This is a genomic window from Limnohabitans sp. (assembly GCF_017848645.1).
Taxonomy (GTDB): domain Bacteria; phylum Pseudomonadota; class Gammaproteobacteria; order Burkholderiales; family Burkholderiaceae_C; genus Limnohabitans_A.
Genome location: NZ_JAFEIF010000064.1, coordinates 1 through 49,335, shown reverse-complemented (window position 1 = coordinate 49,335; position 49,335 = coordinate 1). Strand labels below are relative to the sequence as shown.

The window sequence follows — 49,335 nt, the reverse complement described above, 5'->3', positions numbered from 1 at the left end:
GGCAAAGGGTTGGCCAGTGAGATGAAACCGGAGCCAAGGCGAAAAAAGCTTCGATCATCCAAGGTGTGTGAGGGGATGCGGCGGGTGACGATTCACGGTACCCCGTCATGAGGAACCCGCCGCATCCCCTCACACACCCTCAACTGAGACCACCAAAGCCCAAACGACCAGCGCAAAAACCTCTCAAGAACGCACCGCGAAGGCAAGGCCAGAACTCAGCGCCCCGCCCCCGCACGCCAGCGGTTCAACTTGCTGCGCGGTCCGCGATGACCCAAGTACGTCGGAGCCACACCCGCGGCAGAGGCTGCAGTGATGCCCAAAGCCTGCAAACCCGGCAGCTGGCCCGTGGCCACGTTGTCCACCTTCATCGAGGCCAGGTTGTCCCGGCTCATGAGCGGCTCGCCCGGTGCCAACTCCATGGCCGCAGCTTGCAGCCACCCCACCCACATCGGCAAACCGATGACCGGACGGCCCCGGCCGTTGTTCACACCCGCCCACTGTCCCGCCAGCTTGACCAGCTCGCCCAGCGTCAACACATCCGGGCCGCACAGCTCATAAGTCTGGCCGATGGTGTCCGGCTTTTGCAGGCAGAGCGCCACAGCGAGCGCCACATCGGCCACCCACACGGGCGCAAAACGTGTGCCGCTGCCCGCCAGTGGCATAAAAGGCGCCACGGCCTGCAGGTCGGCAAACAGGTTGAGGAATTTGTCTTCGGCACCAAAAATCACGCTGGGGCGCAAGATCGTCAGCTGAAGCCCTGCGTTGTGCAAGACCGTCTCGCCCCGCGCCTTGCTGCGCTGGTACATCGAAGGGCCCTGCGGGTCGGCGCCCAGGGCGCTGACGTGCACCAAGCGCTGCACGCCCGCTTTCTTCATGACGCTGGCGATCTTGCCGGGCAAATCCACGTGCACGCTTTCAAAGCGCTCCTCATTGCCATGCAGCACGGCCACCAGGTTCACCACCGCGTCGTGACCGAGCATCAGCCGGGCCAAGTCGGCTTCCTTGTGAACAGAGGCCTCGATCACGGTCAATCCAGGCAGGCTTTGCACGCTGGCCGCATTCACGGCGCGGCGGGTGGGCACGGTGATGTGCCAGCCCAGGCGGGTCAGCTGCTCGCAAACGTGGCGACCGACAAAGCCGCTGCCACCCAAGACCAGAACGCGTGGTGTGCTCATGCCGCGCTCAAGCCGCTGACGGCCTGGTGCATGGCGTCCATGGCTTGGTCAACGATCTGGGTGCGCCATTCGTCGGTGTCGACGTAGAACGCATCCATCAGATCTTGCTTGATCTGTTTTTTCAGGGCCTCAGGCGCTTCGGGGTGCAGGTGCAGCCAATGGTCGCCGCGCAAGGCACCGATGACTTTGTCGGGCGCTTGGGTGCCGTATTCCAGAGCAATGCCGGTGTATTGCGCCTGGCGGCACTCCTGGTAAGCCGCCATCCACATGAGCCCCGTGAGCATGGGGGAGCTGGAAGAGCCGTCATAAATCGAGGTGATGCCCTGACCCCACCAGGCTTTGGCGCGTGCAAAGGCCGCTGCGTCGTCGGCACAGGCAAAAATGCGCTCGCCCACGCCGCTGGGGCCCAGGCCCGTGTGGAGATCGATCCAGGCCATTTTTTGGCAGCGCTGGCCGTATTTTTGCAGCACCTTGCGCAAGGTGAGGTTGCTCCAAGTGGGCGCTTGGCCACCAAAAAACAAGCCATTCGGGAATTCGTGCTGACCCTTGGAGACGGCAGCCTGGTAAGTTTTCATGCCGCGTTCGGCGATGTATTGCGCAGTGGCCGCTGCGTTGGCGGCATCCGGTGGCCAGACATCGGGCAGCAGCAGGGGATGGATTTCGCGGTAATCCGGGTTATCGGGCAGGGGCTTGGAGAAATCCTGGAAATTGCGGTTGATGTCCACGTTTTCGTGGGTCACCCGGCGCACATGCGAGAACCCGTGTGGGTTGAGCGCATGGATGTACAGCACCGCGACACCCCGCGCACGGGCCGCTTCACGCCAGGCGGTGTTTTGCAGGGCATGGACTTGCACGCCGGAGCCGCAATAACCCTCCACACCATGGCAAGCGCTGCTGATGACGAGCAGCTGTTGGGCATCGGCCGCGCCGTCCAGCACCACGTCCATGGCCAATTTTTCACCGTCCCGACCGGGCAGGGGGTGGACGTTCGAGTCGACTTGCAGGCCTGCGGTCTGGGCAGCGTTCAGGAATTTGTCGCGGGCTTGAGCGTAGCTTTTGGAAAAGCCCTGTTGGATGTCGTTCATGCGGAGCCCGGTCAAGCGGTTTGGGTCGGTTGGGCCAGCCACTGCGTGGCCAACTCCACCCAATAGGTGCCACCCAGCGGGATCAGGTCGTCGTTGAAGTCGTAGCTCGGGTTGTGCAAGGTGCAAGGGCCGCCGCCGTGGCCCATCTCGCGGTGCGCGCCGTCGCCGTTGCTGATGAACACGTAAGCGCCCGGCTTGGCTTGCAGCATGTACGAGAAGTCTTCCGCGCCCATGGTGGGCTCTTGGTGCAGCACCTGCTCGGCTCCCACGATGCTGTTCATCACCTGGCGGGCAAAGTCGGCTTCGGCCGGGCTGTTGATGGTGGGCGGGTAGTTGCGGTGGAACTCGAATTCGCATTGCGCACCAAAAGCGGTGCAGATCGACTCGGCCACCAGTTTCATGCGCGTCTCGATCAGATCGAGCACTTCGATGCTGAAAGTGCGCACGGTGCCCTGCAGTTCGCAAAAATCGGGTACCACATTGGTGGCTTCGCCCGCGTGGATCATGGTGACCGAGATCACGCCCGCATCCACCGGTTTTTTGTTGCGGGTGATGATGGTCTGGAAACCTTGCACCATTTGGCAGGCCACAGGCACAGGGTCGATGCCGTTGTGAGGCAGCGCGGCGTGGCTGCCTTTGCCGCGGATGGTGATCTTGAACTCGTTGCTGGACGCCATCACGGGGCCTGCGCTCACGGCAAAGGTGCCCACAGGGGCGCCCGGCCAGTTGTGCATACCGAACACGGCCTGCATCGGGAACTTGTCAAACAGGCCGTCCTTGATCATCTCGCGGGCACCGCCGCCGCCTTCTTCGGCCGGTTGGAAGATCAGGTACACCGTGCCATCAAAGTCGCGGTGTTTGGAAAAATGTTTGGCGGCAGCCAGCAGCATGGCCGTGTGGCCATCGTGGCCGCAGGCGTGCATCTTGCCCTGGTGTTTGCTGGCATGGGCGAAGGTGTTGAATTCCTGCATGGGCAGTGCGTCGATGTCGGCGCGCAGGCCGATGCCGCGGCCGCAAGCGCCGCCGTCACGCCCGTGCACGATGCCGACCACCCCGGTGGTGCCCATGCCGCGGTGGATGGGGATGCCCCAGTCGGTCAGCTGTTGGGCAACCACGTCGGCTGTGCGCACTTCTTGGAAGCACAGCTCGGGGTGGGCGTGGATGTCTTTGCGAATGGCCGCGATGCTGGCCGCGTCGGTGAGGATGGAGTCGATGATTTTCATGGGTACAGTCTAGCCACACTTGAGGGGGATTGCCAACACCCCTGTGCACATGGGGGACAAACGGACCGCCCGCCCAGGGCAGGGTTTGGGCCACAATCAGAATGAATCATTGCTCCCAGCCTGACTTTCCCCTCTCCATCGCCCCATGACCGACTCCCTTTTGGCCCCCCAAACCGTGCGCGGCGCTTGTCCGCACGACTGCCCCGACACCTGCGCACTGTTGACCACCGTGGAGAACGGCCGTGCCACCAAGGTGCAGGGCAACCCGGCGCACGCGCCTACCGACGGCGTGCTGTGCACCAAGGTCTCGCGTTACACCGAGCGCACCTACCACCCCGATCGCCTGCTGCAACCCCTGCGCCGGGTCGGACCCAAGGGTTCGGGCCAGTTTGAACCGGTCAGCTGGGACCAGGCGTTGGACGCCATTGCCGCCCGGCTGAAAACCATCGCCGCGCGCGACCCTCAGGCCATCTTGCCCTACAGCTACGCGGGCACCATGGGCCTGGTGCAAAGCGAGTCGATCGCGGCGCGGTTTTTCCACCAATTAGGCGCATCGCTTCTGGACCGCACGATTTGCGCCTCGGCCGGTGCCGAAGCGCTGACCCAGACCCTGGGCAACAAGGTGGGCATGAAGAATGAGTTTTTTGCCGAATCCAAGCTGATTGTCATCTGGGGCAGCAACTCTATTGGCAGCAACCTGCATTTTTGGCGCATTGCCCAGGCGGCCAAGCGTCAGGGCGCCAAGCTGGTGTGCATCGACCCCCGACGCAGCGAGACGGCCGAAAAATGTCATGAACACATTGCCCTGCGCCCCGGCACCGACGCCGCGCTGGCGCTGGCCCTCATGCACGAGCTGATCGTGCACGGCTGGCTCGACCAAGACTACATTGACCGCTACACCTTGGGCTGGGACGCTTTGAAGGCCCGCGCTTTGCAATGGCCGCCAGAGCGTGCGGCCGAGGTGTGTGGCGTGCCGGTTGAACAAATTCGCCAACTGGCGCGCGACTGGGGCACGACCCAGCCCGCCGCCATTCGGTTGAACTACGGCATGCAGCGCGTGCGCGGGGGCGGCAATGCGGTCCGGGCGATTGCTTGCCTGCCTGCGCTCACGGGCGCCTGGCGGCACCGGGCTGGCGGGGTCTTGCTCAGCAGTTCGGGGAACTTCCCCGTGCGGCGGGCGGCTTTGCAGCGTCCCGACCTGCTGGGTGAGCGGCGTCCACGCACCATCAACATGTCCACCATTGGTGACGATTTGCTGCGCCCGTCATCGCCCGCATTTGGCCCGCAAATTGAAGCCTTGATCGTCTACAACAGCAACCCGGTGGCGGTGGCCCCCGAGTCGGGCAAGGTGGTGAAGGGCTTTGGCCGCGAAGACCTGTTCACCGTGGTGCTGGAGCATTTTCAGACCGACACGGCCGACTATGCCGATTTCATCTTGCCGGCCACCACCCAGCTAGAGCACTGGGACATCCACACCAGCTACGGCCACACCGACGTGCTGCTGAATCGCCCGGCGATTGCCCCTGTGGGCGGTGCGCGCACCAACACCGACATCTTCCGGGCGCTGGCCGCCCGCATGGGTTTTGACGATGCATGTTTTGCCGAGAGCGACGAAAGCCTGTGCCGCAGTGCCATTGGCGACGCGCAAGATTTTGAGCAACTGCTGGCGCACGGCTTTGCCTCTTTGCCCTTGCCCGATGCGCCGTTTGCCCAAGGCGGCTTTCCCACACCCTCGGGCCGCTGCGAGTTTTTCAGTCAGCGCCTGGCCGACCAGGGGCTGGACGGCCTGCCCGACCACTTGCCCAACTACGAACTGGCCGCGCCCGGTGGCCGCTACCCGCTGGCCATGATTTCGCCGCCTGCGCGCAACTTCCTCAATTCGACCTTCGTCAACGTGCAAAGCCTGCGCGACATCGAGGCCGAGCCGGTGCTGGAAATGCACCCGCAAGACGCTGCAGCCCGCGGCATTCTTGACGGCGCGGTGGTGCGTGTGTTCAACGACCGGGGCACTTACCACTGCAAGGCGCGTGTGAACCAGCGGGCGCGCCTCGGTGTGGTCAATGGCCTGGGCATCTGGTGGCGCAAGTTGGGCCTGAACGGCACCAACGTGAACGAACTCACCAGCCAGCACCTGACCGACTTGGGCCGTGCGCCTGTGTTTTACGACTGTCTGGTGGAAGTGTCTTTGGATGCCCAATTCGCTGCCCATCCAACCCAGAAAGCGCCCCATGCCTGAACTCAAGATCGAACGCGAACACACCCTGGGATTGGCGGGTGCACGCGCCGTGGCCGAACGCTGGCGCGAGCAGGCCGAGCAAGACTGGGGCATGAGCTGCGAGTCCGAGCCTGGTGAGGCCGAAGACCGCATGCGTTTTGCCCGCAGCGGCGTGAGCGGCGAGCTGACGGTGACCGAGACCCGGTTTGATCTGCAACTGAAACTGGGCTTTTTGCTCGGTGCCTACAGCGGCAAGATTGCACAAAAAATCAATGCCAACCTGGACGAGTTGTTGGGGCCTGCCTCAGCTGCTGGGTGAAAGGTGCACACCCGGCCATGGCTTGGCTGGGGGCTCCGCTGGCTTCAAGGCAAATCCGTGTTGACTTCGGCGATGGGTGAGGTTCGAGGCCCGACCTTGCCCAAACGGGCTTTGAGTGACTGTGGCTGCCGTGTCAGGATGGCGGCGTAGTTGGTGGTGTTGGAGAGCACCTTTTTCACGTAATCGCGCGTTTCCTGAAACGGGATGTTCTCCGCCCAGATGGCCGCGTCCAGCACCGGGCCGTTGCGCCACTGGCGCGGGCGACTGGGGCCCGCGTTGTAGGCGGCGGTGGCCATGGGCATGGAGCCTTCAAAATCGTCCAGCACCAGTTTCAGGTAGCCCGTGCCAATGGCCACGTTCACCTCGCGGTCGGTGATCTGGTCCGGGGTGAAGTTGGTGAGGCCTATCTTTTTGGCGGTCCATTTGGCGGTGGCGGGCATGACCTGCATCAGGCCGGATGCGCCCACATGCGAGCGGGCGTCCATGACGAACCGGCTTTCTTGTCGAATCAAACCGTACACATAAGCCGGGTCGAGGCGGATCTCGCCAGCGCGACGCACCACCGTCTCGCGCAGCGGCATGGGAAAGCGCTGGTCAAAGTCGATGACCTCTTTGGTGCGCTCGCTGGTGTTGATGCAGCGGTCCCAGACCTGGCGCTGGCAGGCCAGGTCGGCGGCGGCCAGCAGTTCGCGGTCGTTCATGCCGCCGGGCGTGTGCAAGTTGGTGCTGTAGTTCCATTCCCGGTTGCCTTCGGCGCGCAGGCCGATGGCCACGGCGTAAAAGGCGCGTTGCAGGCCGGGGTGGATCAGAGCCGCCGCTTTTTCTTGGGGTGTCAGGGCCACGGGGCGCTCGGGCACGGTGATGGTCTGGCCCAGGTCTTCCAGTGCCAGTTGCTCATAAAAGCCCCGCACGCTGGCGATCTGGCGCAGCAGGCTTTGGGCTTCCTGGCGCTGGGCCTCGTTGTGGGTCGTGCTCAGCAGGGCGCGCGCACGCCAATAGACCCAGGTCGGATCTTTGCGGGCTTCGGCGCTCATGGTCTGGGTGGCGCTCAGCACCTGGTGCCATTGGCCTTGGCGCAAGGCAGCTCGCACTTTCCAGGCCAGCAGGTCGTCGTTCAGATCACTGTCTTTTTGCACTTTGGCAAAGTAACTGGCGGCGTTGTCCTGCAACTTTTGAGCAGCTTGTTTGCCGATCACGGCCCAAGTCCAATTGCGCTCCTCCTGGCTGAGCTGAATGGACCAGCGCCGAGCGAGCAAATCCGCGGCTTCGTCTGGGTCTTTGTTGGCCAGTCGGATCAGGGCCAGCACGGCCAGCTCTTTGCGGCTGCGGGTGATGGCCAGGATGCGCTTGTCCAGGTACTTGGCCGGGTCGGCGTGGATCAGGGCCACTTGTTCGGACAGGCGGGGTGCCTCGATGTCGACGGCTGCTTGCGCGGCGCGTGGACGGTTGGTGTCCATGGCGATGCGGGCCTTGCGCCACAGGTCCAGCGCCTGGATCTGGCGGCCCGAGTGCAGGTGTTCGGCCACATAGGTGCAGCCGTCGTCGGCCTCGCGCTGCGCATACCAAAGGCGCAGGGCTTCCTCGGCCACGTCGGCTTTGCTGTTCATGACTTCCGTGGCCAGGGCGTAGCAGCGCACTTCGCGGTCGTCGCGCATGCGAAAGCGGGGGTATTCGGCGGTGAAGGTGGCCCAATCGCGGCGCTTGCCCAGCTGTTGCAGCCAATCGTTGCGCAGGCGGTCTTCGTAGTAGCTGCCTGCGTAGGTGTTCAAAAAGCTGCGGATTTCAGAGGCAGGCGCGGTGTCCAGCCGGGTGCGCATCTCCCAATAGGCGGCCAAGGGCTCCAGCACATGGCCACGGGCTTGGGGCAGCAGGGCCGACAGCCGTTTGGCATCATTTTTGCGAAAGGCTTGCTGCATCTCCAGCAGCACCTCATCGCCCCGGTTTTGGGCCTGGGCAGGCCAGCCCCACAGGCCTGTCACGGCCATGGCGCTCAGCAGTGTCAAAATGCGTCTGAATTTCATGGGTCGATTATGGACAAAGCCGAAGCAAAACGCGCCTTGAGAAAAGCCTTGGTGGAAGAAAGGTTGAACCTGCCGGACCGCCTGGCGCGGGCCGAAGCCTTGCAGCGCGTCATGCGCATCTGGTTGTTTGACCGCCCGGACACGGTGATCGGTGCTTATTGGCCCATCAAGGGCGAGTTTGATCCGTTGCCCGCGCTGCACCGCTGGAAAGAAGATGGCGAACTGCATGGTGAGCCCCAGCGCCGCCGCATTGGTTTGCCCGTGGTCAACAAGCAGCACAAAACCCTGACCTTCCACACCTGGTACCCCGGCTGCCCGATGGAAGAAGACGCCTACGGCATCCCCAAGCCCAAGGACACCGAAGTCATCGTGCCCACCTTGCTGTTTGTGCCCTGCGTGGGTTACGGCATTGGCGGCTACCGCCTGGGCTACGGCGGCGGCTTTTACGACCGCACCTTGGCCACCTTGCAGCCCAAGCCTTACACCGTGGGCCTGGGCTACACCCACGGCTTTCTGGACGATCTGGAGTCTGAAGACCACGATGAGCCCCTGGACGCGATCCTGAACGACAACGGGGTGGTGTGGCCTGTTTGAGGCCTGAACGTCATGGCCAGACCCAAATCCGCAACCCACGACATCAAGCGCGATGCGATCCTCGACATCGCGGCGCAATGCTTTGCCCAGCGCAGTTACCCTGCCGCCAGCATGAACGAGATCGCCACGGCATGTGGCACCTCCAAGGCGCGGCTGTACCACTATTACGACAGCAAAGAAGCCATTTTGTTTGACCTGCTGGACCGCCACACCCAGCGCCTGCTGGCGGTGATCGCACAGACCGAGGCTGCCGCCCAGCGCAAGGACCTGAACGACCGGGCCACCTTGCACGAGCTGGTGCGGGCGTTTTTGCAGGAATACGAAACATCGGCCACACGGCACGCGGCGCTGCTCAACGACACGCAATTTTTGAGTGATACACCCGACCCGGCCCTGGGCGGGCCATCCCTGTCACCGCGCGAGCTGATCTTGAACCGCCAGCGCGACATCGTGGCGGCCATGACCCGCTTCATGAAGCGCGCCTACCCCGAGCGACTGACCCCCACCAACCAGACGGCCCTGACCATGATGCTGCTGGGCATGATCAACTGGACCTTCACCTGGCTGCGCCCGGGCGGGCCGATCAGTTATGCGGCTTTTGCCGATGAGGTGATCGGGATGCTGGAAAAGGGGTTGGGTCATAGCGCTGGGCCAAAGCGCTGAGTAAAGCCTCTCAGGTTAAATCGGCAGCCATGCGTCTTGCGCTGCTGCTCAAAGCGCGTCCAGCTCCCGGTGGCGCTTGAGGGTGAGCCAACGTGCGCTGAAGTTTTGGGCCAGCTGCTCGACCATGAACACTGAGCGGTGCTGGCCCCCGGTGCAGCCAATGGCCACCGTCACGTAACTGCGGTGGTCGCGCTCGATGGCGGGAATCCAGTGCTTCAAAAAGCCCTCGATCTGCAGCTGCATCTGAACGAATTCTTCAGATTGGCGCAGGTAGGCCTGCACCGGCTCATCGCGCCCGGTCAGCGGCCGCAGCGTGCTTTCGTAATGCGGGTTGGGCAGCATGCGCACGTCAAACACGTAGTCGGCATCGGTCGGGATGCCGCGTTTGAAGCCAAAGGATTCAAAGACCAGTGTCAATTGGGCCGATGGGGCGCTGACCAGGGTCTTGATGTAGGTTTGCAGTTGGGCCGAACGCAGCAAACTGGTGTCGATGACATGGGCCCGTTCACGCAGATCGGACAGCAATTCGCGCTCGAACTGGATGGTCTCGAACAGCGCTTTGTCGCTTTGGGGCTTGTCGCCACCCGACAAGGGGTGTTTGCGCCGGGTTTCGGAGTAGCGCCGCTGCAAGGTGTCGGAGTTGGCGTCCAGAAACACCGATTTCACCGACATGCCCATGTCGCGCAGCAAGTTCATTTGCTCCGGCATCAGGTGCAAGGAGTTGGCGCTGCGCACATCGATCGCAATCGCCAGGCGTTGCTCTTTGTGCTGTTCTTCGAGTTTGACGAAGGGGATCAGCAACTCAGGCGGCAGGTTGTCCACGCAGTAATAGCCCGCGTCTTCAAGCGCGTGCAGCGCCACCGATTTGCCAGAGCCGGACATGCCGGTGATGAGGATGATGTCCATGCTCATCTTTGGGCGGCTTTGCGGCCAGTGGGTTGGGGTGTTGGCTTGGGGGGTGGGGTGTCCAGCATTTCGCGGGCATGGGCCAAGGTGGTGGCAGACAACTTTTCGCCGCCCAGCATGCGGGCAATTTCGCTCACGCGCTCTTCGCCGTTCACGCCGCGCACCTGGCTGCTGACCTGGCCTTTGGAGGCGGCTTTGCTCACCAGCAGGTGGTGGTCGGCGCAAGCCGCCACCTGGGGCAGGTGGGTCACGGCCAGCACCTGGCGGTGTTGGCCCAGTTGTTTCATGAGTCGGCCCACGGTTTCGGCCACAGCGCCGCCCACACCCGAATCCACCTCGTCAAAGATCAAGGTCCCGGCTTCGCCCAGTTCGCTGGTGGTGACGGCAATGGCCAAGGCGATGCGCGAGAGCTCGCCGCCCGAGGCCACTTTGCCCACGGGCCGGGGCGTGCTGCCCTCGTGCCCGGCCACCAAAAAGCTCACTTCTTCGAGGCCGTGTTGCGCGGGTGCGTCCAGGGTTTGCAACTGCACCTCAAAGCGGCCGCCTTGCATGCCCAACTGCTGCATGGCGCTGCTGACGGCTTGTGCCAGGGGCTTTGCTGCTTGCTGGCGCTGGCGCGAGACGGCTTTGGCCGCTTGGGTGCAGGCGGTTTGAGCGGCGTGTGCGGCTTTTTGCAGTGCGTCCAGGTCGGCGGCGGCATCGAGCTGGGCCAGCTCTTGACGCCAGGTTTGCAAGGCCAGCGGCAGCTCGTCGGGGGTTTTCTTGTAACGCCGGGCCAGCGACAACCACAGGCCCATGCGCTCGTCCAGTTGGGCCAGCTGGGCTGGGTCCAGGTCGGTTTTGCGCAAATAGGCGTGCAGGCTGTGGGCCACGTCTTCGGCTTGGGCCTGGGCAGAGGCCAGCACCTCGGCCAGGGCGTTGAATTCGGGCTCAAACTGCCCGAGCGACTGCAGGGTCTGGATGGCGCGGGACAGCTGGCGCAGCGCGCCGCCATCCTCATCGCCTTCGATCAGCAGCGTGCCTTGGTTGGCCCCGTCGATCAGGGCCTGGGCGTTGGCCAGGCGGCTGTGCTGGGTGCTCAGCTCTTGCCATTCGTCTACTTGCGGGTTGAGCTTTTCCAGCTCGCCGATTTGCCAGGCCAGGCGTTCGCGTTCGTTGGCCAAGGTGCTTTGCGCTTGCTGGGCATCGGCCAGGCTTTGTTGGGCTTGTCGCCAGCCGTGCCAAGCGGCTTTGAGGGGGCGTGTGTCGATGCCCGCATAGGCGTCGAGCAGGCCGCGCACCGCGTCCGGGCGGGTCAGGCTTTGCCAGGCGTGCTGGCCATGGATGTCCAGCAGTTGTTCACCCAGTTCGCGCAATTGGGTGGCGGTGGCGGGGCTGCCGTTGATCCAGGCGCGGCTTTTGCCCGCGGTGTCCACGGTGCGGCGCAGCAGCAATTCGGCGCTGGCCTCGATACCAGCTTCTTCGAGCCAAGCTGCAATGGCGGGCGTGGGCTCGAATTCGGCGCAAACCTCGCAGCGGCTGGCGCCTTCGCGCACCACACCCGATTCGGCGCGTGCCCCCAGGGCCAACTGCAAGGCATCGATCAAAATCGATTTGCCCGCCCCGGTTTCGCCTGTCAACACGCTGAAACCCGTGCTCAGGTCCAGCTCCAGTTCGTGCACGATCACGAAATCGCGCAGGGTGATGTGCGTCAGTGCCACGGCTTAAGCGCCCTCATTCCAGTGCATTTTTTTGCGCAAAGTGTCGAAGTAATTCCAGCCTGAAGGGTGCAAAAACCGCACCCTGTGCTCGGAGCGTTTGACCACGATCCGGTCGCCCAAAATCAGGTCAGCCAGCGACTGCATGTCAAAGTTGGCGCTGACGTAGCGCCCGGCCACGATCTCGATGCTGATTTCGGATGACTCGGGCAGCACGATGGGTCGGTTGGACAAGGTGTGCGGCGCAATCGGGGCCATGACCCAGCCGCCCATGGCCGGGTGCATCAAAGGCCCGCCCACCGACAAGGAATAAGCGGTCGAGCCTGTGGGCGTGGCGATGATCAGGCCGTCGGCGCGTTGGTTGGACACAAAGCGGCCATCGACCTCGACACGCAACTCCACCATGCCCGAGGTGCCACCCCGGTTGACCACCACGTCGTTCATGGCCAAGGCGCTGAACACGCTGCGTTGGTCGCGCATGACGTGGGCTTGTAGCAAGCTGCGGTCTTCGGGCTGGTAATGGCCCTGCAACATGGGCAGCAGCACATCCTGGTAGCTTTGCAGGGGAATGTCGGTGATGAAGCCGAGCCGGCCTTGGTTGATGCCCATCAGCGGCAGGCCGTAGCGGGCCATCTGGCGGCCAATGCCCAGCATGGTGCCGTCGCCCCCAATGACCAAACCCAAATCGCACTGCGCGCCAATCTCGGCCATCTCCAGTACGTTGTATCGGTTCAGACCCGTGTGCGAAGCAGTTTCCTGGTCCAGCACCACGTCGCAGCCTTGCCGCGTCAAGAACTGGGCCACGTCGTCCAAGGCGCGGCGCGAACTCTCCAGCGCACCGCCATGCGCGCTGGTGTGGTACTTGCCAAAGAGTGCAACGTGACGGAACTTGGATCTCATTTGCAAATTACATCATTAAAATGACCGCATGCTAGATGATCGTGCCAAGTTATTGCTCAAAGCCCTGGTGGAACGCTATATCGCGGACGGCCAGCCTGTGGGCTCGCGCACGCTCTCCAAGGCCTCGGGCCTGGATTTGTCGCCCGCCACCATCCGCAACGTGATGTCCGACCTGGAAGAGCTGGGCCTGATCGCCAGCCCCCACACCTCGGCCGGGCGCATCCCGACCAGCCGGGGCTACCGCCTGTTTGTGGACACCATGCTCACGGTGCAGCGCGACGGCCTGGACACCCCGGCGCTCACGCCCGACCAGCCGCAAAAAGTGATCGCCAGTGCGGCTAACCTGCTGTCCAACCTGTCGCATTTTGTGGGCGTGGTCATGACGCCGCGCAGGGCCTCGGTGTTCCGGCACATCGAATTTTTGCGCCTGTCCGAGCGGCGCTTGCTGGTCATCATCGTCTCGCCCGAAGGCGATGTGCAAAACCGGATCCTGTTCACCGAGACCGATTACTCGCAAAGCCAGCTGATCGAGACCTCGAATTTCCTGAACACCCACTACGCGGGCATGGCCATTGAACAGGTGCGCAGTCGGGTGCAGCAAGAGCTGGTCAGCCTGCAAAGCGAAATTGCCACCCTCATGCAAGCAGCCGTGCAGGTCAGCACCGAAGCCCTGGCCGAAGACCAGAACGAGGTGGTCATTGCCGGTGAACGCAATTTGCTCTCGGTGAGCGACTTTTCAAGCGACATGGGACATCTGCGCCGGGCGTTTGACTTATTCGAGCAAAAAACCCAGCTCATGCGCTTGCTGGACGTGTCCAGCCAGGCCGAAGGCGTGCGCATCTATATCGGTGGCGAGAGCCAGATCGTGCCCATGCAAGAGCTGTCGGTGGTCAGCTCGCCCTACGAGGTGGATGGTCAGATCGTCGGGACCCTGGGTGTGATTGGCCCGACCCGCATGCCCTATGACCGCATGATCCAGATCGTCAACATCACCTCGCGCCTGGTCAGCAACGCTTTAAGCCAGTCCAAATAAGACCCTGCAGCCCACTACAATCACGGCTTCGGTGGGGGCGTTAGCTCAGTTGGTTAGAGCAGAGGACTCATAATCCTTTGGTCCACGGTTCAAGTCCGTGACGCCCTACCATTCACATCCTTACGATCAGTGGGTGATGGTTCCGGTAGCTGTTTGTCATGGGATGTCAAGCCAGTTTCAGTCCATCCTGGCACCCGACTTGATGATCACCTGTTCCCATTTGTCAATTTCAGCCTTGACAAAGGCTTTGAATTCTTCGGGACTGCTGCCCACGGGTTCAGCACCTTGTGCCTCCATTTTGTCTCTGATGTCTTGCGTATTGATGGCCTTGATGGTGGCGTTGTACAAGGCATTGACAATGTGTGGAGGGGTTTTGGCCGGAGCAAAAAGGCCATTCCAGCTGGATACTTCAAAGTCGGCAATGCCAGCTTCTGCCATGGTGGGAACATGGGGCAAAGTGCCCATGCGTTTTTTGCTGGCCACTGCAATCACGTTGAGCTTGCCACTTTTGAGATGGGGGATCGCAGACAAAGCGGTTTGAAAACTCATTTGAACTTGGCCGCCCAACAAATCTGACATGGCAGGCGCTGCCCCTTTGTAGGGGACATGGATCAAATCAATGTTGGCGCGCAACTTGAGAAGTTCACCCGCCAGGTGCGGGGAGCCGCCACTACCGCTGGATGAAAAAGCCATCTTTCCTGGATTCTGCTTGGCCAGCGCCACAAATTCGCGCAGGTTTTTGGCTGGGACCGAAGGATGCAAAGCCAATACCGAGGGCGCCGTCATGGTCTGGGTAATGTGAATGAAGTCCCGCATGGTGTCGTAGCCGAGATTTTTGTACGCGGTCATGTTGGTGGCATTGGCGATGGTGCCCAGCAGCAAGGTGTAGCCATCGGGTGTGCTTCGCGCTACAAATTCCGAGGCAATGTTGCTGCCTGCCCCCGCACGATTTTCCACAATCACGGTTTGCCCCAGCGTTTCTTGAAGCTTGGTGGCAATGCTCCGCGCCACGATATCGGTGGCACCGCCGGGTGCGTAACCCACGATCAAACGGATGGGTTTATTGGGGTAGATGGCATCTTGCGCATGCGCAGAGAAGGCCAAAAGTCCAAACAAAATGGTCCAGATGCGATTCATGAATAGCCCGTCCTGTCAGAGTCCCAAACAAATCGCAAGTGTAGGTAGGGATGAAGCAAGTCGGCAAGAGCTTGAACATGGGTGTTGACCCTTATGGGACAGCGCGTGACTTTAGCCTGCCGCTAAATGAGAGTTTGTGATTGACCAATGGTCTTGATTCTGGTGGCTGGTCACAATCAAAAAAGAAATTGATTGGGTGATCCATGGGAAAAAGCATCAGCGCACTGCAACTTGGAATTATTTGGCAACGCTTGACGGGGTTGATGGATGAGGTCGCTCAAACCTTTGTTCGCACTTCGTTTTCGGTGGTCGTTCGTGAGAACTGGGACTTGGCCTGTTCATTGATGGATGCCAACGGCAGGGTCTTTGCTCAGTCATCCCGGTCAATCCCCTCATTTTTAGGAACCATGCCACGAACTCTGGCAGCCATGCTGGAGCGCTATCCCAAGCACACCCTGGAGCCTGGTGACGTCTTGATTTCCAATGACCCATGGTTGGGTACTGGACATCTGAACGACATCACCATGGTTCGGCCAATTTTTCGCGGTGCAGAGTTGGTGGCATTTGTCGGCTCAACCTTCCACACGGTTGACATTGGCGGAGCCCCCAATCCTTTTGCCAAAGATGCGTATGAGGAAGGCTTGTGCATCCCCGTTCTCAAAATTTGCAGACGGGGTGAAGAGAATTTGGATGTTGTTTCTTTCATCAAAGAAAATTTACGAGAGCCTCTGGAAACCCTTGGAGACATCCGTGCGCAGTTTGCCGCTTACGAGTTGGCCCAAAACAAATTGTTGGCATTGCTGCAACAAGAAAGCATCGATGATTTGACGGCAGTCACGGATCAGATACTGCTGCGTTCAGAAAACAGCATGCGCAGAATGCTGGAATCCATGCCCGATGGTGAGTTCGATGACCAGGTCATGGCGGATGGGTTTGAGAAATCATTGAGGATTTGCTGCACGGTTCGCAAAAAAGGCTCCGAATTGGTGATCGATTATTCAGGCACGGATGCACAAATCGACAAGCCGATCAACTCCGTGATGAATTTCACATTCGCTTACAGTGCCTATGCGGTCAAGTGTGCTTTTGACCCAGCATCCCCCAACAACGATGGTGGACTGCGTCCATTGACCATCTTGGCGCCAGAGGGCTGTTTGGTGAATCCAACACGTCCAGCGCCCGTCTGGGGGCGGCATCTTTCGGGTCACTATTTGCCGTTCGTCATTTTTGGAGCGCTTTCCAAAATGATGCCCAACAAAATCATTGCGGACAGCGGTTCACCGATCTGGAATGTCTACTTCAAAGGGGTTGACCGATCCCAACGCAAGTTTGTGAAGATGTTTTTCATGAGTGGCGGTTATGGAGCCAGAGCCACCAGCGATGGTCCTGCCTGTTTGAGTTTCCCCACCAACGTCGCCAACAGCCCGATTGAGCAATTTGAAAATCAGACCCCCATGCTGGTGACTGAAAAAAGTTTGCTGGTGGACAGTGGCGGTGCGGGTTTGCACAGAGGAGGATTGGGCCAGCGCATTTCATTCAAATCTTTGTCACCCGAACCTTTGACTTTCATGATTCGTCATGAGCGGGTCAAGCATCCGCCAAGAGGCTTTCTGGGTGGACTCGACGGGGCAGCGGGGCTTGATTTATTGGACGGCGTGAAAATTCCCGCCAAATCGGTCATCAGCATGCAAGAGGGTCAGGTTGTGACGTTTGAAACTCCCGGTGGTGGTGGCATGTCTCCTGCTCATCTGCGTGAGCGTTCTGCGGTCAAAAGAGATCTGATCGATGGCGTGGTTTCTGTTGCAAGCGCTAAGCGCGATTATGGTTTGACCGAGTCCGAAATCAAACAAATGCTGAATGCAAACAAAGGCAAATCTTCATGAGCAGTGAAATGATGGCAATGAAAGGACCCTACCGGATTGGGGTAGACATTGGGGGAACATTCACCGATTTGGTCATGATTGACTCGCAAGGTCTCTTGGTCAATGAGAAGGTGTTGACAACACCGCACGACCCCTCCGAAGGGGTGTTGACCGGGGTTGGCCTGATCACAAAAAACAACGGTGTCTTACCCGAGCAAGTGGAGAACATCATTCATGGCACTACGTTGGTGGCGAATGCATTGATCGAGCGAAAAGGTGTTGTGACCGCATTGGTGACCACCCAGGGTTTTCGGGATGTGCTGCAAATTGCACGTGAATGGCGCTACGACATCTATGATTTATTTTTAACGCCAGTCGAGCCTTTGGTGCCGCGATCGCTTCGCTTTGAAGTCAATGAACGGGTGGCATTTGATGGCACCGTGGTGGTACCCCTGGACGAAGCAGCGCTTGAACCCATCGCACTGCAAATCCGTGAGGCCGGTGCTCAGGCGGTCGCGATTTGCTTTTTGCATGCCTTCCGGCACGATGCCCATGAATTGAAGGCCAAGGAAATATTGCAGGCGCTGCTGCCCGACGTGACCATTTGCATCTCCAGCGAAGTCATGCCTGAAATTGGTGAGTACGAGCGGACAGCAACGGCGGTGTGCAATGCGTATGTTCAGCCCTTGTTTGAAAAATACATTTCCGGTCTGATCCAGGGGCTCAAAAGCATGGGCATCCAAAAGGACTTGTATCTCATGCAATCGGATGGTGGCACGGTCCATTACACGACGGCCATGGCCTATCCGATTCGACTGGTGCAATCGGGTCCCGCCGGTGGCGTGCAGGCCACATCATTGATCGGGAAAATGGCTGGCTTGAACGATGTTCTGTGTTTTGACATGGGGGGTACGACCGCTAAAGCGTGTCTGATCAATGGCTCTGAGTCGCAGGTCATCAACGATTTTGAGGTCGCTCGCTTGCAGCGTTTTCGCAAAGGCAGTGGCATACCCCTGAAGGTGCCGGCGATCGACATGATCGAGATTGGCTCAGGCGGCGGCAGTATTTCCCGGGTCAATCAATTGGGTTTGATTCAGGTCGGACCTGACAGTTCAAGTGCCGTTCCCGGTCCTGCCTGTTATGGGCAGGGTGGACAAGATGCGACGGTCACAGACGCAGACCTGGTTCTGGGCTATTTGGATGCGGGGTCATTTTTGGGTGGCGACATGCCATTGAATCTGGCCGCAGCGAGCCATGCCATCGACACTCAAATCGCGCAACCTTTGTCATTGTCCATTGTTGATGCGGCATTTGGCATTCATGAAACCGTCAATGAAGCCATGGCTCAGGCGGCCAGCATTCACGCGTTGGAAAAAGGACTCAAAGCATCCCATTACGCCATGGTGCCCATTGGTGGAGCCGGACCTGTTCATGCGTGTCATGTGGCCATGAAACTGGACATGCGTCACGTTCTCATTCCGCGAGGGGCTGGCGTGGCATCGGCCTTTGGATTTTTGGCATCGCCCATGTCATTTCAGTTTGTCCAGGCACAGATTTCTACATTGACGCAACTCGATGCCGCCAAAGTCAAAGAATTGGTGGATGGTTTGCACAAGAAAGGCATGGCGATGATGGCGCACTCTGGCCTGACATCAGACCAGTGTCGTGTCAAGGTGAGTGCGGCCATGCGCTATGTGGGGCAGGGGTACGAGGTGGAGGTGCCGGTGGACATGATGTCACCCATGGCCAATCTGGTGGACAGCATGGCGCAAGGTTTTTCCGCGTGTTACCAACACTTGTACGGCCGCACTGAAAAAGATACGCCTGCCGAAGTGGTGTCTTGGCGTGTGGTTGTGCAAGGGCCGTCCCCCGATTTGCTGCAAGTGGCCGATTCAGGGGATGAAGCGGTTTTACCCCAAGCGGCCCATGCTCTCAAAGGGCATCGCCCCGTCTTTTGTGTCGTGAAAAAAGAATTCGTGACCACACCGGTGTATGCCCGCCATTTGCTGGCCGTAGGCGCTGTCCTGGAAGGCCCTGCCATCATTGAAGAGCGCGAATCAACGGTGGTCATTCCCCACTTGGCTCGGGTGACGGTCGATGCGCATTTGAATTTGCGCATTGACCTTGCCCTTCAGTCTTTTTGAAAGCTTGTAAATGAAGCGTTATTCGATGTTCATTGACGGGGAGTGGGTCAATCCCTCGTCCGGGCGTTGGCTGGATTCAGTCAACCCCTATTCCGGTGAAAAATGGGCCGAAATACCCTTGGGAAATCAGCAGGATGTCGACCAAGCCGTTCAGGCAGCCGAGCGGGCCATGCGCCAAGGGGCTTGGTCACGCATGACGCCATCGCAGCGCGGTCAGGCCTTGGTGCGGTTTGCCGATGTGTTGCTGGAGCATGCGCCACGGCTGGCTGAAATTGAGGTGCGTGACAACGGAAAACTCTACGCTGAAATGAGCAATCAGTGTAAGTATTTGGTCGAGTGGTTTCGCTATTTCGGCGGGCTGGCAGACAAGGTGCAGGGGACAGTGCCGCCCATTGACAAGCCGAATGTGCTCAATTTCACGCGTTATGAACCCATCGGCGTGACCGCCTGCATCACGCCCTGGAACTCACCTTTGCTCTTGTTGGCATGGAAGGTCGCGCCAGCATTGGCTGCAGGCAACGCGGTGGTGATCAAGCCCTCTGAATACACCTCTGCATCCACGCTGGAGTTTGCAGCTTTGGCTGTCCAGGCGGGCTTGCCTGCAGGATTGATCAACGTCGTCACGGGCTTAGGGTCGGATGTGGGCGAAGCTTTGGTCACACACCCCTTGGTGCGCAAAGTGGCCTTCACGGGGGGAGAGTCAGGTGGTCGGCGGGTCAATGTGGCTGCAGCAGCGGACTTCAAACATGTGACCTTGGAGCTGGGCGGTAAGTCAGCCAACATTGTTTTTGAGGACGCCCGGATCGAGGACGCCCTGTCAGGGGCCATTTCGGGCATCTTTGCCGCCAGCGGTCAAACCTGCATTGCAGGCTCTCGCTTGCTGGTCCACGAATCGATCCATGATGTTTTTGTGGAAAAGTTGGTGGCATTGGCCAGCACCGCGCGATTTGGCGACCCCATGTCCCCAGATACACAGCTTGGCCCGATCACCACCGAGCAGCAATTTCGCAAGGTGCTCGATTACATCGAGATTGCCAAGAATGAAGGTGCTCATTGCGTCATGGGCGGGGCCGTTGCTCAAGGTCCTGAAGGTGCCAAAGGCTTCTTTGTGCAACCCACCATTTTTGTGAACGTGACGCCCGACATGCGCATCGCTCAGGAGGAGGTGTTCGGCCCCGTACTGAGTGTCATCAAATTCAAGGACGATGACGATGCTGTTCGCATTGCCAATGGCACCCAGTATGGCTTGGCAGCAGGTGTGTGGACTGAGAATTTGCGCCGGGCAGTGGACATGTCCAACAGGCTGGTGGCGGGGACTGTCTGGGTCAACACATACCGTTCCACAAGTTACACCTCACCTTTCGGGGGGTTCAAGTCTTCCGGAATGGGGCGTGAAAACGGACTGGATGCGATTCATGATTACTTGCAGGTCAAGAGCGTTTGGATTTACACCGGCGGGCCTGCCGCCAATCCGTACATCAGGCGATAAAGGGCTTTGACATGGAAAATACCATCACGACAGCCCAAGCCTTGGCACGCGCGCTCAGCGAGGCGGGTGTCAAACGAATATTCGGATTGCCCGGTGGCGGCTCCTCTTTGGATGTGATCGAAGCCGCCGCCCAGTTGGGCATCGATTTTGTTTTGACGAAGTCCGAAAATGCGGCAGTCATGATGGCCGGAGCCATGGCCGAGACCACCGGCATACCCGGCGTGGCCATCATGACCAAAGGGCCTGGTGTCGCCAATGGTGCAAACGGTGTGGCCTACGCATCGCTGGACCGTGCGCCCGTGCTCGTGATCACCGATGGCTTCACACCCAAGCAACTGAGCTACATCACCCACCAGGTGTTCGATCAAAAGGACATGTTGTCGCCTGTGGTCAAAGGCTTCAGTCGGCTCGAAGGGGCTGATCCTGTGGCCGAGATCGACGCCATGCTGGCGCTGGCGACATCTGCACCTTTTGGGCCGGTGCACATTGAGTTGACGGGTGAAACTGCGAAACGTTTGGTGCCGGTCTTGGCCATTGCGCCGACACTCTCTGATGAGTTGGTGTTTTCACCGCAAGACCTTGCAGCGGTTCAAAAACTCATAGGTCGCGCCCAAAAACCGGTATTGATTGTAGGACTGGAGGCCCGGCTGCATGCCCGGAAAGTCAGGCAATTGGCGAAATTGCTGGCCTGTCCTGTCTTGCCAACCTACAAAGCCAAAGGGGTGGTTTCCGATGAAGATCCACAGGTCGTGGGGGTTTTCACGGGTGGACTCCAAGAGGCGGACTGTATTGCGCAGTCAGACCTGATGGTCTTGATCGGATTGGACCCCGTAGAAATGATCTTGCAACCCTGGCGCTATGGCAAAGCGGTTTGCGATATTGCAGCGGTTACGCACCTGGTGCACTATGTTCAACCTGATGCCCGAGTGACCGGATCACTGGATGCCATCCTGGGTCAATTGAATGCCACACTCCTGGATTACCAATCTGGCTGGCAACCTTCGCAATGGTTGGACATTCGAACCCAAGTGCAAGAGAAGCTGGCCTATCCACCAGTGCAATACGGTGTGGCACCTGACCGAGTGGTGCAATTGGCAGCGCAGGCGTGTGCCGACAAACAAATCCTGCCTCGCATGTCTGTCGACGCAGGCGCACACATGTTTTCAGCCACCGCTTTTTTCCCCAGCACCCGGCCTGGTGATGTGCTCATATCCAACGGTTTGGCTTCTATGGCCTTCGCATTGCCTGCTGCGATAGCCAGTGCTTTGGACGATCCCACACAAGCGGTCATGTGTTTCACGGGTGATGGCGGCCTGATGATGTGCATGGGTGAACTGTGCACGGCTGTCGAGACGCAAGCCAAAATCGTGGTCGTTGTTTTCAACGACAGCGCACTGTCGCTCATTGACATCAAGCAGCAGAGTCGGCAATTGCCGACTCGGGGCGTTCGATGGCGTCGGCATGACTTTGCGGGTGCCATGCAAGCTTTGGGTGGTTTGGGCTTCTCGGTTCACAATGAAGCTGACTACAAGCAAGCGCTGCAAACGGCCCTCGATGCCAATGGGCCGTGTCTGATTGATGTGCAGATTGATGCATCGGGGTATGCACATCAGCTCAAGGCTATGAGAGGCTAAGACATGTTGACGATCGGACCTGCTTTCGAGCGCCCCTCCAAGGAACTCATGGAGGCCTATCGCCATTTGCCTGTGGCCACCATCAGTGATGTTTTAGGGCCAGGCCATGTCATGAACGCAGCGGTTCGTCCCTTGCGACCCGGTATGCGTCTGCTTGGGGCGGCTTACACGTTGAAATTGCCGCCATCAGACAATCTCGGGATGCATGTGGCGGTTCGAGAGGCCAAGCCTGGTGATGTGATCGTGGCGGAGCAATCGGGCGGCGCTTTGGGCGCACCAGTGGGTGAAATCATGGCGATGGGAGCCATGCACAAAGGGCTTGCCGGCATTGTCCTGAATGGCGCTGTTCGTGATTCGGAAAAATTGCGAGCCGAGTCATGGCCAGTTTTTGCTGCGTGCATTTATGCGCAGCAGTGCCGAAAAGATGGGCCAGCTTGGCTTCAGATGACCATGGACTGCGCCGGTGTGACGGTTCATCCTGGCGATTTGATCGTGGGGGACGACGATGGTGTCGTTGTGGTTCCCTTTGCATCCATCGCCAGCGTTGCCAAAGAAGTGGTCCGGAAAATGGAAAAGGAGAGTTTGCGCATCGCTTCCATATCACAAGGTTTAATTTCGCCTGCATGGCTAGACGCTGCCATTGAGCGTGCAGGACTTGTTTTGTCTGTCAATCAATAAATGGAGACCAGCATGTCAATGTCGATTTCAAAAATGGTGATGTTCATTGCATCGCTCTGGGCTTTGTCTGCGGCGCAAGCCCAAGCGCCAGATAAATTCCCATCGAAACAGATCACGATCATTGTGGGCTTTGCGCCAGGCGGTGGTGGTGACATGTCATCGCGTTGGATCGCTGATTACCTCAAGGAGCGCTGGAAAGTGCCAGTTGTCGTCGACAACAAGCCTGGAGCCGGTGCCACGATTGCGGCAGGGCTCCTGGCCAGGGCCAAGCCCGATGGCTATACCGTTGCGTTGGCGACCACCAGTCCATTCACCGTGGCGCCGTATTTCCAAACCGTGAGTTATGACCCCGCCAAGGACTTCACCTACTTGTTTCAGACCTTGGTCAGTGCGCAACCATTGTTTGTCAAATCGGATTCACCCCACAAGACCATTGAAGAGTTGATGTCTTGGGCCAAGGCCAACCCCAACAAATTGTTCTGGTCCACAGCGGCAACCAACGGTGGAACCCACATCTCTACACAAGCCGCATTCCGAGCGGCTGGCATACAAGCCACTTACGTGCCCTACAAAGGCGGTGCCGATGCCATGAACGGTTTGCTGGGTGGCCAGATTCAGGCGCTGGTTGCGGCCGAGTTTCCGTCGCACGCAGCCGCTGGAACCATCCGACTTTTGGCCGAGAGCGGACCTGACAAAATCCCTGAATACCCACGCGTGCCCACCTACAAAGAATTGAATTTCCCACTTTCAGTCCCAATCTTTTATGGTGTTGCTGGACCCGCAGGCATACCTGCTGACGTGATCAAAGAGTGGAATGCCGCAGCGGCTGACATGGTCAAAACGCCTGGATTTGCAGACTTGGTCAACAAGCTCAAGGGCTCGACGGCTTATCAAGGTCATGCCGAATTCACAGCATCCGTGACTGGGGTTTACCGGCAGATGGGGCGTTTGATTCCCGAACTGGGCCTCAAGAAAGATTGAACCTTATGTGGCAAGCCAATATCATTTTGCAAAACGGCCAGTTGATGCCCTATGCCGAGGCCAAAGTCCATCCCATGACATTGGGCATGACGTATGCGACTGCTTTGTTTGAGGGGCTTCGAGCCTATCGAAACCCGGTCACAGGTGAATTCAAGATATTTCGCTTGGCGGAGCATTTGAAGCGATTGCAGGCCGGCATGAAGGTGATGCGGTTTGACCACGTTTTTGATCCAGAAAAAATCAGACAGGAGCTGGCGGGATTGATCCGTGCCAACGAACCCGATGACGATGTCTACATTCGCCTTCTGGTGTACATCGAGGCACTGGGATTGATGGCCCAGACGGGCCCAGTGGGTTACACCGCTGCCGCCTCTCCGCGGGAGCGACCTAAATTTGCCGATACGGGCATGAGCTTGGGGGTCAGCTCCTGGAGTCGATTGTCTGACAACGCGAGCCCGCCTCGTGTGAAGGCGACGGCCAATTATCACAACGCCCGATTGACCCAGCTGCAAGCCAAAGCCGACGGCTACGACGGTGCATTGATGTTGACGCCCTCAGGCAAAGTGTCTGAAGCACCGATTGCTTGTTTTTTCATGGTGCGTGATGGAAAGCTCATTACCCCCCACATCGGTAGCAATATCCTGGAAAGCATTACAAGGGATACCGTCATCACCTTGTACCAGGAAGCCACTGGACGGGCTGTTGTGGAACGTGAGATAGACCGCAGCGAGTTGTACTTTGCAGATGAAGCGTTCTTGTGTGGAACGGGTCAGGAAATCATTCCAGTCGTTCAGATCGACCGTTTGCCAGTGGGTGACGGCAAGATCGGTGAACAAACTCGTCAGATGCAAAAAATCTATTTCGAAACCGTCAGGGGTTTGACGCCCGATCACCACGGGTGGCTCACGCCGGTTTGATGGCGGAGGTTGGTGCTTGGCTGGCGGCCAGCCTCAAATGGTGAATCAAATCCTCGCTGAATTTGGGCAGCATCCGCTGCTGTTGCTTGACCAGGCTGATTTGTCGTCGTGCCCAAGGGTCATCCAACGCAATGATGTGCAAGCCGCTTGATTTCGCATGACCCAGCGCAATGGCCCGAGGAACAATGGCAATGCCCACCCCAACAGCAGCCATTTGACAGACATTCTCGTAATTCCCGACTTGGATTCTCAAATTCACACGCTTGCCAATGTTTTGGGCTTGGCGATCCAGGAAGGACTGAATGGAGTTGAATTGGTTAAGGCCCACAAAACGGTAATCTTCCAGGATGTCAGACAACTTCACCGAAAGTTGCTTGGCAATGCCTGCGCCCGAGTGACAGATGACCACCAACTCATCGGCATAAAGCGGGACCACATCAATTTTGTCTGCATCAACAGAACCTGCAACGATGCCTAAATCGGCAGCCCCCTTGGCGACCGAGGAAATGATGTCGCGTGAGGGCAATTCTTCCAGATCAATGTCAATGTCAGGGTTGTCATTCAAGAAAGCAGACAAAGCCTTCGCCAAAAAAGTGTTGGTGGCTGTGCTGTTGGCTTGTAGCCGGATTCGCCCCTTGACGCCCAAGGCGTAGGGTCTCAGATCGGCATGCATGACCTCCAATTGTTGCAAGACAAGTTTGGCGTGATTGGCCATGGCCTCACCTGCCTGCGTCAATTGCAAACCCTTGGCTTGTCGCAGCATCAAAGGGGTTTGAAAATTTTCTTCAAGTTGCTTGATCCTCAAGCTGGCGGAAGGAACTGACAAAAAACATTTTTCGGCTGCCCGTGTCAGATTCAACTGTTCCCCGACGTGAAAAAAAAGACGTAAATCTGTCAAGTCGTAATGCATGAAATCCTTGTGAAGGTGTTCAATGAGCAGCCGCAGACATGTTGAGAGCAACCGCCTGGAGGGACTCAAACAAAGCGTCGATGGTGCGGGCGTTCGGGTCGTTTTTTCTTGTGAGCAAGACCACATTCAACACGGGAGCTCCCCTGCCAATGGGGTAAACCTTCACAGGATAGGCGATCATCATGCGGGGGTCAATCGATGGCACCATCGACACCCCCAGCCCGGCGTTGACCATGGACAAGACCGCATGAACAGAGGGCAAATCCATGCTTCTTTGTGCTTGCGGCATGTTTTGGGAGATCCACTGTGCTGCCAATTTGCCAGTGCTGGTGCCCGCATCAAAGCGGATCCAAGGGTAATCACAAAACAGTTGGTGTATTTTGGTCGCCTTGGCGCTTGGCGGCGCAATGACGACCAATTCGTTTTTGAACAGGTGCTGCCAATGCAGGCGCTGTGATCCACCTTTGACAGGCTGAACCACAATGGCTGCGTCCAGTTCATTCGCTTTGACGGCGGCAATCAGCTCTACGGCGCGTCCTCTTGCGGGTTTCAGTTGCAGTGCAGGGTGTTTCTTCAAAAGGTGTTGAATGACGCCGGGCAGCAAGCTCGCCTGCATGCTTTCAATGACGCCCAAGCGAATCGTGCCTTCGATTTGAATGGACTTTCGTCGGCGAAGTTGCTCAATTTGTTGCATGGGCAGTTGCATGACACTGGCCACTTCGTGTGCAAACGGCATGGGCTTGACCTGCAAACCCGAGCGGTCAAAAAGTGGCTGTCCGAAAAAAACCTCCACTTGCTTCATCTGCATGCTGACAGCACTGGGGGTGAGGTTCATTTCGTCTGCTGCACGGCTCAAGCTGCCAGTTCTCAGGACAGCTTCCAGCGTTTCAAAGAAAGAAAACTTCATCAGAATATTTTAAGTAGCATTCAACGAAATGTGTCCTTTACTGATGAAGAAAGTTTTTATGATGTGCTTTGCCGAAACTTTCGGCAGAGATTTGACCCCAGGAGACCGTTCAATGCATGCTGCCCCTATTCAAGTTCATCCCATGCCTAGACCTTGGTTGGCACAGGATTTGCGCCAAGATTCCTCATGGGTTCATTGGCTGAGTTCTGAGGCGATTGAAGGTTTTGAGAGTGCTTTGGCTCATGCCAAAAAAACGGGTAAAGACTGGCTGCAGATGACTTCGGATGACTTCCCTCTTTCAGGGGCAGCCAAAGAGGCCATTGATCGGGCATTCGATGTCACGCAAAAAGATTTCGGCATGTGCTTGATCAAGGGGTTTCCTGTTCATCGTTGGTCTGTCGAAGATGCGCGCCTGGCCCATTGGGGCATTGGTCTGAACGTGGGCGTGGCCAGGACGCAGAACCAGGCCAGTCAGGTCATGAACGATGTTCGCGATGAGGGGGGCAGTTACAAGGTCAAAAATGGTCGGGGCTACAACACCAATGCGGGTCTGGATTTTCATGTTGACTCATGTGATGTGGTGGCCTTGCTCTGTCTGCAAACCGCCAAAACGGGTGGGACCAGCATGGTGACCAGCTCCATCGCGGTGGTCAACGAGATCAAACGCGTGCGACCTGATTTGATTCCTGTGATGCAGCAGCCCTTTTATTACAGCTACCAAGGCGCCAATGATCCCAAGCAGCCGCCTTTTTACAAGTGCCCCATTTTGGGCGACGATCCTGAATTCTTCTCTTTGCGGGCCAATCGCAAAAATGTCACAGCTGCCCAACGCGATTTTCCTGAGGTGCCTCGGTTAACGGAGGAACAGATCGCGTTGCTGGATTTGCTGGACGTTTTGTTACCCGATCCACAATTTTGTTATTCCATGCAGCTTGACCGTGGTGATTTGCAGCTGCTCAACAACTATGTGGTGATTCATTCGCGCACCAACTTTGAAGACCACGAGGAACCTGAACTCAAGCGGCATTTGTTGCGTCTGTGGTTGAGTCTGCCTCAGGGTCAGAGATTGCCGCCGCTGTGGAAAGAGTATTTTGGTGACATCCAGGCGGGCTCAGTCAGAGGCGGGGTTCGCGGTAGCAACATCACGGACGAGTTTCTGGCTTATGAGGCACGTCAGGCCAAACGACTGGGCATGACACTGCACGCTATTTGACGAGGGTGTTGGCCAACCAAGAGGCCTTGAGTGTCTGCACTCTTGACCTGTTGGATTTCGATGGCATTCAGCGGATATTGAACACTTTCAGAGCGTTACCGCCGCGTATCGCTTCGCGCTGTTCTGGCGGCAGCTGTTGCGTGTTGGCAAAGGCGCCCTGGATGTCATGCACCTGGTGTGGCCAGTCGGTGCCAAACATCACATGGTCGGGGCCCGCAACAGAAATGAGGTATTGGAGTGCACCCGGGTTGTAGGTGATGCAGTCATAGTAAATGTGACGCAGGTAATCGGCCGGTTTCTTCTTCATCTGTCGGCGTTGAGGAATTTCAACTTCATTGCCTTTCTCAAATCGGCCGATCAAATAAGGCAAGGTTCCGCCGCCGTGTGAAGCGATGATTTTCAAGTGCGGGTATTGGTCGAAAAATCCTTCGAAAATCATCCGGGTGATGGCCAGCGTCGTGTCAAACATGAAACCAACGGACCAGCTCAAATCGAATTTGGTCATGTCCATCATGTCCACACCCGGCGGGTCCGTGGGGTGCACAAGAACCGGCAAGGCACGTTTGTCAATTTCTGCCCAGATGGGCGCAAACATGGGGTCTGTGAGGCTGCGACCGGAGATATTGGCCAGCACCATCACCCCCGAGGCCCCGTTGTCGCAGGTTCGCTGCAGCTCTTCGATGGCTCTTTGTGGGTATTCCCAAGGCAATGAGGTGAACCAGCGAATGCGATCTGGGTAGGTGGTTTGCGCCTGGGCCATGGTGTCATTGGATTCACGGGCTGCGCGGCAACTGATGTCTTCGTCGCCCCAATAAACATTCGGGCAAGTCAAGGACACGATCGAGATATCAATGCCCGCCGCGTTCATTTGTTGAATGCGCATGTTGTAATCAAAATGACCCTTTTGAGGGATGACGACAGGCGTGTTGCCGCGGAACACTTCTTGTTGGCCATCAGGGCGTGTCTGGATGTTGTACATCCCGCCTTCGCTTTTGAGCAGTTCAAGCCATTTGGGTGTGAACATGTGGGTGTGGACATCAATGACGGGCATACCGAGGCGCTCCTAGAAAATTGGTTGAAACGGGTTTTCTACACGATGAAAACCCTAATTCCAAGAATCTGAATTATTGACACACTGGTGATTTTGGCTTGTCGCCCATGTTCACCTCCAAAGGATTGATGATGAAACGAAAAATGTTCAAAGTATTGCTTCTGGCCACAACGCTGGGCACATGGGCCCTTATGGGCACAGCCCAGGCTCAGGATAAAGCCACGGTCAAGATTTTGGTCGGCTTTCCGCCCGGTGGCTCGGCGGATGTGGTGGCACGACTTTTGGCTGAGCGGATGCGGACCTTGCTCGATCAGAATGTGATTGTGGAGAACAAACCTGGTGCTGCTGGTCGCATCGCCTTGGGAGAGGTCAAGCGTGCGGCACCCGATGGCAATACATTGATTTTGGCCCCCAGCGGTGGCTTGGTCATCTTGCCTTGGTTGTATAAAAACCTGGGTTATGACCCTGTGAAAGACTTCACGCCCGTGGCCAGGGTGACCACATTTGATTTTGCTGTGACTGCGGGGCCCGGTGCACCGACCGGTGACATCAAATCGGTGCTGGCCTGGATGAAGGCCAACCCGGGCAAGGCCAATTACGCGACCTCTGGTGCAGGCACTGTCCCGCATTTTGCCGGCCAGTTGTTGGCGCAGGCCACTTCGACCCCCATCACGCATGTCGCCTACAAAGGGGGTGCACCCGCAGCGCAGGATTTGATCGGAGGTCAGATACCACTGATGGTGGACACCGCATCCGAAACGATCGAGCATCACAAGTCGGGCAAAGTCAAAATTTTGGCTGTGACGGGTGAGGCACGCTCCTCGGCCTTGCCTGATGTGCCGACACTCAAGGAGGTCGGTATCAACGTGGTCGCCGATGCCTATTTTGGTCTGTATGGCCCCGCCAACATGTCAGCCGATCGCACGCAGAAAATCAGTGATGCCGTTGCGCAGGCTTTGAGTCAACCGGAAATCCAGAACCGTATTCGTGGATTTGGACTTACACCCAACTACGCAGGACCTCAAGCTTTGGGTGAAACGCAAGCCGTTCATTACAAACGCTGGGATGCGCCCATCAAGGCTTCGGGCTATACCGTAGAGCAGTGAGTGTTGAGCGAAGGGGGCGCCTCGGCTGCGCCCTTTCGTTCATGAGGTGATTTGGGGGGCACACCAAGCGTCAGTGTTCCTGATGGAATTCATTGGCCCCAGGAATGCAGCCTGAGGTGGTGTTCGTTGTCAGTGCTTTTGAAATGGCATCCACCGTGGCCAGCGCCGTGGCCTCGGCCGCCATCACGGTCAGCAGCATCAGGTCCACCGGACCGGCTTCGGTGCCGGTGGCCAAGGCAAAAAGGGTGTCGCCGTCCAGGGTGGTGTGGGCCGGGCGGATGCTGCGGGCCAGGCCGTCGTGCGCGCTCATGGCCAGGCGTTTGGCCTGGGCTTTGGTGAGGGTGGCGTTGGTGGCCACCACGCCAATGGTGGTGTTGGTACCGGGCAGGGGGCGGTTGCCGCGCTCGCCCGCGAGCAAGGCGCGTTGGGTGTCCAGCAAATTTTTTCCATCGGCCGTGCGGGCTCCGGCCAGCACCTGGCCTGTGGCCGGGTCGATCACATCGCCCACCGCATTGCAGGCGACCAAGGCACCGACCACCCAGGGCCCCACGCGCACGCTGGCGTTGCCGATGCCGCCTTTCATGCAGCGGTCCAGGCCAAAGAGTTTGCCCACGCATGCACCCGCGCCTGCGCCCACATTGCCAGCGGCGGGAGAGGCTGTGGACGCCGCTTGGCAGGCGGCGTAGCCGGCATCTGCGCCGGGGCGGGCTTGAGGGTCGTCGCCCGGGCGCACCACGGGCAAGTCAAACAACACGGCCGCTGGCACGATGGGCACGCGGCCGTAGCCCGTTTCAAAACCGATGCCCTGCTCATCGAGCCAGCGCACCACGCCGGTGGCGGCGTCGAGCCCAAAAGCGCTGCCGCCGCTCAGCACCACGGCATGCACTTTGTCGACCAGGTTGGCTGGGTCTAGCAAATCGGTCTCGCGGGTGCCCGGGGCGGCCCCGCGTACATCCACCGCGCCCACGGCACCACCGGGGGCCAAGACCACCGAGCAGCCCGTCAACCTTTCGCTCAGCGTGAAGTGACCGACCTGAAGGCCGGGGACATCCACAATGGAGCCCACAACCGAGCCTTGCGCGCTGTTTACAATCGTTTGCGATGCCATTCAAAACCCTGTTCATCGTTGCTCACAGACCCTAAGGATAGCGTGTGCCCCTGTTCGTTTTGAGACGGTTGCTGAGCTTTGTGTTGACCTTGTTGGCCACATCGGTCGTGGTGTTTGCCGTGCTGGAGTTGCTGCCTGGCAATGCCGCACAGGTCATTTTGGGTGAAACCGCCACGCCCGAGTCCATTGCCGCGATGGAAGAAAAATTGGGCCTGAACCAGCCTGCGGCCGCCCGTTACCTGAGTTGGATGGGCGGCATGCTGCAGGGGCAGACGGGTCTGAGCATCTCTTACGACACCCCCACCGCTCAGTTGATGGCCGAGCGCATGCAGGTGACGCTGCCGCTGGCCGTGATGGCCATGGGCCTGACCGTGGCGCTGGCGCTGGCCTTGGGTATTTACGCTGCTTCACAGCAAAACAAGGCGGGCGATGTGGGCGTGATGACGCTCAGCCAACTGGGCCTGGCCTTGCCCAATTTCTGGCTGGCCATTTTGTTGATCTTGCTGTTCGCGGTGCACTTGGAGTGGGTGAGTGCGGGCGGCTTTCCGGGCTGGTCCGAGGACGATGGTGGCGGGGTGGGCGAGGGCATCAAGGCCTTGCTTTTGCCCGCCATGGCGCTGGCGGCGGTGCAAACGGCGATTCTGACGCGAGTGACCCGCTCGGCTGTGCTTGACACCTTGCGCGAAGATTTTGTGCGCACGGCCCGGGCCAAAGGCCTGTCACGCCGTCAGGTGCTGTGGGGTCATGTGCTGCGCAACGCCATGATCCCGGTGCTCACGGTGATGGGCCTGCAGTTCGGGAACCTGATCACCAGCGCCATCGTGATTGAAAACGTGTTTGTGCTGCCCGGCATTGGGCGGCTGATTTTTCAGGCCATTGCCAACCGCGATTTGATCGTGGTGCGCGATGTGGTCATGTTGCTGTCGGCGCTGGTCATCCTGATCAACTTTTGCATCGACGTGCTGTATGCGTGGATCGATCCGCGATTGAAGGCAGGCCATGCGGGATAAGCACACGTTCTGGCGACGCGCCTTGCGACACCCGAGTTTTGTGGCGGGCGGGGCCATGGTGCTGCTGATGGTGCTGTGTGCGGTGCTGTCTTTGTTTTGGTCGCCTTACCCGGTGGGCGACATCGACATCCCCAACAAACTGGCCTCGCCCAGCGCCGCGCATTGGCTGGGCACCGACAGCCTGGGGCGCGACATCGGTTCTTTGCTTTTGGTGGGCAGCCAAAATTCCTTGCTGGTGGGCTTCATTGCGGTGGGCATTGGCCTGGGTGTGGGTGTGCCTTTGGGCTTGCTGGCTTCGGCGCGGCGCGGCTGGGTGGAAGAGCTCATCATGCGCGCCTCGGACTTCACCTTCGCCTTTCCGGCCTTGTTGTCGGCCATCATGCTCACGGCGATCTATGGGCCAGGCCTGGTGGTGAGCATCGTGGCCATTGGCATTTTCAACATCCCGGTGTTTGCCCGTATTTCGCGTGGCGCGGCCAACGCGGTGTGGGCGCGCGACTTCACCGCAGCTGCCCGCGCCGCAGGCCAGGGCCCGCTGGCCATCACACTCACGCATGTTCTGCCCAACATCGCCAGCGTGCTGATCGTGCAGGCCACCATCCAGTTCGCCATCGCCATCCTGGCCGAGGCGGCTTTGTCTTATTTGGGCCTGGGCACCCAGCCGCCGCAACCCAGCTGGGGCCGCATGCTCAATGAAGCGCAGTCGCAGATGTTCCAGGCCCCCATGTTGGCGGTGTACCCGGGTGCGGCCATCGCTTTGGCGGTGCTGGGGCTGAATTTGCTGGGCGATGGATTGCGCGATGTGCTCGACCCTCGGCTGGCGCGGCAGAGGTGAACATGAGCGATCTTTCAAGCGCCAAACCTTTGCTGCAAGTCGATGATTTGCGCGTGAGCCTGCCCACGGCCCGGGGTTGGGCACAGGCCCTGCGTGGCGTGTCTTGGCGCATGGAACGCGGCCAGACGGTGGGGCTGATTGGTGAGAGCGGCAGCGGCAAATCGCTCACCGCTTTGGCCCTGATGGGCCTGTTGCCTGAGCGCGCCCGCGTGAGCGGCTCCATCACATTGAAAGGCCAAGAGCTGGTGGGTCTGCCCGAGCCGCAGTTGTGCCAGCTGCGCGGTGCTCGCATGGCCATGATCTTCCAGGAGCCGATGACGGCGCTCAACCCCTTGCACCCGATCTGGAAGCAGATTGCTGAGCCCTTGCGCCTGCACCAACACATGAGTGCCAGCGATGCCAAAGCCCGCGCCCTGCAATTGCTCGAGCGCGTGCAGCTGCCCCGGGCGCGAGAGCGGCTTGACGCCTATCCGCACGAACTTTCGGGCGGGCAACGCCAGCGCGTGATGATCTCGATCGCGCTGGCCTGCAGCCCCGACCTGCTGATTGCCGACGAACCCACCACCGCGCTCGATGTCACGGTCCAAAAAGAAGTGCTGGCGCTGATCCAACAACTGGTGCGCGAAGATGGCATGGGCTTGCTCTTGATCAGCCACGACTTGGGTCTGATGCAGGACCAAGTGGACCGCGTGATGGTGATGTACGGCGGCGCGGTGGTCGAGAGTGCGGCCACGCCCGAGCTGTTTGCGCACCGGGCGCACCCTTACACGCGGGGCCTGTTTGCGGCGCGGCCGCGTTTGGGCTTGGCACGCGGCACACGTTTGACCACCATCCCCGGCAGCGTGCCCGAGCTGATTGATTTTCCGGCGGGGTGTGCGTTTGCTGATCGCTGCAGTTTGGCGGTGGAAGATTGCCGCCACACACCGCCACAGGCTGAAAGCATCGACCGCGAAACCACGGGTGATGCACCCCATGTGGTCAGTTGCCCGCGCTGGAGGCTGCCATGAGCGTGCCGCCCACATCTGCCCCTCTGCTCGAGGGAAAGCACTTGGGACGGCGCTTTGCCTTGCCCCGCGCGGGTTTGTTTCAACCCGCAGGGGCATTGCAGGCTTTGTCGGACGTGAGCTTCGCCCTGCAGCCGGGTAAAAGTTTGGGCATCGTGGGCGAGTCAGGGTCGGGCAAGTCCACGCTGGCGCGGCTGGTCATGGCCCTGGACACGCCCACCGAGGGGCAGGTGGTGTTCCAAGGGGTGGATGTGCACCAGACCCACGGGCAAGCGCTGCGCCATTTGCGCAGTGGTTTTCAGATGGTGTTTCAGGACCCGTATGGCTCGCTGGACCCGCGCCAAAAGGTGCTGGCCATCGTGACCGAGCCGATACGGACCCTGCAACATGCTTCAGGCGGCCGATCCGAATGGCACGACCGGGCCGACAGTAAAGCCGAGCTGCGCGACCGCGCCGACAGTCAAGCCGAGCTGCGCGACCGCGCCGCTGAGGCTCTGAACGAAGTCGGCCTCAGAACCGCAGACCTCGACAAATACCCGCACGAGTTTTCGGGTGGGCAACGCCAGCGCATTGCGATTGCCCGCGCCTTGATCACCCGCCCCGCCCTGATCGTGGCCGATGAGCCGGTCAGTGCACTCGATGTGTCGGTGCAGGCGCAGGTGCTGAACCTGATGATGGACCTGCAAGACCGCTACGGCCTGAGTTATTTGTTCGTCAGCCACGACCTGGCGGTGGTCAATTTGATGTGTGACGATGTGCTGGTGTTGCAGTCAGGTCGTGTGGTAGAACACGGTCCTGCGCAGCAGATTTTTGAGCATGCCGAACACCCTTACACGCGCAAGTTGCTGGCAGCCATTCCTGGCCGGGCGGCTTGATTTTTTTAACAGGAGACCCCCATGAAAAATAGTTCTTGCCTGACCCGTCGCACCCTCGCTTTGAGCTCGGCGGCCGTGTTGGTCGCCAGCTTGGTGGCTGCGCCTTTGCAGGCGCAAGCCCAGTCGCGCAAAGACACCGTCACGCTCGGCATGATCCTGGAGCCCACCAGCCTGGACCCGACCATGGCCCCAGCTGCCGCCATCGGCGAAGTGGTGCACTACAACATCTTGGAGGGCCTGACCAAAATCAACGTCGATGGCTCAATTACCCCTTTGCTGGCCGAGAGCTGGAAAATGGACGCTGACGGCAAGGCTTACACCTTCAAATTGCGCAAGGGTGTGAAGTTTTCTGATGGTGCGCCATTCGACTCTGCCGCTGTCAAGTTCAGCTTCGAGCGGGCCAAAGACGCCAAGAGCACCAACAAGGCCAAGGGCGCGGTGTTCAACAACATCACCCACATCTCCACACCCGATGCACACACCGTGGTGCTGGTGCTGACCAACCCGGACGGCAACTTTTTGTTCCGCATGGGCGAGAACACGGCTGTGATCCTGCACCCGGACAGCGCGGCCAGCGCCGCCACCAAGCCTGTGGGCACAGGCCCCTACAAACTCGACAATTGGGCTAAAGGCACGGCGGTGACTTTGTCCAAGTGGGATGGCTTTCGCGATGCCAACGCCATCAAGGTGAAGAAGGTCACTTTCCGCTTTATCAACGATTCGGCCGCCCAAGTGGCCGCCTTGCTGGCTGGCGATATTGACGGCATGCCCCGTTTCCAGTCGCCGCAAAGCCTGCAGCAGTTCCAGAAAGACAAGCGCTTTGTGGTCGAGTTGGGCAGCACGGCCGGCAAGGGCATCATGACCATCAACAACCGCAAAAAGCCGTTTGACGATGTGCGCGTGCGCCGTGCCCTGTCGCACGCGGTCGACAAGAAAGCTTTCATCGACGGTGTGTTTGAAGGCTTGGCCAAACCTATTGGCAGCCACATGGCCCCCACCGATGCGGGCTATGTCGAGTTGAGCAACACCTATGCCTACGACCCCGAAAAAGCCAAGGCCCTGCTCAAGGAAGCCGGGGTGCAAACCCCACTGAACGTGACCTTGACTTTGCCCCCTCCGCCCTATGCCCGCAAGGGCGGCGAGATTTTGGCCGCGCAGCTGGCCAAGGTAGGCATCGTGGCCAAAATCGAAAACGTGGAATGGGCGCAGTGGCTGGGCGGCACCTTCAAGGGCAACTTTGATCTGACGGTGATCAACCACGTCGAACCTTTGGACTACATGACTTACGCCAACCCCCAGTATTACTGGGGTTACGACAGCAAGGCTTTCCGTGACTTGGCGGCCAAACACGCGGCCACCACAGGTGCCAAAGAACGCACCCAGCTGTTTGGTGACATGCAGCGCATGATCGCCAAAGATGCGGTCAACGTGTTCCTGTTCAACGCCACCAACACAGCGGTTTACCGCAAAGGCCTCAAAGGCCTGTGGTCGAGCTCTCCGATTTTTGCAAACGACATGTCGGCCGTGTCTTGGCAATAAATTGATGGGCAGCCCGAAAGTGCCCTCAAAAGCTTGCTATAATTCGAAGCATGATGCGGCTGTAGCTCAGCTGGATAGAGTACTTGGCTACGAACCAAGGGGTCGTGGGTTCGATTCCTGCCAGCCGCACCAAAAATTAGAAAGCCCACAACGAAAGTTGTGGGCTTTTTCTATTTGCGCACGCCAAAACATGGGTCCCCAAAGCATGGCCCTTTCTGGCGTTCCGTATTTTTGCCCTTGAACACCTGAACATGAGCAAAGCCTTCACCAAAGAGTCCGACGGTGACGATGACGAAGAGCTGGGTTTGCCGGCTTTGCCGGCGGGTGCGCGCAACTACATGACGCCAGGCGGCTACGCCCGGCTGCGGGCCGAGCTGTTCAGCCTGATCGACGACGAGCGGCCCAAAGTGGTCGAGATCGTGCATTGGGCGGCCAGCAACGGTGACCGCTCAGAAAACGGCGATTACCTTTATGGCAAAAAACGTTTGCGCGAGATCGACCGCCGTATCCGCTTTTTGACCAAGCGGCTGGAGATGGCGGAAGTGGTGGACCCTGTGGTGCACCACGGCAGCGACCAGGTGTTCTTTGGGGCCACGGTCACCTACGCTGAGGCCTTAGGCACCGAGCGCACGGTCACCATTTTGGGCATCGACGAGGCCGACAGTTTGCAAGGCCAGGTCAGTTGGGTCTCGCCGATTGCACGCACCTTGCTCAAGTCACGCGAAGGCGATGAGCTCAAGCTGCTCACGCCTGCAGGCGTGATCGACATCGAGGTGCTGAAGGTGAGCTACCCGGCTGCACTCTGATCGGTCTTGAAGCCGTTCGGGCGCAAGCCGCGCTGAGATCAGCCTGGCAAATGGCCTTTGTTGGTTTGGCGCTCGGCCTTGATGACCGAGGGGGTGCGTTTGAGGTGGCGCAGCACCTGCTCCAGGTGGGCCGCATCGCGCACGGCCACCACGAACTTCAACTCGGCCGTGTCCTGGGGGGTCTCTTGCCCCATGTCCACGTGAACGATGTCGGTTTCACCACTGGCCAAAGCGCCCGCCACTCGGGCCAGCACGCCTTTGCCGTTGACCACTGTGACGGTGATGGCGGTCTCGAAGCTGCGGCTCAATTCGTCCGACCACTCCACGCCAATGAAGCGTTCACTGTCTTTGTGCTCCAGCTTGCGGGCGGTGGCGCAATCGCGTGTGTGCACGGCCAGGCCTTCGCCGCGGCCCAAGTAGCCCACGATGTCGTCACCGGGCAGGGGGCGGCAGCAACGTGAATACACCACCGATGCGTTTTCGCTGCCGTCCAGGGTGATGGCGCCTTGCGAGATGGACTCGTGCGCCGTAAAGCGTTCACGGGTCATCAGCAGCGCATCGGGTTTTTGGCCCAACTCGGACAGCAGCGCCGTCAAACGCTTGGCCACGATGGTGGCGATGCGTTTGCCCAAGCCAATGTCCATCAGCAAATCGGCTTGATTGCGGTTGCCTGTGAAGCGCAGCAATTTCTCCCACAGCGCATGGTGCGCCTCGTCGTTGGCGGGCAGCTGGTCGATGCCTTCGGCACGCAAAGCCTGCGCCAACAGTTTTTCGCCCAGGCCTACCGACTCGGTTTGCGCCATGGTCTTGAGGTGGTGGCGGATCTTGGAGCGGGCGCGTCCGGTGCGCACAAAGCCCAACCAAGCTGGGTTGGGGGCCGACACGGGCGCGGTGATCACCTCAACCACGTCGCCATTTTTGAGTTCGGTGCGCAGCGGCACCTGGTCGCCATTGATGCGGGCGGCCATCGCGCGGTCGCCCACACGGCTGTGGATGGCGTAAGCAAAGTCCACCACGGTGGCACCCCGTGGCAAGGCCATGATCTGGCTCTTGGGGGTGAAGACATACACCGCATCGGGGAACAGGTCGACCTTGACGTGGTCCCAAAATTCGGCCGCGTCGCGTGTTTCGGTCTGGATGTCGAGCAGCGATTGCAGCCATTGCGTGCCCAGGCGCTCAGACTGGGCGCTGGCCGACTCGTGTTCCTTATAGAGCCAGTGCGCGGCCACGCCCGATTCGGCCACCAGGTGCATGGGCTCGGTGCGCATCTGGAATTCCACGTTCACGCCAGATGGCCCCACCAGTGTGGTGTGCAGCGACTGGTAACCGTTGACCTTGGCAATGGCGATGTGGTCCTTGAACTTGCCCGGCACGGGCTTGTAGATTTGGTGCAACAAACCCAAAGCGGTGTAACAGTCGATGACCGTGGGCACGATGACCCGAAAACCGTAAATGTCGGTCACCTGCGCAAAGCTCAGGTGTTTCTCGTCCATCTTTTTGTAGATGGAGTAAAGGGTTTTTTCGCGGCCGCTGATGCGCACATCCATGTGGGCCTGGGCAAACACGGCCTCCACATCGGCTTGAACTTTCTGGATCAGGTCGCGGCGGCGGTTGCGTGCACGCGAGACGGCCTTGGACAGCACCGCGTAGCGCCAGGGCAGCAGGTGTTTGAAAGACAGGTCTTGCAGTTCGCGGTAAATCTGGTTCAGGCCCAGGCGGTGGGCGATCGGGGCGTAGATTTCCAGGGTTTCGGAGGCGATGCGGCCCCACTTGCTGCGCGGCATGTCGGACATGGTGCGCATGTTGTGGGTGCGGTCGGCCAGCTTGATGAGGATGACACGCACATCACGGGCCATGGCCAGCAGCATCTTGCGAAAGGACTCGGCCTGGTTTTCTTCGCGGGTGTTGAATTCGAGCTTGTCCAGCTTGGTCAAGCCATCGACCAGTTCGGCCACGGATGAGCCAAAACGCTCGATCAATTCGACCTTGGTGATGCCGCAGTCTTCCATGGCGTCGTGCAGCAAGGCGGCAGCCAGTGCCTGGGCGTCGAGCTTCCATTCGGTGCACAAACCAGCCACCGCGATCGGGTGGGTGATGTAGGGTTCGCCGCTTTTGCGCATTTGGCCCAGGTGGGCTTCGTCGGCGTATTTGTAGGCCCGCCGCACCATGTCGGTGTCGGTGTCGCTCAGGTAGCCCAGTTGCGCCTCCAGCACGGCAAAGCTGGCGGCTGCCGCATTGGCAGCCGCCGGGTCAGGCGCTTTGGGGCGACTGGAGCCAGCTTTGGGGGTTTTGGGAAGGACGGAGCTCATGGCATCAATGTAACGTAAGCTTTGGCAAGCTTGAAAAAAGCCAAAAAAAAGCCCCATAAAGGGGCGTTTTCAGGTCTGGCGGCGGCCAGGCCGGGCCAGGTGGCTGTGTTTCAGGACACGCGCTTGAGCATCTCGATGCCCACTTTGCCTGCAGCAATTTCGCGCAAGGCGGTCACGCCGGGCTTGTTTTTGCTCTCGATGCGGGGGGTGTGGCCCTGGCTCAGCATGCGGGCGCGGTATGTGGCGGCCAAAACCAGCTGAAAGCGGTTGGGGATCTGTTCCAGGCAATCTTCAACAGTGATGCGGGCCATGAGTTTTCCTTGAAAATGTCTGTGCGGGGAGTCAAGCCATCTTGAGGGCTTGAAATGTGTCAGGCCGGGCACGGCGCTGAACGTGGTACTTGAGACGCTGAGCGTGAACAACCGCTTTCAGGTCAAACAAAGCACGGTCAAATACTTCATTGATTATAACGAAGTCGAATTCTGGGGCCTGGGCCATCTCGATGGCCGCGTTTTGCAGGCGCAGCTCGATGATGTCGGGTGCATCCTCGCCCCGGCGCTCCAGGCGCGAGCGCAACTCTTCCCAGCTGGGCGGCAAGATGAAAATGAGTACCGCATTGGCGTACATCTTCTTGATCTGCAAGGCGCCCTGGTAGTCGATTTCCAAAATCACATCGGCCCCTTGGGCCATGCGGTCTTCGATCATTTTTTTCGACGTGCCGTAGCGCTGGCCGTGTACATGGGCCCACTCGACAAAGGCGTCGCCCAGCACCATGGCGTCAAACTCTTGCGCTGAGGCAAAAAAGTATTCGCGGCCATGTTTTTCCTGGCCCCGGGGGGCACGGGTGGTGTGCGAGACGGTGGGCTGCACGCGAGCGTCCAGCTCCATCAAGGCCTTGACCAGGCTGGATTTGCCGGCCCCGCTGGGGGCGGCCACGACAAACAGGTTTCCGGGGTAATCCATGCTGGGCTTCTTTATTCGATGTTCTGGACTTGTTCGCGCATTTGCTCAATCAGCACCTTCATGTCCACCGAGATGCGGGTCATCTCGAGCACGGCCGACTTGGAGCCCAAGGTGTTGGCTTCGCGGTGCAGCTCCTGGATCAGGAAGTCCAGGCGCTTGCCAATGTCGCCGCCCTTGGTGAGCAGGCGCGAGAGTTCGTCCAGGTGCGAGCGCAGGCGGGTGAGTTCCTCGGCCACGTCGATACGTATGGCAAACGCGGTGGCTTCGGTCAGCGCCCGGTCTTGCGCGGCTTCGGGCAAGTGGCTGCCGTCGGCCAGAGCCATGGCGTCTTTCCAGCGCTCCAAAAAGCGTTGGCGCTGTTGCTCGACCAGTTGCGGCACCAGCGGCACGGCCTGTTCCGCCAAGCCGCGCAGCTGCTCAATGTGGCTTTGCAGCATCTCGGTCAGGCGGGCACCTTCGCGGGCGCGGGCTTCGCGCAGGGCTTCCACCGCTTGGGTGGCCAGTTGCATCCAGGCCGCTTCGTCGGGCGCGGCCTGGCCCGAGTGGCCCGCCGTCATGCGCAGCACGTCGGCCACGCTCAAGGGTCGGGCTTCGGGCAGCCAATCCTGAATTTTGTCTTGCAGGGCCGCGATTTTTTGCAGGGCTTGGTGGTTGGGGGCTTGCAGGGTGGCACCATCGCCCGCATCCTGGCTGGCCCGCACTTCGACTTTGCCGCGTTTGATCTGGCGCGTGATCAGCTCGCGCAGACCCGGTTCGAGCTGGCGCAGCTCTTCAGGCAGGCGAAAACTCAGGTCCAAAAAGCGGCTGTTGACCGAGCGGATTTCCAGGCCCAACCGGGCTGTGGCGGCCGGGCTGGCAGGGACTTCGCCGTCTGCGGCCAGCGGGCTGTGCTGCACGCTGGCGTATCCGGTCATACTGTAAACTGGCATCGATCAAGTTCCTTGTGACAGCGCCTGGCCCCATTGGCCATGACACGCTGCAAATGCCCGGCCTGACGGCTTGGCATGAAACGAGGCATTATCTCAAACTCTCAGGCCCGCCCCGTCTGCACTTGAATGGGCAGGGCCGTCACCACCCTTTTTGCGCCACCATGAACACCCCTGTTTCTCACGTCCGAACCGGTCGCACTACCGACGCCCTGCGCCCTGTGCGCATCACCCGCGGTTACACCGTGCACGCCGAAGGCTCGGTGCTCATTGAGTTTGGTCAGACCCGCGTGCTGTGCACCGCTTCGGTCGAAGAAAAGGTGCCGGGCCACAAAAAAGGCAGCGGCGAGGGTTGGGTCACGGCCGAATACGGCATGCTGCCCCGCGCCACCCACACCCGGGGCGACCGCGAAGCCGCACGCGGCAAGCAAAGCGGCCGCACACAAGAAATCCAGCGTTTGATTGGCCGCTCGCTGCGGGCCGTGTTTGATCTGAAAAAACTGGGCGAGCGCACCATCCACCTCGACTGCGATGTGCTGCAGGCCGACGGCGGCACCCGCACCGCCAGCATCACGGGCGCTTTTGTGGCGGCGCAAGACGCCGTGAACTGGTTGATGAAGACCGGCAAACTCAGCGAGTCGCCCATCATCGACCGCGTGGCCGCGATCTCGGTGGGCCTTAAAAACGGCACCGCCTTGCTGGACTTGGATTACCCCGAAGACTCGGCCTGCGACACCGACATGAACGTGGTCATGACCGGCGCGGGCAACTTTGTAGAAGTGCAGGGCACGGCCGAGGGTGTGGCCTTTACCCGTGCCGAGATGGACCGCATGTTGGCCCTGGCCGAAAAAGGCATTGCGCAGCTGGTGCAGCTGCAAAAGCAGGCGCACGACGCCCCCCACACCTTGACTTTCAGCGCCTGACACCGCCCGTTCATGAAAATCGTTCTGGCCTCCAACAACGCGGGCAAACTGGCCGAGTTGCAAACCCTGTTTGCGCCGCTGGGCATGACGCTGGTGCGCCAGTCCGAGCTGAACATCCCTGAGGCGGCAGAGCCCTTCAAGACATTCGTTGAAAACGCTTTGGCTAAAGCGCGCCACGCTGCGCAGCTGAGCGGCTTGCCCGCCCTGGCCGACGACGCGGGTTTGTGCGTGGACGCCTTTGGCGGCCAGCCGGGTGTGGACACGGCTTACTACGCCACCCGCTTCGGCTATCCCAAGGGGGACGACACCAATGTAAGCGCCTTGCTGGAACAAATGCAGGGCATCACCAACCGCCGTGCCGCCATGGTCAGCACCTTGGTGGCGCTGCGCAGCGCCGATGACCCGGAGCCGCTGATTGCGGTGGGCCGGGTTGTGGTGCAGATCACCCCTGAGCGCCGGGGCAGCAACGGCTTTGGTTTCGATCCGGTCATGTTTTTGCCTGAGTTCGGAAAGACCTTTGCCGAGCTGCCGCCTGAGGTCAAAAACGCCCACAGCCACCGGGGCCGCGCCGCACAAGCCATGCTGGCGCTGATGCGCGAGCGCTGGCTCGATGGTTCTGCCGCGTGAGCCAGCCATGAGCGACACGATGGATCTGGTGCACGCCATGCGCCCAGGCGTGTTGCAGCTGAGCAGCCTGCCGCCCTTGTCGCTGTATGTGCACCTGCCCTGGTGCATCAAGAAGTGCCCGTATTGCGATTTCAATTCGCACGAATTCCGCGAAGGCGCCGACCCGGTATCGACGCAAGACGCCTACATCAACGCACTGTTCGCCGACCTGGAAGCCAGCTTGCCGCTGATCTGGGGCCGCAGCATCCAGACCGTGTTTTTGGGTGGTGGCACGCCCAGCCTGTTTTCGCCCGAAGCGATTGACCGATTGGTGGGTGGCATCCGTGCCCGCGTGCGCTTGGCGCCTGACGCCGAAATCACCATGGAAGCCAACCCCGGCACCTTCGAGAAAGACCGCTTCAAGGCCTTCCGCCAAGCGGGCATCACCCGTTTGTCGATTGGCGTGCAAAGTTTTGACAATGCGCACCTGAAAGCCTTGGGCCGTGTGCACAACCGCGACCAGGCCTTGGCCGCAGTGACCGAAGCGGCGCAAGTGTTCGACACCTTCAACCTGGACCTGATGTATGCCTTGCCGGGCCAGACGATCGAGGGTTTGACGCAAGACATCCAGACCGCGCTGGCCTTTGCGCCGCCGCACATCTCGATCTACCACCTCACGATCGAGCCCAATACGGTGTTCGCCAAGTTCCCGCCCGCCTTGCCCGAGGACGATTTGGCGTACGACATGATGGACCGCATCACCGAGCTGACGGCCTTGGCGGGCTTGGAAAGGTACGAAGTGTCGGCCTACGCCAAGCCGGGGCACCCCTGCGCGCACAACCTGAACTACTGGCAGTTTGGCGACTACTTGGGCATTGGTGCCGGGGCGCACAGCAAGCTCAGTTTTGCACACCGCGTGCTGCGGCAAGTGCGTTACCGTGAACCCGCGCTGTACATGCAGCAGGCCATGCAGGGCGAGCCCGTCACGCAAAGCACCGAGGTCTCGCGCCAGGACTTGCCCTTTGAGTTCATGCTCAACGCACTGCGTTTGCGCGGTGGTTTTGATTTGGCCGATTACGTGGACCGCACGGGCCTGGCCATGACCAGCATCCAGAAAGGTCTGGCGGATGCTGAAAAACTGGGCTTGATCGGGCGAGACCTGCACCGGGTTTGGCCGACAGACAGGGGTTTTGATTTTTTAAGTGATTTGCAGGCGCTTTTTTTGGCTGAAGGCAAGTGAGGCGCACGGGCCGATAGATGGGGGGGCGTCAGGCTTTGCGTCGCACCCGGTCGAGCACAAACTTGAAGCCGTAGAGCATCAACAAGGCCCCCAAGGCGTTGCCCACAAACATGGGCCAGATGTCCACCCAAATATTCAGGTGCGGCCGCTCCAGCAGCAACCACACCAGCTGGTGCGTCAAAGCGCTGGCTGCTGCAAAAATCAAGGTCATGTTCAGCAGCTGCAGCACATTCAGCGATTGCAGATGGGGACTCAGCCACTGACGGTAGGTCAGGTATTTCAACACCAGCCAAGGTGTCAAGCCCCCCACCACGCCGTTCAAAAACGCCAGTGTGGCACCGCTTTGCGTGAACAGTTCCCGGTCGATGAACCAGCTGCCCAGCATCAATCCCAGGGCACCCGGCAAGCCCATGACCAGCACCAAAATCACCCGAAAGCCTGCTGGCAAAAACACCCAGCTGATGCCTTCGCTGTACTCGAAAATGGAAAAGGCCCACTTGTTGAGTTGAAAGAATCCCACAAACAAAACAGCGCTGATGAGTGTCAGCGCTGTTTTTTCAAAGCCATTTCGTACGGAGGTGCTCATGCGGTCGGGCTTTGGTGAGCCTGCTGCATGGATTGGCCCAGATGCTGGAAGTAGTCCAGCGTGCGCTGGGTGGGGATCAGGAATTTGGCGCGTCGGTCACCTTCCTGGTTCAAAGTGCTGAGCATGTCTTTTTCGCGCAGGCGCGTGATGCGCTTGTGCAAGGTGGCGGGCGAGCCCAGTTGAGCCAAACCAATGGCCTCGCGCACGGTCATGGGCTCGTTTTCGTACCAGCGCAACACCACCGATTGCAGCAAAGCCGACTCGTTGGCGTCCATTTCCTGGCCGTCGGGCAAGGCTTGGACCACCTTGGCCAACTGCAAAAATCGCAGATAAGCTGAAGCAAAAGGGCTTTGGTTTTTTTCCATAGTGACGATTTTATCGAATTATTGGAATGACATAAGCCCGGGTCATTTGTGGTGTTTGCCAATGCGCTTTACTGGCTCACTATTTTTCGTTCCCGAATGATGCGGCCCCAAGTGGCGGTTTCCTTGGCCATGTAACGGGCCAGATCCTCACGCGAGCCAGGCATGGGCACCAGGCCGTGCTTGTTCAACTGCTCCACCACATCGGGGGCCGACAAAACTTTGACCAACTCCACGTTCCAGCGGTCCAGAATGGGGGCGGGAACCTTGGAGGAGGCGACAAAGGCATACCAGTTGGTGGCGCTGAAGCCTGGGTAGCCCGACTCGGCGATGGTCGGAACCTGGGGCAAGCCCCCCAAACGCTGAGTGCCGGTGCTGGCCAGAGGAATCACTTTGCCTGCCTCGATGTGAGGCGCTGCCGTGGCAAAAGTGGCATACCAAGCGGCCACGCGACCACCCAGCAAGTCCTGCAGGGCCGCTGCACCGCCTTTGTAGGGCACATGCAGCGTGTCGATTTTGGCCATGTCGTTGAGCAACTCCCCGGCCAGGTGCGAGGCAGAGCCAGGGCCGGTGGATGCGAAATCGAGCTTGCCGGGGTCTTTTTTGGCGGCGGCGATGAACTCGGCGAACGTCTTGATGCCCGTGCCAGGGTGCACCACCAGCACGTTGGGAAAATTCACGGCCATGGTCAGTGGGGCCAGGTCTTTCACCGGGTCGTAGGGCAGCTTCATCATGTTGGGGGCAATGCTGAGCGGGCCGACCGAGCCGAACAGGAGCACACTGCCGTCCGCGAGGCCTGTGGCCGTGTATTGGTGGGCAATGTTGCCGCCGGCACCGGCTTTGTTTTCAACCGTGACGGCAACCCCCAGGTTCTCACCCAGTTTTTTGGCGATGATGCGGGCACCCGTGTCGGCTGCCCCGCCGGGTACAAAACCCACGACCATGCTGATGGTTTTTTTGGGTGGGAAGTCCTGCGCGGAAGCTTCAGACAGAGGCGCCAGCAGGCTGGCGAGGGCCCACAAAGCAGAAAAGATCAAATGACGTGGCATGGTGTTTATTCCCATCAAAAAGTCGGTGTGGAGGGCTCGGGGCCTTACGGATTCAACATTCGGGTGCTTTTTACCATTTGACTTTGCCACTGCCCACATCCATCACCATGCGTGTGGACAAATACAGCCGTGGCGCGATCGAGTCGATGAAAATGTACTCGTCGTCGTTCGAGTGGGCTCCAAAGCCGCGCAGTCCAAAACTCTCCAGAACACCCCCTTTGGGGCGCAGCCCGGCAAACGCGGCATCTGTGCCTCCTCCTGTGGCACGTTCTTGAACCAACAGGCTTTGGCCGATTTCCTGAAAAATGCCCAAGGCATGCTGAGCCATGACTCGAGAAGCTTGAGTGGCTTCAAAGGCCGGGCGGCTTCTGTAAAAACTCAAATCAATTTGGGTGTCTGGGATCAACTTGTCCTTGACGGCTTCTTTCAGGCTGGCCTCCATCAAATCCAGGTCCTTGTTGGACAGCGATCGCACATCGGCAATGGCGCTGGCTGAAGCTGGAATCACATTGCGGACATCGCCACCTCGGGCCACGGTCCAGTTGATTTTGAGCCCCTTGGCAGGGTCGCCAAAGTTGCGGGTCTTCAGCATTTGGTGCGCCAATTCGTAGACCGCATTGCGCCCGCCTTCGGGGTTGGCGCCGGCATGAGAAGCTTTTCCGGTGACTTTCATCTCCACAATGGCAATGCTGCTGGTGGCCAGGCGAACCATGTCTTTGTCGACACCGCCGCCTTCAAATGACATCACCGCATCGTATTCCTCACCCAACCGAACCAGCAAGGCGCTGGAGCCCGCAGAGCCGACTTCTTCGTCACCGTTGATGGCCACAGCGAGTTCGGCGTAATCGTCAAAACCCAAATCCTGCAGCATCTGGACGGTGTGCAAAATCAAGGCCACGCCCCCTTTGTCGTCAGAAATGGCCAAGCCATAAGCCCGGTTGCCATCGATGCGGAAAGGTTGTTTGGCCACCATGCCCTTCAAATAGACAGTGTCCATGTGCGCGATCAACAGGACTTTCTTTTGGCCCTTGCCTTTTTTGGTCCCCATCACCACCGAACCCAGCTTGGCACCTTTGAGCTGAGGGTGGAAGTCCGGGGCCTGCGTGGGAATGGTCTTGACCTCCATGCCCAATTGCTGCAATCGCTGCCCAATCAACTGGCTGATTTTTTCAAGACCTTCCAGATCCCGGCTGCCCGACTCGATGGAGACCAAGGTTTTGAGGGTGTCCAGCAAGGCGGGCGTTTGAGACTGGGCCATCGTTTGAACACGGCTCTTGGCTGGGTCTGTTGGGTTCTGAGCCCAAGCTGGCATCAGTGCTGCAGCGCAGCAGCTGGCGGCCAACAGCAGCTGGGTCGCTTGACGGTTTGAACGGCGAACCCAATGCGAAAGCAACATGACGATCTCCTCTGTGATAAGTGAACAGGGTCATTTAACGTCTTTGGATGGCACCAGTCTGCACCATTCGCGACAGCAACAGCTCAAGCGTGCTTTCATTGAATGGGAGATTGCAAAGGCGACACGCATGTGCCGCAGCCTTGCTAAGCTTGCCACCCACAGGAGAATCACATGACACACAAAATGGCCATCATCGGGTTGGGCATCATGGGCCGGCGCATGCTGGAAAACGCTTTGCAGCATCCCGCCTTCGAAGTCTGCGGCGTTTGGGATCCATCGCCTGCATCCGTGAGCAAAACGCTGGAGATGGCTCCTGGTGTGACCGTTGCGCCCAACGCGCAGGCCGCCATGGCTGGGGCCGATGTGGTCTACCTGGCCTGCCCGCCTGGCCCGCGCAAAACCTACGCCTTGCAGGCCGCAGCGGCCGGGCAGGGCGTGTTCATGGAAAAACCTCTGGGTACCGACAACGCGCAAAGCCGGGATCTGGTTGCTCAACTGCGTCAAGCGCGTTTACCGGGCGTGGTCAACTTCACTCAGGCCGCGTCGCGCGGCTTTGAAGAGCTGAGCCGCGCCATCGTGGCGGGCGAAACGGGTGAGCTGTTGGGCATCGACATCGTGGTGAACTACCCCGCTTGGCCCCGCGCCTGGCAAAAAGACGCCGATTGGCTGCGCTTGCGCGAGGAGGGGGGCTACACCCGCGAAGTGATCTCGCATTTCCTGTTTTTGGCCGGACGCTTTTTGGGCCCGCTGACTTTGCAGCAGGCCTTGCCGCGCTACCCGCAAGACAGAGCACTGTGCGAGCTGGACATGCTGGCCCGCTTGACCACCGCCGACGGCAAACCCGTCACCGTCATGGCCACCACCGGAGGCCAGCAGCCCGACCGCCAAGAAGTCACGGTGCGCGGCAGCCGCACGAACCACCAGTTCAGGGAGTTTTACCAACTTTGGCGCTCAGACGGCGGCCCTTGGGTGGAGGCCTTGGACTGGCGCACCGAAGACCCGCGCACCAGCGCCCTGCAGCGTCAGTTGAGTGAAGTGGATTTGTGGTTGCGCGGCCAGCCGCACAAACTGGCCACAGCCGAAGAAGCCTTGGCAGTGCAGGAGTTGGTGGAAGCCATGCTGGTGGGCAAGCACTGAAAGGTTTGCCCCATGCAAAACGCCCCTGAAGAGGGGCGTTTTTTGTGGTGTCTTGGCGGAAGCGGTGTCCGTAGAACGTCCTTATTTCATGCGGGTTCCAGAGGTTCTTTTCTAAATTACCAACATCCTTACCAACATAAGCTGAAGCAGTGCCTTGGCCTGTGGATAACTTTGTTTCTGGGTGTGGATAACTGGATAACCCTTTTATGGGGGGCAGGTATTTTCTAAACGGGCGAGGTCGCAAATTCCCCACCCTCGACCATCTCAGCCAAAGGACCCGCGATTCAATGCACCAAGAACCCGCCTAACCGGGCGTTTGAGGCCATTTGTGGTGCGGTCTAGGGTCTTGGCTTCAGTGGTCATCGTGGCCTTGCTGGTGGTTCCATGCCAAAGGGTATCCCGGGCACGGCTTGCGGGATTCGTGGATCGTTCGACCCGCTGAAGCTGGCAGCATGGGCAAGGCGACCCCGGACAGTGCGTAGGTCGTTGACTGCCAGCGCCAGCGCCCCGGTTGTCTCATGGTGCTCGACCATCAGGCTTTGAATCTGGGTTTCGAGGTCAAGTAATCGGACAGTGATCGAAGCGGCGGTTCGTGGTGTGTTCTGGTCGGTGAACGTGCAATCGTGAAGTCTCATGGTGCGGTCCTGTGTTTATATACAAAATAGTTAATATAGATTCATGCGTTCCCAGATTCCCGGTTCCCTTAACAGGCTGCTGAAATACTCACGTCGTCAGAGGGGCCCTGTTGCCCCGCTTCACGATTTGCCCGATTTTCTTTTCGTATTTTGAAATTTCAGCCCC

General features: G+C 59.3%; 45 protein-coding genes, 2 tRNA genes and 1 pseudogene. 27 read left to right on the top strand and 21 right to left on the bottom strand.

The window, feature by feature from the left end:
• Positions 1–215: 215 nt before the first annotated feature.
• The 3 genes from QZ190_RS14030 to QZ190_RS14020 are packed head-to-tail and all read right to left on the bottom strand — an operon-like array spanning position 216 to position 3,483.
• The gene (locus tag QZ190_RS14030) at positions 216–1,175 is read right to left on the bottom strand and encodes a complex I NDUFA9 subunit family protein (protein WP_291917349.1); all 960 of its coding nucleotides are present in this window, start codon (positions 1,173–1,175) and stop codon (positions 216–218) included.
• Positions 1,172–2,260: a M14 family metallopeptidase gene (locus QZ190_RS14025; protein WP_291917347.1), complete on the bottom strand. Its 1,089-nt coding sequence runs from the start codon at positions 2,258–2,260 to the stop codon at positions 1,172–1,174. Before QZ190_RS14025 ends, QZ190_RS14030 begins: the two co-directional genes overlap by 4 nt.
• Before the next feature lie 11 nt (positions 2,261–2,271).
• Positions 2,272–3,483: a M20 aminoacylase family protein gene (locus QZ190_RS14020; RefSeq protein ID WP_291917345.1), complete on the bottom strand. Its 1,212-nt coding sequence runs from the start codon at positions 3,481–3,483 to the stop codon at positions 2,272–2,274.
• A 145-nt stretch (positions 3,484–3,628) separates the two neighbouring features.
• Here QZ190_RS14020 and QZ190_RS14015 point away from each other — a divergent pair, with 145 nt between their 5' ends.
• Together QZ190_RS14015 and QZ190_RS14010 are read left to right on the top strand one after the other, a co-directional pair.
• Positions 3,629–5,719: a molybdopterin oxidoreductase family protein gene (locus QZ190_RS14015; RefSeq protein ID WP_291917343.1), complete on the top strand. Its 2,091-nt coding sequence runs from the start codon at positions 3,629–3,631 to the stop codon at positions 5,717–5,719.
• A complete protein-coding gene (locus QZ190_RS14010; RefSeq protein ID WP_291917341.1) occupies positions 5,712–6,017 on the top strand; it encodes a polyhydroxyalkanoic acid system family protein in 306 nt (101 codons plus the stop codon). The genes QZ190_RS14015 and QZ190_RS14010 overlap by 8 nt, the downstream gene beginning before the upstream one ends.
• A gap of 44 nt (positions 6,018–6,061) precedes the next feature.
• On the opposite strand, the gene QZ190_RS14005 is transcribed toward QZ190_RS14010, so the two are convergent.
• Positions 6,062–8,038 carry a lytic transglycosylase domain-containing protein gene (locus tag QZ190_RS14005; protein ID WP_291917339.1) on the bottom strand — a complete coding sequence of 659 codons (1,977 nt, stop codon included), beginning with the start codon at positions 8,036–8,038 and terminating at the stop codon, positions 6,062–6,064.
• A gap of 9 nt (positions 8,039–8,047) precedes the next feature.
• Here QZ190_RS14005 and QZ190_RS14000 point away from each other — a divergent pair, with 9 nt between their 5' ends.
• Positions 8,048–8,632, top strand: a complete 585-nt coding sequence (locus QZ190_RS14000) for a 5-formyltetrahydrofolate cyclo-ligase (protein WP_291917337.1) — start codon at positions 8,048–8,050, stop codon at positions 8,630–8,632.
• 12 nt (positions 8,633–8,644) lie between these two features.
• Positions 8,645–9,295, top strand: a complete 651-nt coding sequence (locus QZ190_RS13995) for a TetR/AcrR family transcriptional regulator (RefSeq protein WP_291917335.1) — start codon at positions 8,645–8,647, stop codon at positions 9,293–9,295.
• 48 nt (positions 9,296–9,343) lie between these two features.
• On the opposite strand, the gene rapZ is transcribed toward QZ190_RS13995, so the two are convergent.
• The 3 genes from rapZ to QZ190_RS13980 are packed head-to-tail and all read right to left on the bottom strand — an operon-like array spanning position 9,344 to position 12,798.
• Positions 9,344–10,207 carry an RNase adapter RapZ gene (rapZ, locus tag QZ190_RS13990; RefSeq protein WP_291917334.1) on the bottom strand — a complete coding sequence of 288 codons (864 nt, stop codon included), beginning with the start codon at positions 10,205–10,207 and terminating at the stop codon, positions 9,344–9,346.
• On the bottom strand, positions 10,204–11,901 hold the full coding sequence (recN, locus tag QZ190_RS13985) for a DNA repair protein RecN (RefSeq protein ID WP_291917332.1): 1,698 nt from the start codon (positions 11,899–11,901) through the stop codon (positions 10,204–10,206). Before recN ends, rapZ begins: the two co-directional genes overlap by 4 nt.
• A 3-nt stretch (positions 11,902–11,904) precedes the next feature.
• Positions 11,905–12,798, bottom strand: coding sequence for an NAD kinase (locus QZ190_RS13980; protein ID WP_291917330.1), 894 nt, complete (start codon positions 12,796–12,798; stop codon positions 11,905–11,907).
• Positions 12,799–12,826: 28 nt separating this feature from the next.
• Here QZ190_RS13980 and hrcA point away from each other — a divergent pair, with 28 nt between their 5' ends.
• Positions 12,827–13,831, top strand: a complete 1,005-nt coding sequence (gene hrcA / locus QZ190_RS13975) for a heat-inducible transcriptional repressor HrcA (protein ID WP_291917328.1) — start codon at positions 12,827–12,829, stop codon at positions 13,829–13,831.
• A gap of 34 nt (positions 13,832–13,865) precedes the next feature.
• A tRNA-Ile gene (locus tag QZ190_RS13970) sits at positions 13,866–13,942 on the top strand.
• A 66-nt stretch (positions 13,943–14,008) separates the two neighbouring features.
• Here QZ190_RS13970 and QZ190_RS13965 read toward each other — a convergent pair.
• Positions 14,009–14,968: a tripartite tricarboxylate transporter substrate binding protein gene (locus QZ190_RS13965; protein ID WP_291917327.1), complete on the bottom strand. Its 960-nt coding sequence runs from the start codon at positions 14,966–14,968 to the stop codon at positions 14,009–14,011.
• A 203-nt stretch (positions 14,969–15,171) separates the two neighbouring features.
• Between QZ190_RS13965 and QZ190_RS13960 the strand changes: the two genes are divergently transcribed.
• From QZ190_RS13960 to ilvE, 8 genes and pseudogenes are all read left to right on the top strand, one after another.
• Positions 15,172–16,851 (top strand): hydantoinase B/oxoprolinase family protein, encoded by a 1,680-nt coding sequence (locus tag QZ190_RS13960; RefSeq protein WP_291917325.1) that lies wholly within the window; start codon positions 15,172–15,174, stop codon positions 16,849–16,851.
• The gene (locus tag QZ190_RS13955; protein WP_291917322.1) at positions 16,848–18,974 is read left to right on the top strand and encodes a hydantoinase/oxoprolinase family protein; all 2,127 of its coding nucleotides are present in this window, start codon (positions 16,848–16,850) and stop codon (positions 18,972–18,974) included. Before QZ190_RS13960 ends, QZ190_RS13955 begins: the two co-directional genes overlap by 4 nt.
• A 10-nt stretch (positions 18,975–18,984) precedes the next feature.
• Positions 18,985–20,463 (top strand): aldehyde dehydrogenase, encoded by a 1,479-nt coding sequence (locus tag QZ190_RS13950; protein WP_291917321.1) that lies wholly within the window; start codon positions 18,985–18,987, stop codon positions 20,461–20,463.
• Between the two features lie 11 nt (positions 20,464–20,474).
• A pseudogene (locus QZ190_RS18150) lies at positions 20,475–20,777 on the top strand (thiamine pyrophosphate-binding protein); the annotation flags it as partial.
• A 111-nt stretch (positions 20,778–20,888) separates the two neighbouring features.
• Positions 20,889–22,097 carry a thiamine pyrophosphate-dependent enzyme gene (locus QZ190_RS13945; protein WP_367114245.1) on the top strand — a complete coding sequence of 403 codons (1,209 nt, stop codon included), beginning with the start codon at positions 20,889–20,891 and terminating at the stop codon, positions 22,095–22,097.
• A 3-nt stretch (positions 22,098–22,100) separates the two neighbouring features.
• Positions 22,101–22,775 (top strand): RraA family protein, encoded by a 675-nt coding sequence (locus tag QZ190_RS13940; protein WP_291917317.1) that lies wholly within the window; start codon positions 22,101–22,103, stop codon positions 22,773–22,775.
• 18 nt (positions 22,776–22,793) lie between these two features.
• Complete coding sequence (locus QZ190_RS13935; RefSeq protein ID WP_291917314.1) at positions 22,794–23,756, top strand: tripartite tricarboxylate transporter substrate binding protein; 963 nt, start codon at positions 22,794–22,796, stop codon at positions 23,754–23,756.
• 5 nt (positions 23,757–23,761) lie between these two features.
• Complete coding sequence (gene ilvE / locus QZ190_RS13930; protein WP_291917313.1) at positions 23,762–24,673, top strand: branched-chain-amino-acid transaminase; 912 nt, start codon at positions 23,762–23,764, stop codon at positions 24,671–24,673.
• Here ilvE and QZ190_RS13925 read toward each other — a convergent pair.
• A complete protein-coding gene (locus tag QZ190_RS13925) occupies positions 24,660–25,583 on the bottom strand; it encodes a LysR family transcriptional regulator (protein WP_291917311.1) in 924 nt (307 codons plus the stop codon). The genes ilvE and QZ190_RS13925 overlap by 14 nt on opposite strands.
• A gap of 19 nt (positions 25,584–25,602) precedes the next feature.
• Positions 25,603–26,490 (bottom strand): LysR family transcriptional regulator, encoded by an 888-nt coding sequence (locus tag QZ190_RS13920; protein ID WP_291917310.1) that lies wholly within the window; start codon positions 26,488–26,490, stop codon positions 25,603–25,605.
• Positions 26,491–26,602: 112 nt separating this feature from the next.
• Between QZ190_RS13920 and QZ190_RS13915 the strand changes: the two genes are divergently transcribed.
• Positions 26,603–27,703, top strand: a complete 1,101-nt coding sequence (locus QZ190_RS13915; protein WP_291917308.1) for a TauD/TfdA family dioxygenase — start codon at positions 26,603–26,605, stop codon at positions 27,701–27,703.
• Between the two features lie 67 nt (positions 27,704–27,770).
• On the opposite strand, the gene QZ190_RS13910 is transcribed toward QZ190_RS13915, so the two are convergent.
• A complete protein-coding gene (locus QZ190_RS13910) occupies positions 27,771–28,754 on the bottom strand; it encodes an amidohydrolase family protein (RefSeq protein WP_291917306.1) in 984 nt (327 codons plus the stop codon).
• A gap of 143 nt (positions 28,755–28,897) precedes the next feature.
• Between QZ190_RS13910 and QZ190_RS13905 the strand changes: the two genes are divergently transcribed.
• The gene (locus tag QZ190_RS13905; protein ID WP_291917304.1) at positions 28,898–29,860 is read left to right on the top strand and encodes a Bug family tripartite tricarboxylate transporter substrate binding protein; all 963 of its coding nucleotides are present in this window, start codon (positions 28,898–28,900) and stop codon (positions 29,858–29,860) included.
• A gap of 70 nt (positions 29,861–29,930) precedes the next feature.
• On the opposite strand, the gene QZ190_RS13900 is transcribed toward QZ190_RS13905, so the two are convergent.
• Positions 29,931–30,968, bottom strand: a complete 1,038-nt coding sequence (locus tag QZ190_RS13900; protein ID WP_291917302.1) for a P1 family peptidase — start codon at positions 30,966–30,968, stop codon at positions 29,931–29,933.
• 44 nt (positions 30,969–31,012) lie between these two features.
• On the opposite strand from QZ190_RS13900, the gene QZ190_RS13895 reads away from it, so the two are divergent.
• From QZ190_RS13895 to greB, 7 genes are all read left to right on the top strand, one after another.
• Entirely contained in the window at positions 31,013–31,978 is a 966-nt protein-coding gene (locus tag QZ190_RS13895; protein ID WP_291917300.1) for an ABC transporter permease, read from the top strand.
• Positions 31,968–32,813, top strand: a complete 846-nt coding sequence (locus QZ190_RS13890; RefSeq protein ID WP_291917298.1) for an ABC transporter permease — start codon at positions 31,968–31,970, stop codon at positions 32,811–32,813. Before QZ190_RS13895 ends, QZ190_RS13890 begins: the two co-directional genes overlap by 11 nt.
• Before the next feature lie 2 nt (positions 32,814–32,815).
• The gene (locus QZ190_RS13885) at positions 32,816–33,820 is read left to right on the top strand and encodes an ABC transporter ATP-binding protein (RefSeq protein ID WP_291917296.1); all 1,005 of its coding nucleotides are present in this window, start codon (positions 32,816–32,818) and stop codon (positions 33,818–33,820) included.
• Positions 33,817–34,692, top strand: a complete 876-nt coding sequence (locus tag QZ190_RS13880; RefSeq protein ID WP_291917294.1) for an ATP-binding cassette domain-containing protein — start codon at positions 33,817–33,819, stop codon at positions 34,690–34,692. The genes QZ190_RS13885 and QZ190_RS13880 overlap by 4 nt, the downstream gene beginning before the upstream one ends.
• A gap of 21 nt (positions 34,693–34,713) precedes the next feature.
• Positions 34,714–36,231 carry an ABC transporter substrate-binding protein gene (locus tag QZ190_RS13875; protein WP_291917292.1) on the top strand — a complete coding sequence of 506 codons (1,518 nt, stop codon included), beginning with the start codon at positions 34,714–34,716 and terminating at the stop codon, positions 36,229–36,231.
• A gap of 55 nt (positions 36,232–36,286) precedes the next feature.
• Positions 36,287–36,363: transfer RNA gene (locus QZ190_RS13870), tRNA-Arg, on the top strand.
• Positions 36,364–36,482: 119 nt separating this feature from the next.
• Positions 36,483–37,037: a transcription elongation factor GreB gene (greB, locus tag QZ190_RS13865; RefSeq protein ID WP_291917290.1), complete on the top strand. Its 555-nt coding sequence runs from the start codon at positions 36,483–36,485 to the stop codon at positions 37,035–37,037.
• Positions 37,038–37,075: 38 nt separating this feature from the next.
• Here the strand turns inward: greB and QZ190_RS13860 are convergent, their stop codons facing one another.
• From QZ190_RS13860 to QZ190_RS13845, 4 genes are all read right to left on the bottom strand, one after another.
• Complete coding sequence (locus tag QZ190_RS13860; protein WP_291917289.1) at positions 37,076–39,346, bottom strand: bifunctional (p)ppGpp synthetase/guanosine-3',5'-bis(diphosphate) 3'-pyrophosphohydrolase; 2,271 nt, start codon at positions 39,344–39,346, stop codon at positions 37,076–37,078.
• Positions 39,347–39,456: 110 nt separating this feature from the next.
• On the bottom strand, positions 39,457–39,657 hold the full coding sequence (rpoZ, locus tag QZ190_RS13855) for a DNA-directed RNA polymerase subunit omega (RefSeq protein ID WP_062402588.1): 201 nt from the start codon (positions 39,655–39,657) through the stop codon (positions 39,457–39,459).
• Positions 39,658–39,688: 31 nt separating this feature from the next.
• Entirely contained in the window at positions 39,689–40,309 is a 621-nt protein-coding gene (gmk, locus tag QZ190_RS13850; protein ID WP_291917284.1) for a guanylate kinase, read from the bottom strand.
• 11 nt (positions 40,310–40,320) lie between these two features.
• Entirely contained in the window at positions 40,321–41,238 is a 918-nt protein-coding gene (locus tag QZ190_RS13845; RefSeq protein ID WP_291917282.1) for a YicC/YloC family endoribonuclease, read from the bottom strand.
• Between the two features lie 161 nt (positions 41,239–41,399).
• Between QZ190_RS13845 and rph the strand changes: the two genes are divergently transcribed.
• The 3 genes from rph to hemW are packed head-to-tail and all read left to right on the top strand — an operon-like array spanning position 41,400 to position 44,004.
• Entirely contained in the window at positions 41,400–42,158 is a 759-nt protein-coding gene (rph, locus tag QZ190_RS13840; protein WP_291917280.1) for a ribonuclease PH, read from the top strand.
• Positions 42,159–42,170: 12 nt separating this feature from the next.
• Complete coding sequence (rdgB, locus tag QZ190_RS13835; protein WP_291917278.1) at positions 42,171–42,785, top strand: RdgB/HAM1 family non-canonical purine NTP pyrophosphatase; 615 nt, start codon at positions 42,171–42,173, stop codon at positions 42,783–42,785.
• 7 nt (positions 42,786–42,792) lie between these two features.
• The gene (gene hemW, locus QZ190_RS13830; RefSeq protein ID WP_291917276.1) at positions 42,793–44,004 is read left to right on the top strand and encodes a radical SAM family heme chaperone HemW; all 1,212 of its coding nucleotides are present in this window, start codon (positions 42,793–42,795) and stop codon (positions 44,002–44,004) included.
• Positions 44,005–44,032: 28 nt separating this feature from the next.
• Here the strand turns inward: hemW and QZ190_RS13825 are convergent, their stop codons facing one another.
• The 4 genes from QZ190_RS13825 to QZ190_RS13810 form a co-directional block, all read right to left on the bottom strand.
• Entirely contained in the window at positions 44,033–44,590 is a 558-nt protein-coding gene (locus QZ190_RS13825; RefSeq protein WP_291917274.1) for a hypothetical protein, read from the bottom strand.
• Positions 44,587–44,955, bottom strand: a complete 369-nt coding sequence (locus QZ190_RS13820; RefSeq protein ID WP_291917272.1) for a hypothetical protein — start codon at positions 44,953–44,955, stop codon at positions 44,587–44,589. Before QZ190_RS13820 ends, QZ190_RS13825 begins: the two co-directional genes overlap by 4 nt.
• A 68-nt stretch (positions 44,956–45,023) precedes the next feature.
• Complete coding sequence (locus QZ190_RS13815) at positions 45,024–46,001, bottom strand: tripartite tricarboxylate transporter substrate binding protein (protein WP_291917270.1); 978 nt, start codon at positions 45,999–46,001, stop codon at positions 45,024–45,026.
• Between the two features lie 70 nt (positions 46,002–46,071).
• Positions 46,072–47,397 (bottom strand): glutamate carboxypeptidase, encoded by a 1,326-nt coding sequence (locus QZ190_RS13810; RefSeq protein ID WP_291917268.1) that lies wholly within the window; start codon positions 47,395–47,397, stop codon positions 46,072–46,074.
• A 171-nt stretch (positions 47,398–47,568) separates the two neighbouring features.
• On the opposite strand from QZ190_RS13810, the gene QZ190_RS13805 reads away from it, so the two are divergent.
• On the top strand, positions 47,569–48,534 hold the full coding sequence (locus QZ190_RS13805; protein ID WP_291917266.1) for a Gfo/Idh/MocA family oxidoreductase: 966 nt from the start codon (positions 47,569–47,571) through the stop codon (positions 48,532–48,534).
• A 359-nt stretch (positions 48,535–48,893) separates the two neighbouring features.
• Here the strand turns inward: QZ190_RS13805 and QZ190_RS13800 are convergent, their stop codons facing one another.
• Positions 48,894–49,169 carry a hypothetical protein gene (locus QZ190_RS13800; protein ID WP_291917264.1) on the bottom strand — a complete coding sequence of 92 codons (276 nt, stop codon included), beginning with the start codon at positions 49,167–49,169 and terminating at the stop codon, positions 48,894–48,896.
• Between the last annotated feature and the right edge of the window lie 166 nt (positions 49,170–49,335).

Excerpts from the sequence above, each read along its gene's own strand:
- QZ190_RS14005 (WP_291917339.1), bottom strand. The coding sequence starts at position 8,038 with ATGAAATTCAGACGCATTTTGACACTGCTGAGCGCCATGGCCGTGACA.
- QZ190_RS13885 (WP_291917296.1), top strand. The coding sequence starts at position 32,816 with ATGAGCGATCTTTCAAGCGCCAAACCTTTGCTGCAAGTCGATGATTTG.
- QZ190_RS14030 (WP_291917349.1), bottom strand. The coding sequence starts at position 1,175 with ATGAGCACACCACGCGTTCTGGTCTTGGGTGGCAGCGGCTTTGTCGGT.
- QZ190_RS13965 (WP_291917327.1), bottom strand. The coding sequence starts at position 14,968 with ATGAATCGCATCTGGACCATTTTGTTTGGACTTTTGGCCTTCTCTGCG.
- QZ190_RS13880 (WP_291917294.1), top strand. The coding sequence starts at position 33,817 with ATGAGCGTGCCGCCCACATCTGCCCCTCTGCTCGAGGGAAAGCACTTG.
- gmk (WP_291917284.1), bottom strand. The coding sequence starts at position 40,309 with ATGGATTACCCCGGAAACCTGTTTGTCGTGGCCGCCCCCAGCGGGGCC.
- rdgB (WP_291917278.1), top strand. The coding sequence starts at position 42,171 with ATGAAAATCGTTCTGGCCTCCAACAACGCGGGCAAACTGGCCGAGTTG.
- QZ190_RS13910 (WP_291917306.1), bottom strand. The coding sequence starts at position 28,754 with ATGCCCGTCATTGATGTCCACACCCACATGTTCACACCCAAATGGCTT.
- QZ190_RS14015 (WP_291917343.1), top strand. The coding sequence starts at position 3,629 with ATGACCGACTCCCTTTTGGCCCCCCAAACCGTGCGCGGCGCTTGTCCG.
- QZ190_RS13915 (WP_291917308.1), top strand. The coding sequence starts at position 26,603 with ATGCATGCTGCCCCTATTCAAGTTCATCCCATGCCTAGACCTTGGTTG.
- QZ190_RS13890 (WP_291917298.1), top strand. The coding sequence starts at position 31,968 with ATGCGGGATAAGCACACGTTCTGGCGACGCGCCTTGCGACACCCGAGT.
- QZ190_RS13875 (WP_291917292.1), top strand. The coding sequence starts at position 34,714 with ATGAAAAATAGTTCTTGCCTGACCCGTCGCACCCTCGCTTTGAGCTCG.
- hemW (WP_291917276.1), top strand. The coding sequence starts at position 42,793 with ATGAGCGACACGATGGATCTGGTGCACGCCATGCGCCCAGGCGTGTTG.
- QZ190_RS13820 (WP_291917272.1), bottom strand. The coding sequence starts at position 44,955 with ATGGAAAAAAACCAAAGCCCTTTTGCTTCAGCTTATCTGCGATTTTTG.
- QZ190_RS13955 (WP_291917322.1), top strand. The coding sequence starts at position 16,848 with ATGAGCAGTGAAATGATGGCAATGAAAGGACCCTACCGGATTGGGGTA.
- QZ190_RS13950 (WP_291917321.1), top strand. The coding sequence starts at position 18,985 with ATGAAGCGTTATTCGATGTTCATTGACGGGGAGTGGGTCAATCCCTCG.
- rph (WP_291917280.1), top strand. The coding sequence starts at position 41,400 with ATGAACACCCCTGTTTCTCACGTCCGAACCGGTCGCACTACCGACGCC.
- QZ190_RS13845 (WP_291917282.1), bottom strand. The coding sequence starts at position 41,238 with ATGCCAGTTTACAGTATGACCGGATACGCCAGCGTGCAGCACAGCCCG.
- QZ190_RS13935 (WP_291917314.1), top strand. The coding sequence starts at position 22,794 with ATGTCGATTTCAAAAATGGTGATGTTCATTGCATCGCTCTGGGCTTTG.
- rapZ (WP_291917334.1), bottom strand. The coding sequence starts at position 10,207 with ATGAGCATGGACATCATCCTCATCACCGGCATGTCCGGCTCTGGCAAA.
- QZ190_RS13825 (WP_291917274.1), bottom strand. The coding sequence starts at position 44,590 with ATGAGCACCTCCGTACGAAATGGCTTTGAAAAAACAGCGCTGACACTC.
- greB (WP_291917290.1), top strand. The coding sequence starts at position 36,483 with ATGAGCAAAGCCTTCACCAAAGAGTCCGACGGTGACGATGACGAAGAG.
- QZ190_RS14010 (WP_291917341.1), top strand. The coding sequence starts at position 5,712 with ATGCCTGAACTCAAGATCGAACGCGAACACACCCTGGGATTGGCGGGT.
- hrcA (WP_291917328.1), top strand. The coding sequence starts at position 12,827 with ATGCTAGATGATCGTGCCAAGTTATTGCTCAAAGCCCTGGTGGAACGC.
- QZ190_RS13805 (WP_291917266.1), top strand. The coding sequence starts at position 47,569 with ATGACACACAAAATGGCCATCATCGGGTTGGGCATCATGGGCCGGCGC.
- QZ190_RS13940 (WP_291917317.1), top strand. The coding sequence starts at position 22,101 with ATGTTGACGATCGGACCTGCTTTCGAGCGCCCCTCCAAGGAACTCATG.
- QZ190_RS13800 (WP_291917264.1), bottom strand. The coding sequence starts at position 49,169 with ATGAGACTTCACGATTGCACGTTCACCGACCAGAACACACCACGAACC.
- QZ190_RS13905 (WP_291917304.1), top strand. The coding sequence starts at position 28,898 with ATGTTCAAAGTATTGCTTCTGGCCACAACGCTGGGCACATGGGCCCTT.
- QZ190_RS14020 (WP_291917345.1), bottom strand. The coding sequence starts at position 3,483 with ATGAAAATCATCGACTCCATCCTCACCGACGCGGCCAGCATCGCGGCC.
- rpoZ (WP_062402588.1), bottom strand. The coding sequence starts at position 39,657 with ATGGCCCGCATCACTGTTGAAGATTGCCTGGAACAGATCCCCAACCGC.
- QZ190_RS13980 (WP_291917330.1), bottom strand. The coding sequence starts at position 12,798 with ATGAGATCCAAGTTCCGTCACGTTGCACTCTTTGGCAAGTACCACACC.
- QZ190_RS13920 (WP_291917310.1), bottom strand. The coding sequence starts at position 26,490 with ATGAAGTTTTCTTTCTTTGAAACGCTGGAAGCTGTCCTGAGAACTGGC.
- QZ190_RS13815 (WP_291917270.1), bottom strand. The coding sequence starts at position 46,001 with ATGCCACGTCATTTGATCTTTTCTGCTTTGTGGGCCCTCGCCAGCCTG.
- QZ190_RS13900 (WP_291917302.1), bottom strand. The coding sequence starts at position 30,968 with ATGGCATCGCAAACGATTGTAAACAGCGCGCAAGGCTCGGTTGTGGGC.
- QZ190_RS13960 (WP_291917325.1), top strand. The coding sequence starts at position 15,172 with ATGGGAAAAAGCATCAGCGCACTGCAACTTGGAATTATTTGGCAACGC.
- QZ190_RS14000 (WP_291917337.1), top strand. The coding sequence starts at position 8,048 with ATGGACAAAGCCGAAGCAAAACGCGCCTTGAGAAAAGCCTTGGTGGAA.
- QZ190_RS13860 (WP_291917289.1), bottom strand. The coding sequence starts at position 39,346 with ATGAGCTCCGTCCTTCCCAAAACCCCCAAAGCTGGCTCCAGTCGCCCC.
- QZ190_RS13810 (WP_291917268.1), bottom strand. The coding sequence starts at position 47,397 with ATGTTGCTTTCGCATTGGGTTCGCCGTTCAAACCGTCAAGCGACCCAG.
- QZ190_RS14025 (WP_291917347.1), bottom strand. The coding sequence starts at position 2,260 with ATGAACGACATCCAACAGGGCTTTTCCAAAAGCTACGCTCAAGCCCGC.
- QZ190_RS13995 (WP_291917335.1), top strand. The coding sequence starts at position 8,645 with ATGGCCAGACCCAAATCCGCAACCCACGACATCAAGCGCGATGCGATC.
- QZ190_RS13925 (WP_291917311.1), bottom strand. The coding sequence starts at position 25,583 with ATGCATTACGACTTGACAGATTTACGTCTTTTTTTTCACGTCGGGGAA.
- ilvE (WP_291917313.1), top strand. The coding sequence starts at position 23,762 with ATGTGGCAAGCCAATATCATTTTGCAAAACGGCCAGTTGATGCCCTAT.